Raw genomic sequence first — 56937 nt, 5'->3', positions numbered from 1 at the left:
CGGCGGTGGCGCCTCGGACAAGAACTCTTCGTCCGGCGGCACCACCACCGTCAAGCTGGGGATCATCCCCATCGTCGATGTCGCCCCCGTCTATCTGGGCCAGAAGAAGGGCTTCTACAAGAAGCACGGACTGACCCTGTCGATGACGTCCGCCCAGGGCGGCGCGGCGATCGTCCCGGGTGTCGTCTCGGGCCAGTTCCAGTTCGGGTTCTCCAACATGACCTCGCTCATGATCGCCCAGTCCAACGGCGTTCCCGTGAAGGCCGTCGCGAACGGCGTCGCCTCGACGGGCGTGGCGGGCGCGGACTTCGGCGCCATCACGGTCAAGAAGGGCAGCGCGATCACGTCGGCGAAGGACCTGGAGGGCAAGAAGGTCGCCGTCAACACGCTGAAGAACATCAACGAGACGGCCGTGCGCGAGTCGGTGCGCACGGCGGGCGGCGATCCGTCCAAGGTGAAGTTCGTCGAACTCGCCTTCGACCAGATGCCCGCGGCCCTCGACAGCGGCCAGATCGACGCCGCGATGGTGGTCGAGCCGGCGCTCGCCACCGTCAAGAGCCAGGGCGCGACCGAGATCGCCTCCTCCCTGGTCGACGTGGCGAAGAACCTCACCGTCGCCATGTACTTCACCTCGGACCAGTACGCGCAGCAGCACCCCGACGTGGTCAAGAACTTCCAGGAGGCCACCGCGGAGTCCCTCGCCTACGCCGACGCGCACCCGGACGAGGTCCGGCAGATCGTCACCACGTACACGACGATCCCCGCGGCCGTGCTGGCGAAGGTGACCCTTCCGAAGTGGCCGGCCGAGCCGAACCGGGCCTCGATCGAGACGCTGGAGAAGCTGGGCGAGCAGGACGGCCTGTTCAAGAAGACCCCCGATCTGGACAAGCTGCTGCCGTGACGCCGAAGTCACCGCGCGCGGGCGGCTCTTCCGGACGGTCCGTGAACGCCGCGCTGGGCGCCGCCGGGCTCGCGGCCTTCCTCGCTCTCGGCGAGGCGGTGCCGCGGCTCGGCATCGTCAAGGAGCAGTACTTCCCGCCGACCGGCCGGATCGCGCGGGCCCTCGGCGACCAGGTCACCGACGGCACCTTCTGGACGGATCTCGGCGACACCCTCACCGGCTGGGCGCTGGGCCTGGCGATCGCCGTCGGCGCGGGCGTCGTGGTGGGGGTGGTCGTCTCGGTCGTGCCGTATCTGCGCGAGGTGACCGCCTCGACGATCGAGTTCCTGCGGCCCATCCCCTCCGTGGCCCTGATCCCGCTCGCCGTCCTCCTCTACGGCACCGAACTGCGGTCGGTGCTCCTCCTGGTCGTGTACGCGTCCTTCTGGCAGGTCCTCGTCCAGGTCATGTACGGCGTGCGGGACGTCGACCCGGTGGCGGAGGAGACGGCGCGCTCGTACGGGCTCAGCACCTGGGCCCGGGTCCGTCATGTGCTGTGGCCGACCGCGCTCCCGTACGTGATGACGGGGGTCCGGCTCGCCGCGGCGGTCGCGCTCATCCTCACGGTGACCGCCGAACTCGTCATCGGCGCGCCGGGGTTGGGCGCGCGCATCGCGGTCGCCCAGACCTCGCAGGCGGTACCCGAGATGTACGCGCTGATCGTGGTCACGGGTCTGCTCGGGCTGCTGATCAACGTGGGCGCGCGGTCGGTGGAGCGGTACGCGCTGGCCTGGCACCAGTCGGTGCGCGGGGAGGTGACGGTGTGACGGACGCCCCCGCCGGGCGGACGAGGCCGAACGTGTGGGGCGGCCTCCTGCTGCGAGCGCTGTTCGCCGTCGCGCTCCCCGCGGTGCTGTTCGCCCTCTGGTGGCTCGCCTCGGACGACAGCACCGACGTCTACTGGCCGCCGCTGCGTACGATCCTGAGGACGTTCCCCGACGTCTGGACCCGCGCGCGGCTCCGCGCCGACCTGGTGCCCAGCCTGCTGCGGCTGCTGGCCGGCTACGCGTCGGCCGCGATCGTGGGGATCGCCCTCGGGGCGCTCATCGGCTCGTACCGGAAGGTGCGGGCGGTGTGCGAACCGGTACTGGAGTTCCTGCGGGCGGTGCCGCCGCCGGTCCTCGTTCCGGTCATCATGCTGTTCGCGGGCATCGGGGACACGATGAAGATCGTCGTGATCGCGAGCGGCTGTGTGTGGCCGGTCCTGCTCAACACGATCGAGGGCGTGCGCGCGGTCGACTCCGTGATGTCCGAGACGGCACGCTCGTACGGCATCACGGGTCCGGCCCGGATCCGGTCGATCGTCCTGCCGTCGGCGAGCCCGCAGATCTTCGCGGGGCTGCGCCAGGCGCTGTCCATCGGCATCATCCTGATGGTCATCAGCGAGATGTTCGCGGCCAGCAACGGACTCGGCTTCACCGTCGTGCAGTTCCAGCGCGGCTTCGCGATCCCCGACATGTGGACCGGGATCCTCGTCCTCGGCCTGCTCGGCTTCCTCCTCTCGGTGGTCTTCCAGATGGTCGAGCGCCGGGTCCTCGGCTGGTACCACGGTCTGCGCGACTCCTCCAGGCGGTCCCCGTGACGTCGCATCCGAAAGGGCGGTCCATGCAAGCGTCTTTGGTCGTATCCGGCCTGCGGAAGGTCTACGAGGGGTCGGGGCGCCGGGTGGAGGCGGTCCGCGATCTCACCTTCACGGTGGACGCGGGTGAACTCGTCTGTCTGGTGGGCCCGTCGGGCTGCGGCAAGACCACGCTGCTGAAGTGCGTGGGCGGTCTGCTGGCACCGACGTCGGGCGAGGTGCTGCTCGGGGGCCGGCGGGTGAGCGGCCCGCCGCCGGGCATGGCGTTCGTGTTCCAGGAGTACGGGCGCAGCCTGTTCCCCTGGATGCGGGTCGGCGAGAACGTCGAACTCCCCTTGCGGCAGAAGAAGATGGGCAGGGCGCGACGCGGGGAACTGGTCGCGGACGCGCTGGAGTCCGTCGGTCTCGCCGATGCCGCCGGAGCCTATCCGTGGCAGTTGTCCGGCGGGATGCAGCAGCGGGTCGCCATCGCCCGGGCCCTGGCGTACGAGCCCGAAGTCCTGCTCATGGACGAGCCGTTCGCGGCGGTCGACGCGCAGACCCGGGCCGATCTGGAGGATCTGGTGCGCCGGCTGTGGCGGCAGCGCGGGATCACCGTCCTGTTCGTGACCCATGACATCGACGAGGCCGTCTATCTGGGGGAACGGGTGCTGGTCCTCTCCGCCTCCCCCACCGTCGTGCGGGAGCAGCTGAAGGTCGATCTTCCCTCGGAGCGGGACCAGTTGACCACCCGGGTCGCCCCGCGCTTCGCCGAGTTGCGGACCCATGTGTACGAGCAGATCCAGGCGGCGAAACGCGGGGAGCCGTTCCTGCGGACGGATGTGCCGCCGCCTCGGTGAGGCCCGCCGCCGAGGGGGGTGAGCCGGTCAGGCGCGCAGCCAGACCGCCGTGTCCGGCGGAAGGAGTCCGTCGGCGGTCAGCGGGGCGCTGTCGAGCAGGAGCCGGGAGTGCTCGGGGAGTTCGACCGGGCCGCCGGTCAGATTGACGACACAGAGCAGACCGTCCGCGCGGGCGAAGGCGAGGACGCCTTCCGGTGTGGGCAGCCAGTCGAGCGGGCCGTCGCCGAAGCCCGCCTCGGCGCGGCGGACGCGCAGCGCCGCACGGTAGAGGCTCAGCATCGAGCCGGGGTCGTCCGCCTGGCGGTCGGCGGCGTACGCGGTCCAGTCGGCGGGCTGCGGGAGCCAGGGCTCGCCGCCGAATCCGGCGTACGGATCGCCGGCCGTCCAGGGCAGCGGGACCCGGCAGCCGTCGCGGCCCGGGTCGGTGCCGCCGGAGCGCGAGTACATCGGGTCCTGGATGCTCTCGCGCGGCAACTCCACCTCGGGCAGGCCGAGTTCCTCGCCCTGGTAGAGGTACACGGCACCGGGGAGGGCGAGCGAGAGCAGGGCCGCGGCGCGCGCCCGGCGGGTGCCGAGGGCCAGGTCCGTGGGGGTGCCGAAGGCCTTGGCCGTGAAGTCGAAGCCGGTCTCGGCGCGGCCGTAGCGGGTGACCGTGCGGGTCACGTCGTGGTTGCACAGCACCCAGGTGGCGGGCGCTCCGACGGGGGCGTGTTCGGCGAGGGTCTCGTCGATGGAGGTCCGCAGCCGTCCGGCGTCCCAGGGGCAGGACAGGAAGGAGAAGTTGAAGGCGGTGTGCAGTTCGTCGGGGCGCAGATAGCGGGCGAAGCGCTCGGAGTCAGGGAGCCAGACCTCGCCGACGAAGATGCCGTCGTAGGCGTCGGCGACCGACCGCCAGGAGCGGTAGATGTCGTGGAGCTCGTCGCGGTCGACGTACGGGTTCGGGTCGCGGCCCTCGACGTAGTCGGGCAGGTCGGGGTCCTTGGCCAGCAGCGCGGCCGAGTCGATGCGCACGCCGGCCACTCCCCGCTCGAACCAGAAGCGCAGGATCTCCTCGTGCTCCCGGCGGACGGCGGGGTGGTCCCAGTTGAGGTCGGGCTGCTGGGGGGTGAAGAGGTGGAGGTACCAGTCGCCGTCGGGCAGCCGGGTCCACACCGGTTCGGTGGAGCCCGCGAACTGGGACGGCCAGTCGTTGGGCGGGAGTTCGCCGTGTTCGCCGCGGCCGGGGCGGAAGTGGAAGAGGTCGCGCTCGGGGCCGCCGGCCAGCGCCGCCCGGAACCAGGGGTGCTGGTCGGAGACGTGGTTCGGCACGATGTCGACCAGGGTGCGGATGCCCAGCTCGCGAGCCTCGGCGATGAGTTTCTCGGCCTCGGCGAGGGTTCCGAAGGCCGGGTCGATGGTGCGGTAGTCGGCGACGTCGTAGCCGCCGTCGGCCAGCGGCGAGAGGTACCAGGGGTTGAACCACAGCGCGTCCACGCCGAGTTCGGCGAGGTAGGGAAGTCTGGCGCGGACGCCCGCGAGGTCGCCGGTGCCGTCTCCGTCGCCGTCCGCGAAGCTGCGGACGTACACCTGGTAGATGACGGCGGAACGCCACCACGCGGACTGATTTCGGGCAGGGCGGGGCTGTCCCACGGTGCGTTGCCTTTCGTTCGAGGAGATCGGGTACGGGCGTCAGCCCTTGGTGCTGCCCGCGCTGATCCCGGCGATGATGTGCCGCTGGAACACCAGGAACATCACGACCATGGGGATGCTGGCGATCACCATCGCGGCGATGAGCACGGTGAGCTGGATGTTCTGCGACAGCTGGACCAGAGCCACGCTGATGGGCTGCTTGTCGGTGTCGGAGAAGACCATCAGCGGCCAGAGGAAGTCCTGCCAGACGGCGACCAGGGCGAAGATCGACACGACTCCGAGGACGGGCCGGGACATCGGCAGCACGATCGACCACAGGGTGCGCAGTTTCCCGGCGCCGTCGATCTCGGCGGCCTCCAGGACGTCGCGCGGGATCTGGTCGAAGAAGCGCTTGAGGAGATAGAGGTTGAAGGCGTTGGCGACGGCGGGCAGCCAGATGCCGAGCGGGGAGTTGAGCAGACTGGTGTGCAGGACGGGCAGGTCGGCGACGGTCAGGTACTTGGGGACCACCAGGGCCTGCGCGGGGACCATGAGGGTGGCGAGGATGCCGCCGAGGATCACCTTGCCGAAGGCCGGCTTCAGCTTGGACAGGGCGTAGGCGGCGGCCGTGCAGAACACCAGCTGGAGCAGCCAGGCGCCGGTCGCCTGGACGACGGTGTTCCACAGGTGGGTGGGCAGGTCCATCAGGTCCCAGGCGTCGGTGTAGCCGCCGAGGTGCCAGTGGTCGGGCAGGAGGGTGGGCGGTGTGCGCGTGACCTCGTCCGGCGACTTCATGGCGCCGGTGACCATCCAGTAGACGGGGAAGAGGAAGGCCAGCGCGAAGAGCAGGACGACACCGCCGAAGACGGTCCAGTAGACGGCCCGGCCGCGCGGGCGGCCCAGGGTGAGCGGAGAGATCAGGGTGCGGGTGCTCACGCGTCCTCCTCTTCGGAGCGGGTCAGCCGCAGGTAGAGGGCGGAGAAGGCGCTGAGCAGGACGAGCAGCATGACGCTCAGCGCGCAGGCTCCACCGAAGTCGTTGTAGAGGAAGGCGTACTTGTAGATCAGGTAGAGCACGGTGACGGTCTTGTCCTCGGGGCCGCCGCCGGTGATCACGAACGGTTCGGTGAACACCTGCATGGTGGCGATGATCTGAAGCAGCATCAGCATGAGGATGATGAAGCGCGTCTGAGGGATCGTCACGTGCCGGATGCGCTGGAACAGGTTCGCGCCGTCCAGCTCGGCCGCCTCGTACAGCTCGCCGGGGATGCTCTGGAGGGCGGCGAGGTAGATGAGGACGGTGCCTCCGAGGTTGGCCCAGGTGGCGACGATGACCAGCGAGACGAGGGCGGTGTCGGCGCCGTTGGACCAGTTCGAGGTCGGCAGGTGCAGTGCGCGCAGCGTCTCGTTGGCGAGGCCGGCTCCGGGATCGTAGAACCACTTCCACAGCAGGGCGCTGACCACCGGCGGGATCATCACCGGCAGGTAGACGACGACCCTGAAGAACGCCTTCGCGTGCCGCAGTTCGTTGAGGACCAGCGCCATCACGAACGGGACGGCGAAGCCGATGAGCAGGGCGAGAAGGGTGAAGGTCAGGGTGTTGCGCCAGGCGGCGGTGAACTCCGGGTCGTGGAAGACCCGGGTGAAGTTGGCGGTGCCGACCCACTCGCCGCCGCTGCCCGGCGTGTACTTCTGGAAGGCGATCTCGACGGCGCGGATCGCCGGGTACCAGGAGAACAGGGCGAAGCAGATCAGGCCGCCGGCCAGGAAGGCGTAGGCGCGGAACTGGTCGGCCAGGCGCCGGCGCGATGGTCCCCCGGTCCGGCGCCCGGCCGACCGCGGCGCCTCCGGCGCGCCGGGGGCGGCCGGAGGGAGCACTGCGGGGGGCTTCGATGCGGTCTTCATGAACGGGGTCAGCCTCGGGCCAGGATGGCGTCGATCTTGCCGGAGGCGTCCTTGAGGAGCTGGTCGACGTCGGCGTCCTTCTTGGTGAGGACGGCGGACACGGCGGCGTCGAGGACGGAGTAGATCTGCTGGGCCTGCGGCGGCTCGATCTTCATCTGCAGGCTCTGGTTGCCGTCGAGGAAGGCCTGGTAGTTCTCCACGGGCACGTTGGCGTTGGCCTTCTTGACCTGCTGGTCCTTGGCGTCGGCGGCTCCGGTGAACAGGCGCGGCTCGGGCAGGCCCACGGGCGCGTTGTTCTGCTTGGCGCGGGCGTAGTCGCCGAGGAAGCCCTTGCCGGGCGTCAGGAACATGTGGTCGAGCCACTTGAGGCCGGCCTTGATCTGGGCCGGGGTGTCCTTCTTGTTGAACATGTAGCCGTCGCCGCCGATGAGCGTGCCCTTGCCGCCGGGCATCGGAGCCAGGGCGAGGTCGTTGTAGTTGCCGCCCTTCTCCTTGACGAGGATCGGAATGTTGTCGGGCGCGGAGAGGTACATGCCGAGCTTGCCGGAGCCCATCATCTGCTGGACGTCGTTGATGACCAGGAGCTGCTTGCTGCCCATGGAGTTGTCGGTCCAGCGCATGTCCTTCAGGTTCTGCAGGACCGCCTTGCCCTCGGGGGTGTCGACGGTCGCCTTCTTGCCGTCCTCGGAGACGACGTTCCCGCCCTGCGAGTAGACCTCGGCGGTGAAGTGCCAGCCGCCCTGGTTCTGGGCGCTGTAGTCGGCGTAACCGACGGTGCCGTTGCCGAGCGCGGCAATCTTCTTGGCGTCGGCGCGCACTTCCTCCCAGGTGGCCGGCGGCTTGTCGGGGTCGAGGCCGGCCTTCTTGAAGAGCGCCTTGTTGTAGATGAGGCCCATCGAGTAGCCGGTGCGCGGGACGCCGTAGATCTTGCCGTCCACGGTGTAGATGTCGCGCAGTTGCTGCTGGATGGTGCTGTAGCTCTTGAGGTCCTTGACGTAACTCGTGATGTCGGCGGCCTGGTTGACGTCGACGACGTGCTTGGCGTCGGTGAAGTACGTGTAGAACACGTCCTCCATCTGGCCGCCGGCCAGTTTGGCGTCGAAGGTCTTGGGGTCCTGGCACGGGAACGCGTCGTGCATGACGACGTCGACGTCCGGGTCCGCCTTCTCGAACGCCTTGGTGTCGGCGTCGAAGAACGAGCGGTCGGTCTTGGCGCTCTTCGGCGGCTCGCAGTTGACGGTGATGCGGGTCTTTCCGCCCGCCGCATCGTCGCCGCCGCTCGAACCGCACGCGGTGGCGGTGAGCGCGACGGAGGACGCCATGAGCATGACGAAGCTGCGGCGGAACCCGGTACTTCTCATTGGTGGACCCCTTCGGGCTGGAGCGAGGAAGGCCCACGGCGGGCTTGCCGCCGTGTTCTGGCGCCGCACACTCAAGCACCGTCGACATCGGTCCGCAAGATGTCGCGCAGAATCTGTAATTATTTGACAGCGATGAGGGGTCTCCGTGGCAGGTGGTTGCGTACCGGAGTCACCGACCCCGTTACGGCACCTCGCCCCCGCGGCTCAGCCGCGGGGGGCCTGCCCGGTGGACCCGCGCACCACCAGTTCCGGCTCGAACAAGAGCTCCTCGGGGGTCACGCTGCTGCCGCCGATCTGCGCGTTCAGCAGTTCCACCGCCGCGCGCCCCATGGCCTCGATGGGCTGACGGACGGTGGTCAGCGGGGGTTCGGTGCAGTTCATGAACGCGGAGTCGTCGTACCCGACGACGGAGATCTCACCGGGGACGCTGAGCCCCTTGCGGCGCGCGGCCCGTACGGCGCCGAGCGCGAGCGGGTCGCTGGCGCAGATGATGCCGGTGACCCCCTGGTCCAGCAGCCTGGTGGCCGCGGCCTGGCCGCCCTCCAGCGAGAACATCGCCCGCGCCACGTGCTCGTCGGGGAGCTGGGGCGCGAGGGCGCGGGCCGCCGCGAGCTTTCGGCCCGAGGGCATGTGGTCGCCGGGGCCGAGGACGAGCCCGATCCGCTCGTGGCCGAGCGAGGCGAGATGACGCCAGGCCTGCTCGACGGCGACGGCGTCGTCGCAGGAGACGCAGGGGAAGCCGAGGTGCTCGATGGCCGCGTTGACCAGCACCACCGGGATGTTGCGGTCCGCGAGTTCGCGGTAGTGGTCGTGCGGCGCGTCGGCCTGCGCGTACAGACCGCCGGCGAACACCACGCCGGAAACCTGCTGCTGGAGCAGGAGATCCACGTAGTCGGCCTCGGAGACCCCGCCCTTGGTCTGGGTGCACAGCACCGGGGTGAGGCCGAGCTGGGCGAGCGCCCCGCCGATCACCTCGGCGAAGGCGGGGAAGATCGGGTTCTGCAGCTCGGGCAGGACGAGACCGACGAGCCGCGCGCGTTCACCGCGCAGCTGGGTCGGCCGCTCGTAACCGAGGACGTCCAGGGCGGACAGGACCGCCTGCCGAGTGGAGTCGGAGACACCCGGCTTGCCGTTGAGCACCCGGCTGACCGTGGCCTCGCTGACCCCGACCTTCTTCGCCACCTGAGCAAGTCGTCGCGTCATAAGCGCAAGAATAGCGCAAGAAATGCAAGTTGCTTGCGTAACGCTTCGGCGGATTCCTGTTCACAGGAACGGGGTCCGGAGGTCTCAGGGCGCCGCCCACAGTCCCCGGACGTGGCCCAGGTGGCGTGTCATCACCGCGTGCACGGCGTGCTCGTCGCGCCGCACGAGCGCGTCGAGGAGTTCCAGGTGCTCCCTCGCCGAGGCCTCCAGGCGGCCCGCCCGGACCAGGGCGTCGAGCCCGTACAGGCGCGAGCGCTTGCGCAGGTCGCCGACGACCTCGACCAGATGGGAGTTGCCGGCGAGGGCGAGCAGACCGAGGTGGAAGCGGATGTCCGCCTCCACGTAGGCGATGAGGTCACCGGCCGCCGCCGCGGTCACGATCTCCCGGGCGGCCGGGCGCAGCGCCTCCAGCGAGGCGGGGTCCGCCGTGGCGGCCAGCCCCACGACGGTGGGGATCTCGATGAGCGAGCGGATGTGGGTGTACTCGTCGAGCTGCTTCTCGGAGACCTCCGTGACCCGGAACCCCTTGTTCGGCACCGTGTCGACCAGACCCTCCTTCGCCAGGTCGAGCATGGCCTCGCGGACCGGTGTCGCCGAGACGCCGAACCGGGCCGCCAGCGTCGGCGCCGAGTAGACCTCTCCGGGCCGCAGCTCGCCCGCGATCAGCGCGGCGCGCAGCGCGTCGGCCACGCGCTCGCGGTAGCTGCTCCGCCTGCCGCCCAGCGCGGGCAGGTCGGGAGCGGCTGAGGGTGCGCTGCTGCTGCGCTGGGCGGCCATCGAGGTCTCCTCGTACGGGCCGGTGCGCGGTCGTCCTGCCGCACCGGGGCAGGTGCCATGTCACGTGTTACTCGAAGTCCAGTATCCACGGCCCGGCGCGGGGCCGCTCACAGGACGAACCCGGCCGGGAACGGGTCCGAGGGGTCGAGCAGGTACTGGGCGGTTCCCGTGATCCAGGCGCGTCCCGTGAAGCTGGGCAGCACGGCGGGGATCCCGGCGACCTCGGTGGTGCCGAGCAGCCGTCCGGTGAACCGCGTGCCGATGAATGACTCGTTCACGAACTCGGTGTCCAGCGGGAGTTCACCGCGGGCGTGCAGCTGGGCCATGCGTGCGCTGGTGCCCGTACCGCAGGGCGAACGGTCGAACCAGCCGGGGTGGATCGCCATCGCGTGCCGCGAGAAGCGGGCGCTCGCCCCGGGCGCGTACAGGTGGACGTGGTGGCAGCCGCGGATGGACGGGTCCTCGGGATGTACGGGCCCGCCCTCGGCGTTGACCGCGTCCATGAGCGCGAGTCCCGCCGCGAGGATCTCGTCCTTGCGGGAGCGGTCGAAGGGCAGGCCGAACTCCTCCAGCGGCAGGATCGCGTAGAAGTTCCCGCCGTAGGCCAGGTCGTACGTCACGGTGCGCCCGTCGGCGAGTACGGCCTTGCGGTCGAGGCCGACGGCGAAGGAGGGCACGTTCCTGAGCGTGACCTCCTTGGCCGCGCCGTCCTCCACGGCGACCTCGGCGACGACGAGGCCTGCCGGGGTGTCGAGCCGGATCGTGGTGACGGGCTCGACGACCTCGACCATGCCGGTCTCCACCAGCACGGTCGCCACCCCGATCGTGCCGTGCCCGCACATCGGCAGATAGCCCGACACCTCGATGTAGATCACGCCGTAGTCGCAGTCGGGACGGGTGGGCGGCTGGAGGACGGCACCGCTCATCGCCGCGTGGCCGCGCGGTTCGTTCATCAGGAGCTGCTTGATGTCGTCGCGGTGCTCACGGAAGTACAGCCGCCGCTCGTTCATGGTCGCGCCCGGGACCGTACCGATCCCTCCGGTGATCACCCGGGTGGGCATCCCCTCGGTGTGCGAGTCGACGGCGTGCAGGACGAGTTTGCTGCGCATGGGACTCCTCGGCGGGGTCGGGGTTCGCTCCGGTGAACTGCGGTTCGGGTCCGGTGGGCGGGTCGGGGCCGTGCCGGTGCATCAGCCCGTCGCTGTCGGACGAGTGGTGGACGTCGGTGGCGACGGGCATCGATGTACCGGCACGGCCCCTCACGCCGGATCCCGACTGGCGGGTGCATGGTGGCTTGTGTGAGATCCCCGGGGACGGCCTGCTTTTCGGGTGCGGGGCAGGTTTCAGCCCCTCCGGCGTTTGAGGAGCGGGGGTCCGGGGGCGGAGCCCCTGGGTACGGGTCGGGTAGGGGCGGAGGGGGCGAAAGGAAGGTTGTGGGCTGCGGGAGGGCCGGTGGTGGATCAGGCGAGACCGGCGGCGACGGCCCGTTCCGTGGCCAGGCGTACGGCGGCCTCCTGCTCGGGCAGCAGCGGGACGCGCGGCGGTCGGACCGGACCGCCGTGGCGGCCGACGATGTCCATGGACAGCTTGATGGCCTGGACGAACTCGACCCGGGAGTCCCAGCGCAGCAGCGGGTGCAGCTGCCGGTAGAGCTTGCCCGCCGTGTCGAGGTCGCCGGCGACCGCGGCGCGGTAGAGCTCGACGCCCGCCCGGGGCAGCGCGTTCGGGTAGCCGGCCACCCAGCCCTTGGCGCCCGCGACGGCGAGTTCGAGCAGGACGTCGTCGGCGCCGATCAACAGGTCGAGTTCCGGGGCGAGTTCGGCGATGCGGTAGGCGCGGCGCACATCGCCGGAGAACTCCTTGACGCCCTGGACGAAACCGGCGGAGTGCAGCTTCGCGAGGAGTTCGGGCACCAGGTCGACCTTGGTGTCGATGGGGTTGTTGTACGCGACGACCGGGACGCCCGCCCGCGCGACCTCCTTGTAGTGCGCGAGGACGGAACGCTCGTCCGCGCGGTAGGCGTTGGGCGGCAGCAGCATCACGGCGCCGCAGCCTGCGTCCCTGGCCTGCTCGGCCCAGCGGCGGGCCTCGGCGGAGCCGTACGCGGCGACGCCGGGCATCACCCGGGACCCGCCGATCGCGGCGACGGCGGTCTCGACGACCTCGGCCCGCTCCTCGGGGGTGAGCACCTGGTACTCGCCGAGCGAACCGTTCGGCACGACGCCGTCGCAGCCGTTCTCGACGAGCCAGGAGCAGTGTTCGGCGTAGCGGCCGTGGTCGACGGAGAGGTCGTCGTTCAGCGGGAGCGCGGTGGCGACGAGGACTCCGCGCCAGGGGCGGAGGCTGTCGGAGGTGTCAGAGGTGCCGGGGGTGTCAGAGGTGCCAGGGGTGCCGGTCATGCGGTACTCATCCCTCTCGATGCGGTGTGACATATCACTGTCGGACGGATCGGGGCAGGACTCGGACGAATCGGGGCGGGGCGGGGCGGGGAAGACCATGCCGGCGCCGGGGGGCGTCGGCACGTGCGCGTCGGGGCAGGTCACCGGTCGGCCGGGGGCGAGCCCGCGCCGGATGGGGGGCCGTCGTCCTCCGAGCCCGCGCGGGCCAGTTCGCCGAGCGGTACGGGACGGGCCAACATCCTTCGTGCGGGCGGCAGTTCGCAGCCGGCGAGTCCGGCGACGGCTGGTTCGCAGATCCGGCCCTGGCACCATCCCATTCCGGCCCGGGTGAGCAGTTTGACCGTCCGCACGTCTCCCGCGCCGAGGCCGGTGACGGCCTCGCGGACGCGGCCCGCCGTGACCTCCTCGCAGCGGCACACGACGGTGTCGTCGGTGACCCGGTCGGTCCAGTGGGCGGGCGGCCGGTACACCGCGTCGAGCGCGGCGGCGAACGAGCGCGCTCTCGTCCGGACCCTCGTGGCCCGGGCGGCCGAGCGCGGGTCGGGCCCGGTGCCGCGCAGCCGGGCGGCCACCGACCGGCCCGCGAGATGCCCCTCGGCCAGGGCGAGTACGGCGCCGCCGACGCCCGTGGTCTCCCCGGCGGCCCAGACGCCGGGCACGTCGGTGCGCTGCTCGTCGTCCACGTCGACGTTCGCCCCGTCGATGCGGCAGCCGAGCGCTTCGGCGAGATCGGTGTGCGGGATCATCCCGTGCCCGACGGCGAGCGTGTCGCACGGGATGCGGCGCGCGGTGCCGGGCCGTACCCGCCCGTCGGGGCCGAGCGCGGCGACGGTGACGGCTTCGAGGCGCCGTTCGCCCTGCGCTTCGACGACGGTGTGGCGCGGGACGAACGGGACGCGGTGGCGCAGGAGCCGGGCCGCGTACCGGGCGCCCTCGGCGACCTTGTCCGGGTCGGCCGCCAGCGCCCCGGCCGCGCGCACCAGCCTTCTCGGGTCGAGGGACTCCACGAGGGCGGCGACCTCGACCCCGGCGGCGGCGAGGGAGGTCGCGACGGGCAGCAGCAGCGGCCCGCTCCCCGCGACGACGGCTCTGCGGCCGGGGACGACGAGACCTCCCTTGAGCATGGCCTGGGCCCCGCCCGCGGTCACGACTCCGGGCAGGGTCCAGCCGGGGAACGGCAGCACCTTCTCGTATCCCCCGGTGGCGATGAGCACGGCGTCGGCGCGCACGGCGACGGAGCGCTCCTGGAGCGGGCCGAGGAGGGCGTGGACGGTGAATCCCGTCCGCGTGCCGGGCGTTGCCGCGGTCCGTTCGACCGTCCAGACATGATGGTCCGTCAAGTGTTTGACCGTACCCGCCTCCAGGTGCGCGGCGAGCCCCTGTTCCAGCCGCTGCCAGGTACGCCACTGGTGGTGCAGCGCGCGGGGCCGCCGGGCGCCCAGGCCGCTCGCGGGCCGGCGGTAGAACTGTCCGCCCGCCGCCGCGGCCGCGTCGATCAGCGTCACGTGGACACCGCGCGCCGCCGCGGCCAGGGAAGCGGCGAGACCGGCCGGCCCCGCGCCGATCACCGCGAGGCGGTGGGGTACGTCAGTCATCGTGGCCGGTTCCTTCCTGCGTGCGGATCGCGTCGCCGGGAGCCAGCGGGACCAGACAAGCCCGTTGATTGGGGCGGTCGTTGACGGTGACGAGACAGTCGAAGCAGACGCCGATGCCACAGAAGACCCCACGGGGCCGGCCCCCGCCACGGGTGCCGCGCCAGGACGTGACGCCCTCGGCCCACAGCGCGGCGGCGACGGTCCGGCCGGGCAGTACGTCGATCGCCCGGCCGTCGAGGGTGACGGTGAAGGCGGGGCCGGGTTCGGCCCGTACGAGATCCAGGGGGTTCACGCGGCCTCCTCGGGGAAGCGGTCGGGCCGGAACGGCGTGAGGTCGAGGCCGGGTTCCCCGCCCGCCAGAACCTGTGCGATCAGCCGGCCGGTCCCGGTGGACAGTCCGATGCCGGCCCCCTCGTGCCCGCAGGCGTGGAAGAGGCCGGGCGCCCGGGGGTCGGGGCCGATGGCGGGCAGATGGTCGGGCAGGTAGGGCCGGAAGCCGAGATAGGTCCGCAGGGCTCGCACCTGCGACAGGAACGGGAAGAGCCGGGTGGCGCCGGCGGCCAGGTCCCGGACGACGGGCAGCGAGAACGACCGGTCGAAGCCGACCCGTTCCCGGCTCGCGCCGATCAGGATCGGACCGGCCGCGGTCCCCTCCACCACCGGCGACGTCCGGAGCACGGCCGAGTCGCTGGCGACGTCGGCGACGTAGTCCGCCGCGTACACCTTGTGCCGCACCCGGCGCGGCAGGGGCTCGGTGACCAGGACGAATCCCCTGCGGGGCAGGACGGGAAGCGTGACGCCCGCGAGCGAGGCCACTTCGGCGCCCCAGGTGCCGGCCGCGTTGACGACGGCGGGTGCGTACAGCTCGCCCCGGTCGGTGCGCACCCCGCGGACCGAGCCGTCCTTCCCGCGCAGCACCTCGGTCACGGTGCGCCCGGTCAGCAGCAGCGCGCCCGATGCGCGCAGGAGATGCGCGGCGGCGAGGGCGGGCATCACCTGGGTGTCCTGCGGATAGCGGACGGCGCCCGCGAGCCCCGGCGCCAAGTACGGCTCCAGATCGTGCAGTCGACCGGCAGAGACCGGTTCGGCCAGTACACCGGCCGCCCGCTGGCGCGCCGCGAACGTCTCCAGCGCGGCCAGGCCCTCGGGGGTGGAGGCCACGACGACACCGCCCTTGGCCTCGTACTCGATCGCCTTCGCGTGCTCCTCGGCGAGGTCGGCCCACAGGCGCCCGGAGAGCAGGGCGAGGTCGAGTTCGGGTCCGGGTTCCTTGTCGGAGACGAGCAGATTTCCCTCACCCGCGCCGGTCGTGCCGCCGGCCACCGGGCCTCGGTCCACCACGGCGACATCGAGGCCCTCGCGAGCCGCGTACAGGGCGCAGGCGGCGCCCACCATCCCGGCTCCGACGACCACGACATCGCAGGCAACAGGCTGACTCACATCAGTACTATGTCACATACCTCTGTATCCGTCCTGGAGTCCGGCAGAAGTGGCGGGCCCTTCCCTCGTCGGCGCGACACCGCATGGCGCCACCTGGCGCCACCCGGCGCCATTCAGCGCCATCCGGCACCATCCGGCGCCACTCGATGCCACCAGACACCCCCGGATGACACACGGGCACGCATGGCACCACCGCCGCCCAGGCGATCCATTCCACATTTCCGCAGTTCAGAGGCATATCGCGCCAGATCGCACAACAGGGGGCGCCATTCAGGCTTGCGCATGGCACCACAATGGTGCCACGATGTCGTCATGGACCTCACTCCGTATGTCGACACCCTGCGCCACGAACTCGCGGTGGCCGCCGAAGCCGGCGGGGAAGAAGCCCGCCAGCTGGCCGAGCGGCTCACCGCTCCGCTGGAGTCGGCGACGCGTCTGACCATGCTCAACGTGCTCTCGGCCGCGATGGACGAGATCACCCGCGAGCTCGCCCCCGGCTCGGTCGACGTACGGCTGCGGGGACTGGACCCCGATTTCGTCGTGACACCACCCCCCTCCTACGCCGGCACCACGGAAGCGGCGGAGGGCCCCGTCGAAACGTTCAGGACGCAGCCGCCCGCCGACGAGGGCGAGGGCGGCACCGCCCGCGTCAACCTGCGTCTGCCGGCTCACCTCAAGGCGCGCGCCGAGGAGGCCGCGAGCCTCGAGGGCCTGTCCGTCAACGCGTGGCTGGTGCGGGCCGTGTCGGCCGCGGTCGACGGCGGAACGCGGCCCCGCGCGACGGGCAGGACCCGCACGGTCGGACAGAGCTTCACGGGCTGGGTGCGCTAGCCGCACCCGCACCCGCACCACTCAACCCACACCGCCCCTCACCTGCGGGGACGGCCCAGAGACCCAAGAGGACGGGACAGCCATGCCTTCTTTCGACACCCCCCAGCCGATCTCGGTCACGGCCGAGGTGGCCGCCGGTTCCATCCGCCTCACCGCGGGCGACCGCCCCGACACGGTCGTCGAGGTGCTGCCGCGCGACCCCAAGCGGGACAAGGACGTGCGCGCCGCCGAGCAGACCGAGGTCGTGTACGCGAACGGCGTCCTGACGATCAGGAGCAAGTACCGGCCCCTGGTCGGCCCCAGCGGCCTCGTCGATGTGACGGTCGGCCTGCCCACGGACTCCCGGGTCGACATGTCCGGCTCCTGGGCCCAGATGTTCGGCGAGGGCCGGCTCGGCGATGTCCGGGTGAAGACCTCGGCAGGCGATGTCCGCCTCGACAGCACCGGCCCGCTGACGCTGACCGTGTCGCACGGCCTGGTCACCGTGGACCGGGTCGAGGGCCCGGCCGAGATCACCAGCAGCACCGGCAACGTGCGCGTCGGCACGATCGACGGCCCCGCCGTCCTGAAGAACGCGCACGGCACCACGACCGTCGGCACGGTCACCGGAGAGACGCGGACGAGCAGCACGAACGGCGGCATCGACATCACGCGCGCCGGGGCGTCGGTCACCGGCACCACGACCAACGGGCACGTCCGCGTCGCCGAGGTCGTCGGCGGGGAGATCCGGCTGGAGACGTCCAACGGCTCCATCGAGGTCGGCGTCCGCGCGGGCGTCGCCGCCTGGCTCGACATCAGCTCCAACCGCGGACAGGTACGCAACCTGCTCACCGAGTCCGAGGCCCCCGAGCAGACCGAGGGCACCGTCACGGTCCGCGCGCGGAGCAACTGGGGCAACATCGACATCGTGCGCGCCAAGTCCTGAGCTCCCACGGCGTCGACGCCTCCACGCCGCCGACGCCTCCGCTCCTTCACCGCCTCCGCGCCGCCGGCCCTTCCCTCCGGCCGCCCCCCTCGCGGCTCCTTCTCTTCCGGCACCTCATCCACTCGGCCTCCGAACGGGAGAGCTCCATGCCTTCATCTGTCATGCCCACGCCCAGAATGGCCGGCGATCCGCAGCCGCCCGCCGCCGTCTCCGCCATCGGTCTGCGCAAGGCGTACGGCGACAAGACCGTGCTCGACGGCATCGACCTGCACATCCCGGCCGGCTCCGTCTTCGCGCTGCTCGGACCGAACGGCGCCGGCAAGACCACCACCGTGCAGATCCTGTCCACGCTCATCGCCGCCGACGGCGGGCAGGCCCAGGTCGCGGGCCACGACATCGCCGCCTCACCCGACGGTGTACGCGCCGCGATCGGTGTCACCGGGCAGTTCTCCGCGCTCGACGACCTGCTCACCGCCGAGGAGAACCTGCTCCTCGTGGCCGACCTGTTGCGCCTCGGCAGGCGTGAAGGACGCTTCCGTGCCGAGGAGTTGCTCCAGCGGTTCGGCATCGCGGACGTCGCGGACCAGCGGGCCTCGACCTTCTCCGGCGGCATGCGGCGACGGCTCGACCTCGCCATGACGCTGGTCGGGGACCCCCAGGTGATCTTCCTGGACGAGCCGACGACCGGACTCGACCCGCGCAGCCGCCGCACCATGTGGGACACGGTGCGTTCACTGGTCGCGGGCGGCACCACCGTGTTCCTCACCACCCAATACCTGGAAGAGGCCGACCAGTTGGCCGACCGGATCGCCGTGCTCGACAAGGGCCGGATCGTCGCGGAGGGCTCGGCGGAACAGCTCAAGGCGCAGATCCCCGGCAGCCACGTACGGCTGCGGTTCACCGAGGCCGCCGACTACGAGCGCGCGGCCTCCGTCTTCCCCGGCGCGGCCCGCGACGACGAGGACCTCGCGCTGCGGGTGGCGGGCGACGCCGGTCTCGACGCGCTGCGCGTCCTGCTCGACCGGCTCGACGCCGCCGGCATCAGGGCCGCCGACTTCTCCGTGCACACCCCCGACCTGGACGACGTGTTCCTCGCCCTGACCGGCGACGGCGCCACCGGGTTCGGCACCGGCACCACACCTCAGGTCAAGGAGACCCCGCGATGAGCACCCTCGCCTACGCCGTGCACGACTCGATGACGATGTTGCGGCGCAACCTCAAGCACGCGATCCGGTATCCGAGCGTGTCGCTCGGCGCCGCCATGATGCCGATCCTGATGCTGCTGCTGTTCGTGTACGCCTTCGGGGACTCGATCGGCGCCGGAATGGGCGGCGGCCGGGACGCCTACCTGGAGTATCTGACGCCCGGCATCATCGTCATGGGGGTGGCGGCCGGGGCGATGTCGACCTCGATCGCGGTCTGCTCGGACATGACGCAAGGCATCATCAACCGCTTCCGCACGATGAACATCACCCGTTCCTCGTTCATGACGGGCCATGTCGTCGGCAGCGTCGTCCAGACGATGGTGAGCATGGTCCTGGTCGTCGGGTTCGCGCTCGCCATCGGCTTCCGGTCGGACGCGAGCCCGCTCGAATGGCTCGCCGCCGCCGGTCTCCTCACGGCCATCGCGTTCGCGGTCACCTGGCTCTCGGCGGCACTGGGCCTCGTCTCCAAGACCGTCGAGTCCGCGAGCAACAAGCCGCTGCTGGTCCAGTTCCTGCCGTTCCTCGGCTCCGCCTTCGTGCCGGCCGACTCGATGTCCCCGGGCCTTCGCTGGTTCGCGCAGAACCAGCCGTTCACCCCGATGACCGAGACACTGCGCGGCCTGCTCTCCGGCTCGGCGATCGGCGACAACGGCTGGATCTCGCTCGCCTGGTGCGCCGGCATCAGCCTGGTCGGCTACCTCTGGTCGCGCTCGCTGTTCAACAGCACCACCAAGCGCTGACCGAGCCCGTCCATCGGCCCGCCCCCGGAGGAGCGGCCGGAGCCGGTTCGCGCATACGCCCGAGGGGCGGCCGGAGTCCGTACACGACGGACTCCGGCCGCCCCTCGCCGACGTCGACCGGTCACCCGGCGGTTTCGGCCGAGGCCCGTCAGATCCGGCTCCCGGTGGCGGTGTCCGCGGACAGCCGCTGGGCCGCGTAGATCGGGATCACCGAGAGCAGGACGAGCACGGCGGCCACGACGTTCACGACCGGCGCCTGCTGGGGCCGGGTCATGTTGTTGAAGATCCAGATCGGCAGGGTCTCGATGCCGGGACCGGCGGTGAACGTCGTCACGACGATCTCGTCGAAGGACAGCGCGAACGCGAGCAGTCCGCCGGCCACCAGTGCCGAGCGCACCAGCGGGAAGGTGACGTCGACGAAGGCCCGGAAGGTGTCCGCGCCCAGATCCATCGCCGCTTCCTCGTACGTCCCGGACGTACGGCGCAGTCGTGCCACCACGTTGTTGAAGACGACGACGATGCAGAAGGTCGCGTGGCCGACGATCACGGTGAACATGCCGAGTCCGACGCCGAGCGGTTCGAGCACCGTGCTGAAGGCCGAGTTGAGCGCGATGCCCGTGACGATGCCGGGCAGCGCGATCGGCAGGACGACCACGAAGGAGACGGTGTCCCGGCCGAAGAACCGGTGGCGGGCGACGGCGAAGGCGATCAGCGTGCCCAGCACCAGCGCGATCGCCGTGGCGCCGAGACCGGCCTTGACCGAGACCCACAGGGCCGCGCGGGCCCCCTCGTTCTCCCAGGCGACCGACCACCAGTGGAAGGTGAGCCCGGACGGCGGCCAGCTCGCGCTGCGGTCCCGGTTGAAGGAGTTGACCAGGACGAGCGCGAGCGGCACGTAGATGAACGCGAAGCCGAGCCCGGCGGCGGCGCGCAGCGCGATGCGCGCGGGACGGGAGAGTTGCACAGCGGGCTCCTCAGAGACTGCTCAGGGCGCCCGTGCGGCGCATCGCGAGGAGGTACACCACGATGACCACGACGGGGACCGTGCCGAGCGCGGCGGCCATGGGCAGGTTCAGTTCGATGTTGGAGTAGACGACGTTGCCGATGAGCTGGGTCTTGCCGCCGACGATCTGCACGGTGATGTAGTCGCCGAGGCTGAGCGAGAAGGTGAAGACCGAGCCGGCGGCCACGGACGGCAGGACCATGGGCAGCACCACCGAGCGGAAGGTGCGGGCCGCGCCGGCCCCCAGGTCCGCCGAGGCGTCCAGCAGGTTGGCGGGCAGCTGCTCCAGCGCGGTGTGGATCGGCAGGATCATGTACGGCAGCCAGAGGTAGGTCAGCGCGATGATCGCCGCCACCAGGCCGTACCCGGGCCCGCTCAGTCCGAGGGGCTTCAACACCCAGTCGGCGAGGCCTCCTTGGGAGAGGATCAGCCGCCAGGCGTACACCTTGACGAGATAACTCGCCCACAGCGGCGTGAGGATGGCGACGACGAGCAGCGGGCGCCGCGCGGGCTTGGCGATGCGGGCCGTGTAGAAGGCGATCGGGAACGCGATCACCGCGCACAGGACGGTGACCGCGAGGGCGACACCGATGCTGCGCAGGATGACCTGCCGGTAGACGGGCAGGGTGAAGAGCTGGTGGAAGTTGTCGGTCGACCAGACCTTCACGACCTCGGAGGTGAAGGAGTTCGTCGTCCAGAACGCGGAGACGAACAGCACGGCCAGCGAGCCGAGATAGAGCACCGCCAGCCAGAGCAGGGGTGCGGTCAGCAGCAGGGACAGCCGCAGCCGGGGGCGCCGGTGCAGTGTCCCGGCGAGCCGCCGGACGGGGGAGCGTCCGGCGGCCTGCGCGGTGGTGGTCATCGTCCGGTCAGCCCTTGATCTCGGTCCAGGCCTGGACCCACTTGGCGTACGGGACGCACTTGACGTCGGTGCGGCCGTCGAGGCACTGCTCGATGGGCGTGTTCCAGAACGCGATGTTCTTCCAGTAGCTCTCGTCCGTGGCGTGGAAGGTGTCGCAGAAGGTCTTGTCGCTGGTGTACCGGCACGCCTCGGAGTTGGCGGGCGCCTCACCGAAGTACTCGGCGACCTGGGCGTTCACCTTCGGCGAGATGATCCAGTCCATCCACTTGTAGGCGCAGTTGGGGTGCTTGGCCTTGGCGGAGACCATCCAGGTGTCGGACCAGCCCGTGGAACCCTCCTTGGGCACGACGGCCTTGATCTTGGCCCCCTCGCCGGCCGCGAGGTTGGCGATGACCTGCCAGGTGGTGCCGACCACGGAGTCGCCGCTCTTGAAGGCGGAGATCTCCTTGAGGTAGTCGCTCCAGTACTCCCCCACGTTCGCGTTCTGCTTCTTCAGCAGGTCGACGGCCGCGTCGAACTGCTTCTGGTCGAGGGCGTAGGGGTCCTTGATCTTCAGCTCGGGCCTGGCGGACTTGAGGTAGAGCGCCGCGTCGGCGATGTAGATCGGCGAGTCGTACGCGGTGACGTGGCCCTTGTTCGCCGAGGCGTCGTCGAAGACCGCGGACCAGGAGGTGGGGGCGGGGGTGACCTTCTGGGTGTTGTACATCAGGAGGTTGGCGCCCCGGCCGTGCGGGATGCCGTACATCTGGCCCTTGACGGAGTTCCAGGCGCCCTTCTTCAGGCCGCTGAAGACGTGTCTGTAGTTCGGCACCAGGTCGGTGTTGACCGGGGCCGCGTCGCCCGAGGCGATGAGGCGCAGGGAGGCGTCCCCGGAGGCGGAGACCGCGTCGTACTGGCCGGTCTTCATCAGCTTGACCATCTCGTCCGAGCTGGCGGCCACCTTGGAGTTGACCTGGCAGCCGGTCTGCTTCTCGAAGTCGCCGACCCAGTCGACCTTGGGGTCGTTGGAACCGTCCTCGACGTAGCCGGCCCAGGCGATCAGGTTGACCTGCCCCTCGGTCTTGCCGAGCTTCGACTGCGCCTTGAGGTCGGGCGGGTTGAAGCCGGTGGACGCGGCGGAGCCCGTACCGGACGATCCGCAGGCGGTGGCCGCGAGGAGCACCGCGACGGCGGCGGCGGCCTTGAGGGTTGGGGTGAGGCGCACGGCGTACTCCATACGTGACGGGAAACTGGGCGGGGAAGTCAGCGGGGGTCGGGGACCTGGAAGGCGTGGCGGCGGTGCCACCGGAGCCGGACCCGGGTGCCGCGCAGGGCGGCCACGTCCTCGGAGGAGGTGTCCAGGTTCTGCTGGAGCGCGGTGAGGCGGCCGCCCGCGTCGAGGTCCACCAGGAAGCGGGTGGCGTCGCCGAGATAGACGACCTCGGCGACGGTGCCGGCCGCGGTGGAGTGCTCCGGCTCGGCGACCGCACCGGCACCACCGGCATCGGTGGACTCGGTGGACTCGGCGTCCTCCGCGGACTCCTTGAGCACGCGGATCTTCTCGGGCCGGATGCTGTAGGTGCCCGGGGCGCCGACGATCTGCTCGGCGGACTGCCCGTCGAGCAGGTTGGACGTGCCGACGAAGCCCGCGACGAACGCGGTGGCGGGGCGCTCGTAGATCTCGGCCGGAGTGCCCACCTGTTCGATGCGGCCCTGGTTGAAGACGGCGACGCGGTCGCTCATCGTCAGGGCCTCCTCCTGGTCGTGGGTGACGAACACGAAGGTGATGCCGACCTCGCGCTGGATCGCCTTGAGCTCGACCTGCATCTGCTCGCGGAGCTTGAGGTCGAGGGCGCCGAGGGGCTCGTCGAGCAGCAGGACACGGGGGCGGCCGACCAGCGCCCTGGCGAGGGCGACGCGCTGGCGCTGGCCGCCGGAGAGCTGGCCCGGACGGCGCCGGCCGAACCCTTCGAGACGTACGTCGGCGAGCGCCTTGCGGGCCCGGACCAGCCGCTCGGCCTTGGGCACCTTGCGGACCTTGAGTCCGTAGGCGACGTTCTCCTCGACGGTCATGTGCGGGAACAGGGCGTAGTCCTGGAAGACCGTGTGCACGTCCCGTTCGAACGGGGCGAGACCGGTGACCTCCTGGCCCGCCAGTTCGATCCGGCCCCCGGTCGGGCTCTCGAAGCCGGCGATCATCCTCAGCACGGTCGTCTTGCCCGAGCCGGACGGGCCGAGCATCGAGAAGAACTCGCCGTCGGCTATCTCCAGATCGACTCCGGCCACGGCGGTCGTGTCACCGAACGCCTTGCGCAGGCCCTGGAGCCGGATCGCCTTTGCCTCCATGGGCGGGGAACCTTTCTGGTGCGGAGGTGCGTTGCATCACTGACCGGAAAGATATGAAGCCATAGTTCAAACCTCAAGACCCCTTTAGAGTAAAGGTTGAGTCAACGCACAAGGTGGTGACCGTGAAGCAACACAGGGGCGACGGCGTTCGCAGAGCCGTCTTCACTCCCGTGGACAACCGCGCGCGCGTCGAGACGGTCGTACACCGGATCGGCGACGCCATCGAGCTCGGGCTGCTCGCCGACGGCGAGCAGCTGCCCGGCGAGATGGACCTGGCCGGGCAGCTCGGGGTGTCGACGGTCACCCTGCGCGAGGCCCTGATGGCCCTGCGCCAGCAGGGACTGGTCACCACGCGGCGCGGGCGCGGTGGCGGCAGCTTCGTGTCCCTGCCCGAAGTCCCGGGCGAGGAGCGGCTGTTGGCCCGGCTGGCCGGCTGGAGCACCGAGGAGCTGCGCGACCTGGGCGACCACTGGGCGGCCCTGTCCGGAGCGGCCGCGCGGCTGGCGGCGCAGCGGACGGAACCGGAGGACCTCAGGGCGCTGCGGCGCACCCTGGACGACCTGGCGTCCGCCGAGAACGCCGCCACCCGCAGCCGCGTCTACGGCCGCTTCCACGTCGAGCTCGCCGCGGCGGCGCAGTCCGCCCGGCTGACGCGCGAGCAGGTCGCGCTGCAGACGGAGGTGGGCGCGCTGCTGTGCCTGGTCCTCGGGGACGACGAATATCGTGAAGAAGTCGCGGACCGTCACCACGCCGTAATCTCGGCCGTGCAAGATGGGGCCCACGATTCGGCCAGAGCGCTGGCCGAGCGGTGCGTACAGGACTCGACGGCGCGTCTCATCGACCTCCGCCTCTCGATGCCGCGCACCGTGTCAGGTCCGCGTCCCCTGGAGGGCACCCATGAGCAGCCCCGGCCGGGCCGGCGCGACAGCGACGCTTGACGCCACCGCCGAGGCGGCCGTCGCCACGCAGGTCCGCTGCACGCTGGAGGCCGTGTTCGACACCGTCGCCGAGATCCGGGCCGACGCCACCGCGCTGCTCACCCGCGTCGCCGCCCGGGGCCGCCGCCCCGCGACGGTGGATCTGGCGGCACTGCGCCCGGGGCTGCATCTGCGGCTCACCCGGCAGGAGCTGGTGTCGGGCGCCGGCTTCGTGGCGGCGCCGGGGCTGCTCGGTGACGTACCGGCGTGGCTGGAATGGTGGCAGCAGGGCTCCGACGGGGGCGTACGGCCGCTGCTGCTCGACCTCGATCCGACGCGCTCCGCGTACTCGGACTACACGCACTGGGACTGGTTCGCCCTCCCCCGCGACACGGGGCAGCGCGCGGTCGCGGGGCCGTACGTCGACTACCTCTGCTCCGACGAGTACAGCCTGACGCTGTCCGCGCCGGTCCACGTGGAGGGCCGGTTCGTGGGCGTCGCCGCGGCGGACGTGTACCTGCGGCACTTCGAGGGCGCGGTCGTCCCGCTCCTGCAGCGGCTGCCCGGAGCCGCCTACCTGGTGAACGCCCGGGGCCGGGTGGCCGCGTCGGCCGACCCCGCGCATCTGGCCGGATCCCTCACCAAGGGGCCGGACTTCGCGGGCGTGCTGGCGGCGGCCCGGAGCACGGTCCACGGGAGCATGCGGCTCGTCCCCTGCGACAGCGTGCCCCTCGTCCTGGTGATGCCGGCCGGCTGAACGGCCCGCCCCCGAGGGCATCACGCCGCCCCTCCGGGCCTCCTCCCGCGGGGCGGGGCCCGCCCCGTACACGGCACGCACCGAGCCCCGTCCGTGTCGGGGCACGAACCCGGACGCGGCCCCACGTCGAGGTACGAACCCGAGCGCTCCCACTCCGAGACGCGCACCCGCGGTGCCCACGCCCACAGGGGTCGACGCGCGTCACACGGCGTGAAGCTCCGCCGCGCCGTTGCGCGTCCTGCGTGCCCTGCGCGGTCCGCCCGCCGTCGGCCGGGCCGCCTCGCGCAGCACCAGGGTCATCCGCGAATAGCCCATTTCCCGGAGGGACTTGGGGGTGTCGTCCACGATCCGGCAGTCCGTGCTGCCCCAGCGGGGATCGGGATGGAGCAGCGGGCGCACGGCGCCGTCGTGCTCGACCCCGCGCGGTCCGACCGCCTCGATCCAGTGCGGCAGGCCGTGCCGGTAGGCGGCGTCCATGATCGGGTCCTGGGCGATGTCCCGGCGGATCGCCTGGAGCCCGCGGTCCTGGCCGTTGCGCTCCACCGCCGCGGCGAAGTGCGCGAGCATCGGCAGGCACCAACGCGACTCGTGCTCACCGAGAATCGACCCCGCGTCCGGGTGGAACAGGACGAAGCGCAGGAAGTTGTCGCCCGGCATGGCGGTCGGATGGGCGCCGACACCGTCGAAAAGTGTCTGGAACGCGGCGTTGGACAGCACGACGTCCCAGCGGTGGTCGAACACCACGGAGGGGAAGGGGACAGCCTCGATCAGCGTGGCGCAGTCCTGGAGATACGCCTGCGCTTCGGGACTCTCGGGGACAGGTCGCGGCTGGGACCGCTGCCTTCCTGCCTGGTACGCCATCGGGAGGTCACCCCTCTTGCCTCTGCGGCCTTCACGCGGCGTCCCGATCCTGCTGCCCCGAGGACAGGCGTGTCAACTATCGTGGCATTTGGCGTCTGTTGACGGCTGAATCTCGCCACAGTTGTGGCGAGACCTGGATGTGAGTTCGAGCGACGGGTTACGCTCCGGTTGGTCCCCGGTCTTTCCGCCGGGATGGTTCCTGACCCTCGTGTCCACATGGTTCCCGAACTTCGTGAGAGCCACCTGAGAGAGACGTAGGAGATCTGTCGGTGACGGATGGCTTCGAGGTTCCGTGCGCCACGGCGACGGTACTGCTGCAGGCCGTCGTGGCCAGGGTCACCGCACTCGCCGACCGGCTCGGCGTGCCGAACGCCGAAGTCTTCGACGTCCGGCGGCTGTCGGCCGAGTCCGGCGTCCCCGAACCCGTGGCGAAGGCCCTGCTCAACGGCCGCCCGGCCGGCGAACCCGACCTGCAGGCACGCTTCCTGCAGCGTCTGGACCTGCTGCGCCGCACCCGGCTCAAGCCCAACGGCCGCCGCTACACGCAGCAGGAGATCGCGGACGGTGCCGGCATGTCCCGCCAGCAGGCGGGTGCCCTGATCAACGGCGACCGGCGCCCGACCATGGAGCACTGCGACGCCATCCAGCGCTTCTTCCGGGTGCACGCCGGGTTCCTCACGGCCGAGGACTCCGAAGCGCTCGTGGGCGCCCTCCAGCGGTCGGAGCAGGAACTCCTGCAGCGGCTCGCCGACCGCGAGCGCGCCGCGGTCTCCGTCGCCCACGATCCGCTCGACCGGCTGCTCCTCGACCACGGTGTCCGCGGGATCGCCTGGCGGGCCGCGCAGTTGCCCACCGACCAGCACCGGGACAAAGTCGCGGAATGGCTGGACATGCTCCTGGAGAGCGTCAAACGGCCAGAGTCGTGAGCCGGGGGAGATCAGTGGGCATCGGAAGGGAAATGCGCCGCCTGTGCGGCGAGCTGGTCTCGGAGCTCTCGCTCCCGGCGCCGGCGGCACCCACCGACCTCTACACCGCGCTGTGCGGCGCGATGAGCAGGCGCCGCGGCCGTCCCGTCCAGTTCCGTACGGCCGCCTTCCCGCCCGGCACCGCCAGCGGCCTGTGGCTCGACATGGCCGAACAGGACCTGGTCGTCATCGAGGAACGCACCGCGCCCGATCACCAGTTGGTCATCCTCGGCCACGAACTGTGGCACATGAAGGCCGGGCACTGCAGCCATCACGTCGACGGCGCGGCCGTCGCGGCGCGCTTACTCGGCGACGGAGCGGACCTGCAGGCCACTGTCCTGAAAGTGGCGGCACGCACCCGCTTCGACCTCGCCGACGAGAAGGAGGCCGAGAGCTTCGGTCTCCTCCTCGCCAGCAAGTGCCGTACCTGGCTGGCCGGTTCCTCCCTGCGCGGCCCGGTGCAGCGGCACGGCCTGGCCGGCCGCATCGAAGCTTCCCTGGGCTGTCGCGGGCCGCGAGGCTGAAGGTCCCGCGGCCATGGACGGATCCAGCTACTACATCCCGGCCGTCGCCATGGGCGCGGCGATCGCGTTCAAGGGCCCCTCCCTGCTGCGCGGCTGGCGCGACCCGCTGCTGCGCTCCGTCGGCGTCCTCCTCGCCCTCGCGGGCCTGGTGTTCCTCTTCGCGGCCCCGCCGACCATCGCCGCGGTCAACGACCTCACCGGGATACCCAATGTCTCGGCCCCGCTCGTCTACTGCCTGCTGAGCGGCTACAGCGCCTCGTGTCTGGTATTGATCATCAACTGGCGCGGCGGCCCGCCCGAGGTGACCCGGCGGCTCTCACGCCGCTGGATCCTCGGATACACCGTGGTCGGCGTGGCGCTGATCGTCCTGTTCGCCCTCGGGGACGCCCCCGAGGAACGGCTGCGCGACCTCGACACGTACTACGCCAACACCCCTTTCATCCGCGAGATGATCGTGCTCTACCTCGCGTCGCTCACCGTCGCCGGTGTCGCGATGAACGTCATGTGCTGGCGCTGGGCGATCCAGGTCCAGGGCCGGCTGCGCGCCGGACTGGTGATCATCGCTTTCGGATCGCTGTGCAACATCCCTTATTCCGCGGCCAAGTTCACCGCCGTGGTCGCCCGCTGGAACCACACGGACCTGGACGGCCTCAGCACCAATGCGGCCCCGCTGCTCGCGTCGGCCGGGGCCCAGATCACCGCCGTCGGCTTCTGCCTCCCCCTTGCCTGGCGGCGTATCGAGGACAGCTGGAAGACCTGGTCGACCTATCGCCGGCTCGGGCCGTTGTGGCGCGAGCTGAAACCGGTCTCCGTGCCGGAGGACCGCGCGGTGCGGATGTCCTGGTGGTCGCCCGCCGAACTCCAGGTCACCCAGCGCGAGTCCGACATCCATGACGGCATGCTGAGTCTCTACCCCTACTTCGACTCCGAGGTGCGCTCGCGGGCGTACGGCGCCGCGGTCGCCGCGGGCTCCTCCGCCGCCGAGGCGCACGCCGAGGCCGACGCCGCGATGGTGACGGTCGCGGTGCGGGCCCGGGCCGCCGACCCGGAGGGCCGGGTCATCAGCTCGGCGGAGGCGGCGGACGCCCCGCCCGCGACCGGATCCGCGTTCGCGTACACCGACGGGCAGCGCGACCTCGTGCGCATGTCCATCGCGCTGCGCCGTTCGCCCGTCGTCGCGGCGGCCCGGGGCCGGACACCGGCCGGACCGGGTCCGGGCGCCCGCGAACGGACGGGCTGACCCCACCGGGCACTCCCGGCCGGGGCCTCGGAGGTGCCCCGGCCTGAACACCGGCGGCACCCCCGTCGGGACCTCAGGTCGCGCTGCGCTCGCTCGCCTCGCGCAGATCCCGCTCCGCCGCCCGGCTCCGGGCGGTGTCGGGCTGCCCCGCCGCCGTGCCCGGACGACCGGCGCGCAGCAGTTGCCGCCACGTCTCCCGGCTCCAGTCGGCCGGACCGGTGGTGGCCGTGAACTCCTCGACCAGGGCGAGGAAGCGCGCCGGATCGCTGTGGAAGGGGAAGTGTCCCGCTCCCTCGAAGATCTCCAGCCGGCTGCCCGGCATCGCCTCGTGGGCCCCGTAGGCGTGCCGCACCGGCACCACACTGTCCCGGTCGCCCCACAGCAGCATGGTGGGCATGCCCTCGGTGAGATAGCAGCGGTCGAGCATGGTGACCGCCTGGCCGCGCCAGTCGACCACCGCCCGCAGCGTCCGGATGAACGCGCTGCGCGAGGTCGCGTCGGGCAGCGCGTCCACGAGGTTCACCAACTCCGGCGCGTCCTGGGCCAGATCGGTGTCGAGCAGGCGCATCAGACGGAGGAAGAGGCCCACGTGGACCCGCATGCCGGGCAGTCGCAGCAGGGAGAGCAACAGATGGGCGCCCGGCAGCGACACGGCCCGCAGGACGGGGTTGACCTCGCCGCCCACACCGCCCGCGCTGACCAGGATCAACCGGTCGGTCCGCTCGGGGAACTGGTAGGCGAACTGCATCGCCACTCCCCCGCCCAGCGAATGCCCGACCAGCGTGGCGGACTCGATGTCGAGCGTGGCCAGCAGGTCGCGCACCCCGTTGGCGTACGCGGCCACCGAGTAGTCGGCGCGCGGCTTGTCGGACGCGCCGTGGCCCAGCAGGTCGGGCGCGATCACGGTGTGGGTGCGGGCGAGGTCCGGGATCAGGTCCGCCCAGGTCGCGGAGGAGTCCCCGATACCGTGGATCAGGACGAGCGCCGGGCCCTCCCCCGCCATCCGGTAGGCGCGCCGGTAGCCGTGCACGACACGGTGCTGCAGACGCAGTTCTCCGTCACCGACCGAACGCAGCCGCGGGGTGCGCCGCGGCTGCCGAGGCTGTACGTCGACCACGGGCCGACCTCCCGTTCCCAGGCCGCCGCGAAGGCGGCTGTCGAACCGCCGCAAGGGCGGCCCCGGGGCCGTCCGGCAGGCGGCCCCGGCTCTTCTCTTCAGCGTAGGGCCCCTGTTCCACCTGGGGTTTCCGTGAGGTTTCGCCTCCGCTAAGCGGGCGAACCTCCGTGGACCGAAACCGGATTGTCAGTGGCGGACGGCAAGCTGGGGTCAGGAGCAGTGTCACGACCCGCCGACCGGAAAGAGCCGTCCGATGCCGACCGCCGTACTGACCGACCGTGAACGCGCCGCCGTGCAGGCCTACCTCCGGCTCCTCCAGACGGTACGAGCGGCTTTCGACGGCCCGCCGGACGACGGACGACCACCCGTGGTCCCGCCCGCCGTCCTCGCCGAGACGGAACGGGCCCTGAAGGCGGCGGGCCTCGCGGGCAACGAGGACGCGTTCTTCGGACTGCTGCACTCCTGGTGCCCGGAACCGGACCGGCCCTGAGAAGGAGCCCGAGCGGCGCCCGTGCCCCTTCAGGCCTCGGACCCGGAACCCGGAACCGCCCCGGAAGCCGGACCGGGCGTGGAGCACGGAACCGTGACCGTCGTCGCGACCAGACCGTGGCGGACGGTCCAGCGTCCGGTGAAGGTCCGGACGCGAACGCCGTCCACGACGGGCCCCGGGACCAGGAGCCGGGCGCGCAGACCGCCGGTGGGAGCGCCGGCGGCGGGTGCCGGATCGAGGGTGATGTCGATGTCCGCCTCGGAGAAGTCGAGCCACTGGCCGGTCAGCGGGAACCACGCCTTGTAGACCGACTCCTTCGCGCTGAACAGGAGCCGGTCCCAGTGGACGGCCGGCGCCTGGGCGCCCAGGCGGTCCAGGCGGTCCGCCTCACCGGGCAGGGCGACGGCCTCCAGGACGTCGTCGGGGAGCGCCAGATGGGGTTCGGCGTCGATGCCGAGGGAGGCCAGTTCGCCGGCCCGGACGAGCGCGGCGGCGGCGTAGCCCTCGCAGTGCGTCATGCTGCCGATGACACCCGCCGGCCACCGCGGGGCTCCGCGTTCGCCCGGCAGCACGGGCCCCGGCGCCACCCCCAGCTTTTCCATCGCACGCCGCGCGCAGACGCGTACGGAGGCGAACTCGCGGCGCCGCTTGCTCACGGCGCGGCTCACGACCGCCAGTTCCTCGGGGTACAGACTCGCTTCCCCGGCCCCGTCGTCACCGTGGCTCTCCACGGCCACCACCGACTCCGGAAGCAGTTCCTCCATCACCGGTTGTGACCTCCATCGGCAGAATGCGGCGCAGCGCACCGGGCGGTCCCGGTCGCTTCCGCCATTCTCGCGGATAGCCCACCGACACCTCCTCGAACCGGACACCCTCGTGCCGGGTGGTCCGGGGGATGTGCAGATGCCCGTAGACCATGGTCTCGACGCGGAACCTGCGGTGCCAGTCGGCGGTCGCCGCCGTGCCGCACCACATGGCGAACTCGGGGTGCCACAGGATGTCCATCGGGTGCCGGTGCAGGGGGTAGTGGTTCACCGGGATGACCGGCAGACCGTCCGGAACCGCGGCGAGTCTGCGCTCGGTCTCGGCCACCCGGGCCCGGCACCAGGCCTCGCGGCTCGGATACGGGTCGGGGTGCAGCAGGTACTCGTCCGTGCACACGATGCCGGTCTCCTGGGCGTACGCGAGCCCCTCCTCCTTGGTGGTGCAGCCCTGCGGCAGGAAGGTGTAGTCGTAGAGCAGGAAGAGCGGCGCGACGACGGCGGGGCCGCCCGGGCCGTTCCAGACGGGATAGGGGTCCTCGGGAGTGACGACGCCCAACTCCCGGCACAGGGAAACCAGATGCTCGTAGCGGGCCACGCCGCGCAGTTGGACCGGGTCCTTGGGATGGGTCCACAGTTCATGGTTGCCCGGGACCCAGACGACCTTGTGGAAGCGGTCGCCGAGCGTCTCGAGGGTCCACCGGACGTCCTCGACGGTCTCGGCGATGTCACCGGCCACCAGGAGCCAGTCCCGGTCCGTCTCCGGGCGCATGTTCTCGACCAGGGCGCGGTTCTCGTCGTAGCCGATGTGCAGGTCGCTGATGGCCAACAGGTTTCCGGCACCGCTGTCTGTCGGCCGCACGCGCCACCCCCGGTAGAAAGCGAATACCGACACAACAACACACGAGCCCATGGGGGTACAAGGAGGCCCGGTGGGCGGGGCGGCGAATCCGTAACATCCCCGTAGCAGCACCAAGGGCCCGCGACCCTTATGATCGCCCCAACACCACCGCTCGAATCTGCTTTGGCGTGCGACGGCTCGGTGTACCTCCCCTACCCCTGGCCGGGCCCGGCCCGCTCCGCCGTGCCCGCAAACCGTGAATGGTGGCTTGCATGGGCTCCCGCGTACGCGTCTGGCTCAACCGCACGTACGCGGAGAACGTGTTCTTCATGGACCAGCTGCGAAATAACCCGCAGCACCGCGCGGTCGAGATCCACGCCACCCACGGCGACGCCGACTCTCCCGTCCTGGCCGCCGCCGACACCGCCGAACCGGAGCCCGAGGGCCTGTCTCCGCGCGCCTATGTCGAGTACGCCCTCGACATGTGCGCGCGCCGCTCCGTCGACGTGTTCGTGCCGGTCCTGCACCAGGACGCGATCGTGGCGCAGCGCGCCGAGTTCGCGGCGCTCGGCACGGCGCTGCTGGCGCCGCCGGCGGAGGCGGTCGCCGTCTTCCACGACAAGGTTGTCGCGTACCAGGCCGTGGAGGCCGTGGGCATTCCGGTTCCGCCGTGGTACCGGGTGCGCACGGCCGAGGAACTGATATCCGCGGTGGAGGAGTTGGAGGCCGCGGGCCAGCGGGCCTGCTTCAAGCCGGCGTCCGGTGCGGGCGGAGTGGGCTTCCGGGTGATCACCCGCACCCCGTTCTCCCTCATGCACCTGAGCGGCTTCCCCAGCGCGTACGTGCCGCTGGATCTGGTCGTGGAGGCGCTGCGCACGGCCGAGGAGCCCGTCGACTGGCTGGTCATGCCGCACCTCGGACAGCCGGAGGTGTCGGTGGACTGCCTCACCGGGCCGGACGGCCGGGTGCGCATGGCCATCGGCCGCACCAAGAACGGCCGGCGTCGCGGATTCACCCTCGACGACGCCTGGATCGAGCCCGCCCGGCTGCTCGCCGAGGCGTTCGGGCTGCACTATCTGTCCAACATCCAGTTCCGCATGTACGGCGACGAGCCGGTGCTGATGGACGTGAACACGCGTCCGGCGGGCGGGCTGCACCAGACCGCCCAGTGCGGGGTCAACGCCCCTTGGGCTGCTGTGCAGTTGGCGCTGGGCGAGGAGACGGGCGACGTGGTTCCGCCGTTCCTCGGACCCGACTACACCGTGGTCGCGGGGCCGCGTCCGGTGCTTTCGGTGTCGCTGCCGGCGCAGCGCACGGACGCGGGCGTGCCCACCCTGTCCGCGATGCCGGCGCAGGCCATGGAGTCCGCGTCCGCACCGGCCGAGGCGACCGCCTCCGCCGTTCCCGCCCAGACCGCCTCCGCCCAGGCCGCCTCCGCCATTGCCGCCCAGGCCTCCGCGCCCGCCACCGCGGCGGTCGCCCCGGCCTAGTCCGGCCCACCCCCTTTACCGGCTTTACCGGTCTGGACCAATTCCCGCGCAGTGTCTTGACAGCGGGATTGGTCCATACCAACTTGGTTGCGCACCTCTCTGCACTCCCGAACACCCCCATATCTCCAGGGAGATCGCGTGCGCATGACCATGCTCAGACGTTCCAGACATCGTTTCCTCGCCCTGCTGGGCACGGCCGCGCTGGCCCTCGCCGGCGCTGTCGCCCTGCCGGGTACGGCCGAGGCGGCCAACATCCTGACCAATCCCGGCTTCGAGACCGGCAGCCTCTCCCCCTGGTCCTGCTCCGGCAACCTGGGCTCGATCGTCTCCAGCCCCGTGCACGGGGGCTCCAAAGCCCTTGCGGGGGCGGCGAGTTCGAGCGACAACGCACAGTGCACCCAGACCGTCTCGGTCCAGCCGAACACCACGTACAGCCTCTCCGGCTGGGTGCGCGGCAGCTACGTCTACCTCGGTGTGGACGGCGGTGCCTCGAACTGGACGACGTCCCCTTCGGCGTACAGCCGGCTCACCGTCTCCTTCACCACCGGCGCCTCGCAGACCAGCGCCAAGATCTACGTCCACGGCTGGTACGCGCAGGGCACCTACTACGCCGACGACATCAGCCTGGACGGTCCCGGCGGCGGTGGCGGCGGGACCGACACCCAGGCGCCGACCGCGCCCACGGGCCTGACCTCCACCGGCAAGAGTTCCTCCAGCGTGTCCCTGTCGTGGGGCGCGTCGAGCGACAACGTCGGCGTCACCGCGTACGACATCTACAGCGGCTCCAACCAGGTGCTCAGCGTCTCGGGGACGAGTGCCACGGTCAGCGGACTGTCCGCGAGCACCGCGTACTCCTTCACCGTCAAGGCGCGGGACGCGGCCGGGAACACCTCGGCGGCCTCCAACTCCGTGAGCGTCACCACGGACGCGGGCGGCGGGGGCGGCACCGGCTTCAAGCAGGCCGCTCCCTATCTGTACGAGGGCTGGGGCGACCCCCCGAACCCGACCACGGTGATGAGCGCGACCGGGATCAAGTGGTTCACGATGGCGTTCGTGCTCGACTCCGGCGGCTGCACCCCGGCCTGGGACGGCAGCAGGGCGCTGACCGGCGGCGTCGACCAGACGGCCATCAACCAGATCCGTTCCGCGGGCGGTGACGTCGTCCCGTCGTTCGGCGGCTGGCAGGGCAGCAAGCTCGGCGCCAACTGCTCCTCGGCGAGCGCGCTCGCCGATGCGCTCCAGAAGGTGATCTCGGCCTACAACCTCAAGGCCATCGACATGGACATCGAGAACACCGACGAGTTCGAGAACGAGGCCGTCCAGGCGAAGATCCTGACCGCGCTGAAGACCGTCAAGGCCAACAACCCCGGCCTCAAGACGATCGTCACCTTCGGCACCTCGACGACCGGCCCGACCTACTACGGCAACCGGCTCATCGAGCAGGCGCAGTCCCTGAACGCCAACATCGACGTCTTCACCATCATGCCGTTCGACTTCGGCGGCGGCTCCGACATGTACGGCAACACGGTCAACGCCGCCGAGGGGCTGAAGACCAAGCTGAAGTCGACCTTCGGCTGGGACGACGCGACGGCGTACTCGCACATCGGCATCTCCGGCATGAACGGCCTGTCCGACCAGCAGGAGAACACGACCCCGGCCATCTGGACCTCGATCCGTGACTGGGCGAACAACCACCACATCGCCCGGCTCGCCTACTGGTCGGTCAACCGCGACCGGTCCTGCCCCGGGGGCGGCGTGGTGAGCAACTGCTCCGGCATCAGCCAGAGCACCTGGCAGTTCACGTCGATCACGGCCGGCTTCACGGGCTGACGCCGACGCGAGCGGACCAAAAGCGGTGGGCCGCCCGGGACTTGATCCGGGCGGCCCATCGCCGCGTGCACGTACGCCGGTTACCGGCGGCCGGTCGCCCGAACGTCAGCCGTCGGACTCCGACGACGGGAGATAGGCCCCGGGCACGTCCTGGGGTGCGAAGATCTGGTGCTCACCGGGGTACGGCTTCGTCCACCCGTGCGTCTGGTACCACGTGAAGTGGTTCATCTGCGCGGGGTTGGCGAAGTCGGGAACGGCGTTGGGCCCGGTCAGCCGCTGGTGCGTCTTCCAGGTGTCCCACTTCGCCGCGAGGGCCCGCTTGTCCGCGGGCACCTTCGCCGACGGCACGGGCGCCGCCGCCGGGTCCTGCGGCGCGGGGGTGTCCAGGCCGCACGAGGGCGGGGTCTTGAGACCGTCGGTCAGCGAGGTCCGGTTGGGCAGCGCCGTGAACGGCGTGAGGTCCGCGTGCCCGGTGAAGGCGGCGCGCATCGGGGTGGCCGCGCTGTCCTTCTGGTTCATGGGGTGCACGCCGAGGATCTGCTCGATGGTCCGGATCAGCGTGATCTGCGAGTAGTAGTGGCTGTCGACGACCCCGTGCCGGGCCCAGGGACTGATGATCTGGATCGGGGCACGGTGGCCGTCCACGTGGTCGAGACCCGCCTGGGAGTCGTCCTCGACGACGAAGATCGCCGAGTCCTTCCAGTACTTGCTGTGCGAGATCTCGTCGACGATCCGGCCGGTCGCGAGATCGTTGTCCGCCACCTGGGCGGCCGCGTTCGCCGGACCGCCGGTGTGGTCGCTGGAGAGCCAGAACATGTTCAGGTTCGCCGGACCGTTCTGCTCGAAGTCACGCTTCCAGATCTCCTCCCGGTAGACGTCCGGGACGCTGGTGTCGAACTTCGCGAAGCCGTGCACGGACACGTCGTCGAGCGAGGGGATCGGCGAGGACGAGGTCAGTGTGTACGCGGTGTCCTGGCCCGTCGAGGCCATGTTCCTGGAGTCGCAGTACAGGTTCTGCCAGCTGGCGTCCGCCGGTTTGGTGAGGAACTGCTGGAACTCACCGAAGTCGCGGGCGGAGTTGCCCGCTGCCTGCGCGCCGGTCCACAGGAAGCCGGTCCGCTGGTGGCCGAGGGCGTCGTCCTCGGTGTCGTAACTGCGCGCGTACTCACCGGCGGAGGACTCGGTGTACTCCGGATCGTCCGCCTGCATCAGCCAGTTGTGGCCCTCGGCGGAGTTGGTGCCGATGTCGTACGTGTTGTCGTAGAGCCCGAACTGCTTCGCCAGGGCGTGCTGGTTGGGCGTCACGTTCTCGCCGAACTGCGCCAGTGACGGATCGCCGTTGCCCTCGGGGACGTCCCCGAAGACCTGGTCGTAGGTGCGGTTCTCCTTGACGAGCAGGAAGACGTGCTTGATCGTCGAGGGGTCGCCGAGGCGCAGCGGGACGGGGACGGGCTTCGCGTGGCTCCTGCCCTTGGACAGCGCGACCGAGCCCGCGGTCCAGCCGTTCTGCCGGAAGACCTTGGCCGTCTGGGCCCGCACGACGCTGTCGTCGGGCAGGGTGAACCGCTGCACGCTCGACGTGGTGTCGTGGGTGCCGTGCCCGGCGGCGGTGGTGGTCCGGCGGGCGTCGACGCCCCGGGTGTTGGAGACCACGACGTCCTTGCCGACGGCGGCGATCTCCGCGGGGAAGTAGTCCGTCGGGAGCAGTCCGACGTAGCGGACCGGGTCCTGCGGGGACCGGTACCGGTACACGGCCACGGCGTTGGCGCGGCCGAGCGTGACCAGCAGGTGGCCGTCGTCGGTCAGCGTCACCGCGTCGGGCTCGTAGCCCACCGAGGCCTCCGGCCACGGCTGGGTCGCGATGGTCTGGACGACCTTGTCCTTGGCGGTGTCGATGACCGAGACGTCGTTGGTGGCGGTGTCGGTGACGAACAGCGCCCTGCCCTTGGTGTACAGCGCGGTCGGGTGCAGTCCGACGGGGATGTTCGCGACGGCGGCGGCCGGGTCCGCCGGGTCGATGACGCTGACGGTGCCGGTGGTGGTGGCCGCGGTGACCGGATCGGCCGGCACCTGGGTGCCGTACGAGTTGATCGTGGTGTCGCCGGCCCGCGCCGGGCGCCCGCCCTCGTTGCTGACGTAGAGCCTGCCGCCCACCTCGGCCAGGTCGCGCGGGGCGTTGCCCACGTTCCAGCTCTGCCGGACGGTGCCGGTGGCCGCGTCGATGGCGACCACCCGGTTCTGCCCGTTGACGGCCGAGTACACGGTGGCGCCGTCCGCGGAGAACACCGCGGCGCCCACGAGCGCGTGCTTGGCCCCGTCCGCGGCGATCGGGACGGACACGGGGTCGGTGACGCTGCCGTCCGCGTTCACGGTGAACCGGGTGTAGCCGTCGGTCTGACCGAGCCAGAGCTGCGATCCGTCGGGCGAGTACGTCGGGCCTTCCTGGCCCACGCTGTTGCCGCTGATGCGCGGGACGGAGGCCGCGGAGCTGCCGACGAGCTGCTGCACCTTCCAGCTCTTCAGGTCGACGACCGCCAGGGCGCTCCCGCCGTCGGTGACCGAGGCCGCGAGGTGGGTGCCGTCGGGGCTCACCGAGGACGACATGATCTTGCCGTTCTGGACGACGAGCCGGTCGCCGTACGGGGCGATGTACTGGTCGCTGGAGACGACCTGGCCGCGGTCGGTGACCTGGCCGACCTGGTCGGTGCCGAACTGGTGCGTCTGGGCGAACGCGGCCCCGGCGGCGACGAGGGCCAGCACGGTGGTGCCCGCCGTCACCAGAGGTATCCGTCTTCCGGTGAGTCCGCCGAACGGGCTCGACGGACCGGTGAGTCTGCCGAGCGGGCTCGACCGGCCCTTCTCCTCACTCCGTCGGCGACGCGTTACCTGCATGGAGTCATCCCTTCGAGGTGGCGAGCAGGTCGACGTCGCCGTCGAACTGCCACAGCGGGTTCGGTGCGTCCCCGGCCGGTGTGCGGACCAGGAAGTAGCCGTTCACCTCCTTCGGCCCGTCGCCGTCGGCCATGAATCGGCCGTCCGGGGCGATGTCGAGCTGGTAGACGGCCGTCCCCACGGCGTCGACGCCGGGGAGGTGCCAGGAGACGACGCAGCGCCAGTCGTTGCCCGGCCCCTCGGCCGCGACCCTGACGCTGCCCTTGTCGCAGTCCGCCGTGACCCGCAGCTGCGCCTCCGTGACGGCGGGGCGGTTGAGCTGACGGGTCTGCAATCGGTAGAGGTGGGCGAACGCCGTCGCGGCCGAGCGCTGCACCTTGTCCTGTTCGATCCCTGAGCCCGTGGCCCCGGTGGTGGCGCCGACGGTCACGGCCGTCGCGGCGGCCAGCGCGACGAGCGGCAGGACCGAGGCGGCGACCGCGCCGCGGCCCGGGCCGTCGTGGGCCGTGTTGGTGAAGTCCCGCCGCACGAACAGCAGACAGGCCGACACGGTCGCGGTCACCGCCCACAACAGGCTGACCACGACGCCGATCAGGAGCGGGCCGAGCTGGGCGGGGCCGGTGAACAGACCGCTCCAGGCGGTGAAGGCGTAGCCGGGCAGCGCGAGGCGCACGTCGACGGGGAGCGGCATCATCTGGGCGAGCTGCAGCACGAGCGCGACGATCGCCGGCAGCAGCAGTCCCATCGGGGACCGTCCGAGCATGACGGAACCGAGCAGTCCCACGGCGGCCAGGGCCAGGGTCGGGGCGAGGACGCAGACCCAGGCGAGCAGGACCCTGCCGGCGGCGTCCGCCGGTGTGAGCAGGTGGCCGTCGAGACCGACGAGCGGCCGGCTGCCGATCGCCACGACCCCGCCGACCGAGCCGGAGGCGGCCAGCCCGGCCACGAGCAGCAGGAGGACCGTGAGACCGGCCAGTGCCTTGGCGACGAAGATCCGGCGCGGCGACCGGACCGCCACGAGCAGATGGCGCCAGGTGCCGAGCCGGTCCTCGGAGGCGAACACGTCACCGGCGACGACCGAGGTCAGCAGCGGGAGCGCCCAGGTGCCCGCGAAGCCGAGCACGACCAGCGGTCCGGCCCACCCCGTGGCGTGCATCCAGCGTCCGAAGAGGGTGTCGACGGGAAGCGTGCTCTGCTGCCCGACCGCGGCGACGAAGAGACCCGGCACGATCCAGCAGGCGAGGACCAGCAGGCGGATCCGCCACTGCGAGACGAGTTTGACCAGTTCGAAGCGGTAGACGCGGGCGACCGGGGCAGGAGGGGCGACGGCCTCCTCGTCCGGGCCGGGTGCTTCGAGGCCGGCGTCCTCGGCGACGGTCGCGGTCATCCGCCGGTCTCCTTCCGCTCGGTGAGGGCGAGGAACGCGGCTTCGAGCGGCGAGATGACGGGGGCGAGTTCACGCAGCGCGACGCCCGCGCCCACGAGCCGCGCCACGAGTTCGTCGACGGCGGGCACGAGCGCCCGTACGACGAGCGCGGCGTCGTCCTGCCGTGGTGCGGCGGCGTCGACGACCCGGATCCCGGCCGTGCCGAGGGCCAGCCCGCGGGCGGCCCCCGGGTCGGAGGTGAGCACCCGGTAGTCGAGTTCGCCGTTCTCGGCGGCCAGCTTGCCCAGCGGGCCGGAGAAGACGACCCGTCCGGTCGCGAGGACGGTGACCTCGGAGCACAGGGCCTGGAGGTCGTCCATGCGGTGGCTGGAGAGGACGACCGCGGTCCCGTTCTCGGCGAGCCGGCGAAGGACGCCGTGCACATGGTGTTTGCCCGCCGGGTCGAGGCCGTTGGACGGCTCGTCGAGGACGAGCAGCCGGGGCTCGGTGAGCAGGGCGGCGGCGAGGCCGAGCCGCTGACGCATGCCGAGGGAGTAGCCGCGGGCCGGGTCGTCGGCGACGTCGGTGAGCCCGACCTGGTCGAGCACGTCGTCGACGCCGGCCGTCCGCGCGCCCTGGCCGCGGAGCGCGGCCAGGGCGGCGAGGTTCTGTCGGGCGGTCAGCGAGGGGTAGAGGCCGGGCCCGTCGACGAAGCCGGCGACACCGCCGGGGGCGGCGAGCGCCCGTCCGATCCGGACGCCGAGGATCTCCAGGCTGCCTTCGCCGGCGACGGCCAGGCCCAGCAGCAGACCGAGCAGGGTCGTCTTGCCGGCGCCGTTCGGTCCGGCCAGGCCGTGGATCCGGCCTCGTGCCACATCCAGATCGACGCCGTCGAGTGCCACGACGTCCCCGAAGCACTGGGTGATCCCGCGGGCCCGGACGGCCAGAGATCTGTCCATGTGTCCCTTCCTTCGCAGCACTCGACGCACTCGAAGCACTCAGGGACCCTAGGGACGCTACACAACGCGGGCCCGGACACCTGGCTGAACACGCAGGAAACGGATCGTCAAGGCGTCGGCAAGTCCGGTGCGCAAAGCGGGCGTCATCGGGAGGGAACCGGGCAGCACCCGGGTCCGACGCGCCCGGGCCTCAGGTCAGATAGCCGAGACCCGGGTGTACGGCCGTGTAGCCGTCGACGAGTGCGCGCGCCACGGCGACCGAGTCGACGAGCGGATGCAGGGCGAAGGCCTTCACCGCGGTCGTACGGGAGCCCGACTCGGCGGCGGAGAGCACCTCCCGCTCCACCGCCTTGACCGCGCACACCAGTCCGGCGGCGTGGCCCGGCAGCGGGTCGACGGCGACGGGGTGCGCACCGTTGGCGTCCACCAGGCACGGCACCTCGATGACCGCCTCGGCGTCGAGGACGCCCAGGGTGCCCCGGTTGCGGACGTTGAGGATCAGGGTGGTCCGTTCGTCGCGGGCGATGGCCCGCATCAGGGCGAGCGCCACCTTCTCGTAGCCGCCGGACAGGTCGTCCTCCTCGCGTTCGCCGGCCCCGGCGGCGTCCCGGTTCTCCGCCATGTACGTGGCCTCGCGCTCGGCCCGGGTGCGTTCCCAGGCGGACAGGGCCGCGGCGTCCGGGCGCTTCATCTCCTCGTAGAAACCGGCCTGTTGGTCGCGCAGGAACGCGCCGCGCGTCTTCTCGGCCCGCTGGTAGGCGCGTACGGTCTCCCGGTTGAAGTAGTAGTAGTGCAGGTACTCGTTGGGGACGGCGCCCAGGGACTGGAGCCACTGCGGGCCGAAGAGCCGGCCCTCCTCGAAGGAGCCGAGCAGCGCGGGGTCGGCGAGCAGGCGCGGGAGTTCGTCGCGGCCGGCGACCCGCAGGCCGCGCACCCAGCCGAGGTGGTTGAGCCCGACGTAGTCGATCCACGCCTCGCGCGGGTTCGCGCCGAGGACCTTGGCGATGCGGCGGCCGAGGCCGACCGGCGAGTCGCAGATGCCGATCACCCGGTCGCCGAGGTGGCGGGACATGGCCTCGGTGACCAGTCCGGCCGGGTTGGTGAAGTTGATGACCCAGGCGTCCGGCGCGAGCCGGGCCACCCGTCGCGCGATGTCCACGGCGACGGGCACGGTGCGCAGACCGTACGCGATGCCGCCGGCGCCGACCGTCTCCTGGCCGAGGACGTCCTGGGCGAGGGCGACCCGCTCGTCCGCCGCACGCCCCTCCAGACCGCCGACGCGGATCGCGGAGAAGACGAAGTCGGCGCCGCGCAGGGCCTCGTCGAGGTCGGTGGTGACGGTCACCTCCGGTGCTCCGGGGTCACCGGCGGCCTGCTCGGCGAGGACGCGGGCCACGGCCGAGAGCCGTCCCGCGTCCAGGTCGTGCAGCACGACATGGGTCACCCGGCCCTCGGCCCGGTCCCCGAGGAGTGCCCCGTACACGAGCGGGACACGGAATCCGCCGCCGCCCAGAATGGTCAGCCTCACGCGAGTACCACCTTCGCAGTTGGTGCGGGGACGCAGGCCGCGCGGCGAGGGAGCACGCCACGGCCGCCTGGTTCACCCTTGTCTTCCAGGGAGCAGCGTGCCATCGCGTGCCCGGGCGGGTCCGTCACGACCCCGTCGGGTTCCCGGGGACCGGCACCGCCCAGGACCGGCCTGTGTGGCCCGCGCGGACGAGGGCGGGCAGCGTGGGCAAGGGCGGGCATGCGTGGGCAAGGGCGGGCCCGGGCGATTGTCGCCTTCCGGCCCGTACGGCATGGTGGCTCCCCACACCCGGAGCGCCCCGCCCTGGGTCGGGCCGCAGGGAGCCGGTCATGACAGGTCGAGAACGCGCCGCCCCGTCCGCCTCCGGCCGTCTCCTCTCCGTGCTCGCCGCCTTCGACCACGAGCACCCGGCGCTGTCCCTGACGGACATCGGCCGCCGGGCCGGTCTCAGCCTCACCACCGCCCACCGGCTGGTGGCCGCGCTCACCGGGTGGGGGGCGCTGGAGCGGGATGCGAACGGCCTCTACCACGTGGGGCTGCGGCTGTGGGAGCTCGCGGCGCTCGCCCCGCGCGGCCTCGCGCTGCGCCAGACCGCCCTGCCGTACCTGGAGGACCTATACGAAGCGACGCACGAGAACGTGCAGTTGGCGGTGCGGGACGGCGCCGAGGTCGTCTACACCGAGTGGATCTCGGGGCGTTCATCGGTCGGGGTACGCATCCAGGTGGGCGCCCGCTGGCCGCTGCACGCGACGGGCGTCGGCCTCGCGCTGCTCGCGCACGCCGAACCCGCTGTCCAGGACGCCTGCTGCGGCGGGCCGTTGGCCGCGTACACCCCGTACACGATCACCGATCCGGCCCGGTTGCGCCGCGTGCTGGCCGAAGTCCGGCGCACAGGGGTCGCGGTGAGCAGCCGTCAGGTGACCGAGGACGCCCTGTCGGTGGCCGCGCCGGTGCGGGGCGCGGACGGCTCGGTCGTCGCGGCCGTGTCGCTCGTCGTGCCGTGGGCCGAGGCCCGGGTACCGGCGTTGATCCCGGCGGTACGACTGGCGGCCCGCGGAATCTCCAGAGCCCTGGGCTGGCGCCCGACGCCCCGGACGGACCCGCACGCCTGACCCGGACACCCCGCACGGTCTCGCATGCCCGACGCCCGGACACACCCAGGCACACCCGGACACCCGACGCCCGACAGCCCCGTACGCCTGACGCCCCCGTCCACCTGGCGCGTCGCCCCTTCACTCGGGCAGGGACGCCAGCAGGCGCCGGTCCCGGGGCGCGTGGCCGCGGTCGAGGCGGGTGTCCAGGAGGCGGCGGGCCGCCTCGCAGCGGCCCGCCGCGACCAGGGCGTACAGCAGTGTCTCCTCGACGACCTCGCGCTGGGCCGCGCTGCCGCCGACCCGGCCGAGGACCGGCAGCAGCGCGTCCAGGCCCCGGGCCGCTTCGTGGAAACGCTCCTCCACGAGGGCGCAGAGGGCCTCGCACAGGGGGACGACGACCTCGCGCTGCACCGCGTCGGCGCCGGCAGCGTGGTCGCGCAGCCGGCGCAGTGCCGGGAGATCACCGGCGGCGGTGAGCGCGACGGCGGCGTGCAGCGCGGTGAAGGCGGTCGCGGGCCGTTCCACGATCTCGCGGGCGACGCTGTCGAGCACGTCCGCCGCGGGCACCGGCCCCCGCCAGCTGTCGCTGATCCGGGCCCGCCACAGCAGCGACCCCGAGTCGACCAGGGCGCGTACGCCCCTCACCCGTCCCGGCGCGAGCTGTGCGAACCAGCGCCTGCGGACGGCCTCCGGATCGTCCAGGGCCAGTTCGTGCAGGGCGATGTGCCAGGAGAAGTGGGCGCGGTGGACGGCGCCCCGCCCGTGCCCGGACACCCAGGCGTCCAGCCAGTCGCGGCCCCTGACGTGGTCCCCCGACTCGTAGTGGACGTGGGCGAGGGCGTGCACGGCGTGTCCGGAGGACGGCTCGGCGGCCAGCGCGCGCCCGGCCAGGTCGGCGGCCTCGTCGTGACGGCCCTGGTCCTGGCGCAGGAAGGCGAGGAGCGAGGCCGGGAACCAGTGGCCGCCGTAGGCGGGCGCGGCACGTTCGACCAGGTTCAACGCGTAGGCCGGGTCGAGGTCGTTGATGCCGGAGAAGGCGATGGTGGGTACCGCGGCGGCGAGCGCCAGTGCGTCGGCGGGGTGGGCGGCCAGGTGTCCGAGCAGGGCACGGGCTCCGTTGTCGGGGCCCTCGCCGTGCACGCGGCGGGTCACCACGTCGACGAAGGAGCGTTCGCGCGCGTCGGCCCTCTCCCGCGCGCAGCGCCGCGCGTCGGCCAGCGCCCGCGGTACGTCGACGTCGGCGCCGCACTCGTGGCCGAGCAGGGCGAGGGCCGCGTGCCCGAGCGCGAAGCCGGGGTCGAGGGCGACGGCGCGCGCGAAGGCGTCCTCGGCGCCTGCCCTGACCTTGAGGACCCGTTCGAGGCCGGTGCGGTGGGCGGCGGCGGCCTCCGCGTGGGTGGACAGCGGGAGCCCGTGCGCGTCGAGAGGCCGGCGGCGGGCCGGGCGTCGCCGGGAAGCCAGTGGCGCGAGCAACTGCTCCGCCAGGTCCGCGGCCTGGACGCGGATCTCGGGGACGGCGGTGGTCTCCCACAGTTCACCGCGGCGCGGGGCGCCGAGGGTGAACAGCGGGAGCCCGGCCCGGCCTTCGGCGTCGAGGAGCCGGCCCTCGCGGGTCGCGACGCCGAGGCCGAGCGGTCCGGGCACCGCGGCGCCCGTGCCGAACAGCGAGCGCCACAGGGGGTCTTCGGGACGCGGGCCCGGTCCGGTGCAGTCGATCACCCAACCGGCCCTGATGAGCGACCCGTCGGAGAGCGTGAGCAGAACCGGGTCGCCGGGCCGCAGGACGGCGTCGGTGATGGTGCCGGTGTGCACGCGCAGGCGCCGGGCCGTGCGGGCGCGGTCCAGCGACTCGGCGGTCACCGGCGCCATCCGGTGCCGGTGGGTGTTCCAGAGCGCGCCCTCGCCGCGCAGGAAGGCGGCGCGTTCCTCGGGGGTGAGGCTGCGCCACAGGCGCGCGGTGTGCGGGCGCAGGCTGTCGAGCGCGGGACGCCAGTCGCCGTGGGCGCGTACGGCACGGCCGATGTGGCGGTAGACGGCCCGGCGCAGGGTGGACAGGGTCGGTGCGTCGAGTCCTTCGGGCGCGGCCATCGCGGGTGCGGGGCTCAGGGCGTGCGGCTGCGGCAGCAGACCGGTGCGGGAGAGGGCGTGCACGGTGCGTCCGGGACGGTCGAGGCTGAGCGCGAGGTCGACGGCGGTGAGCCCCGTGCCCACCAGCAGGACGTCGTCGCTCGCGCCGGGGCCGGCCGGTTCGGCGAGCGGTCCGTCGAGGGCACCCGGCGCCCAGGGCGAGCCGATGAACCGGGAGGAGGTGCGGAGCCGGGGCGGGGCCCAGTGTCCCGTCGTGGCCGCCGGTCCGGTGGCGAGGACCACGCTGTCGGCGAGGAGACCGTCCCCGTCGGCGAGGCGGAGCTCCAGTCCCCCGGCCGGGGCGGGGGCGCAGGCCTTCGCCCTGGTCCGCAGCCGGTGTACGGCGACGGTGCCGTGGGCGTGGACGACGGCCTGGGCCAGGGTGTCGGCGAGATAGGCGCCGTAGCGGTAGCGGGTGGCGAAGTCGGTTCCCCTGACGGTGGGTTCGCCGTGCCGGCACAGCCAGCGGGTGAAGTGGCCGGGGTCGTCGGGGTAGCAGCTCATGCCGGCCGCGGGCACGTTCAGGCGGTGCCGCGGGTCGGTGGTGGCGTACGCGGTTCCGCGCCCGGCCTCGGGGGCGGGGTCGACCAGGACGAGGGCGAGCGGGGTGCGGCGGCGGGCCGCCGTCTCGCAGAGCTGCACGGCGGTCAGCGTGCCGGCGGCGCCCGCTCCGACGATGGCCACGGTGTGCCGTTCACAAGCTGGATTCACGGATGCCTCCGGCATGGGTCGGCTCGGATACGGCAAGCGGACTTCTCCTTCGTTCCCGCGGCCGGGGGTCCGGATGGGACTCCCGGAAGCGGGCTCTCGTCGAGTTCTCGTGGATCTCACGGAAGAACTCAGGGATCGGACAGACGCTTCATACTCTGTTCACAATTCCGAGTGGCCCGACAACCGTGGATTCAGGCCGTCTCCGCGGATGTCTTCACCGGAATCTCAGGCTGGGGAGGCCGTATTCAAAGAATCAACCCAGGGAAGTCCCGCAGGATGCACCCGCAGTGGTGGTGAGCGAAAGAACCGAGGAAAGGCGTTCCGTGGGCGTCCCTGAGATATCGAACCGGTCCGAGTCCGCACCTGTGGAGCCGGGACGGATACGACGGCGTCCGGGACGTCGGACCTGGTCACGGCGGGGGGTCCTCACGGCCTTCGGGGCTGCCGTACCGGCCCTCGCGCTGAGCGGGTGCGGTGATCCGGCGGGCGCCACCGAAGGAAAGGACGCCACGGCGAGCGCGGCCACCGGGGCCGGGGAGAAGACGAAGTCGCAGGTGAGGGCGCCGAAGGTCGTCGTCTCCCCCGCCGACGGCACGAAGAGGGCCGACTTCACCGCTCCGGTCGTGGTCTCCGTGACGGACGGCACGCTGTCGGCGGTCGAGGTGTCCGGCAACGACGGCTCCGCTCTGGCCGGATCCTTCAACGGCGACCGCACGCGCTGGACCTCGTCCAGGAATCCGTACTCGGGCACCAAATACACGGTCACGGCGAAAGCGGCGGGCGCCGCGGAGCACACCGCGACGTTCGTCACGAAGTCCCCGGGTGCGACGTTCGCCGGCTATTTCACGCCCGAGGCGAATTCGGTCTCCGGCGTCGGCATGCCGGTGTCGATCAACTTCACGAAGCCCGTGACGGACCGGGCCGCCGTGGAAAAGGCCATCACGGTGACGGCGGAGCCCGCGGTCGAGGTGGTCGGTCACTGGTTCGGGAACACCCGGCTCGACTTCCGCCCCGCCGAGTACTGGGCGGCGGGTACGAAGATCACGCTGAGTCTGCGCCTCAAGGACGTCGAGGGCACGGACGGCGTCTACGGCGTCCAGTCCAAGGACGTCACCTTCCGCATCGGCCGCCGCCAGGTGAGCACGGTCGACCTCGCGAAGAAGACCATGACGGTCGAGCGGGACGGGGCGACTCTCGCGAGCTATCCGGTGAGCGGCGGAGCCCCGGCGCACACCACATGGTCCGGGATCATGGTGATCAGCGAGCGGTTCAGGGAGACCCGGATGGAGTCCTCGACGGTCGGGCTCGGTGACGAGTACGACATCGCGGACGTGCCGCACGCCCAGCGTCTGACCACCTCGGGCACCTTCGTCCACGGCAACTACTGGGCCTCCGCCTCGGTGTTCGGGAGCAGCAACACCAGCCACGGCTGCGTCGGCCTGCACGACACGAAGGGCGCGAACGACAGCTCCGTGGCGGGCTACCGGTTCTACGAGAGTTCGATGCTCGGCGACGTGGTGGTCGTCGAGAACTCGGGCGAGCGGACCGTCGAAGCGTCGAACGGCCTGAACGGCTGGAACCTGTCGTGGGCCGACTGGAAGGCCGGCAGCGCCCTTTGAGGGTCGGGCCCGATGAACAGACTTCAACTGCCCGCCGTGGCACGCTCATCGGGCCTTCTTCCTTCCTTCACGGCGTGAACTCCCTTGCAGCGAAAGGACTTTCTCGGCTTCACCTCTTGACGACCGGAGTGACAGAGAGCACATTGGCCGCGCACCTTTTTTGAGAGCGCTCTCAAGGTCTTCGTGGGAGCGCTCCCCCACCCGCGCACCCCACACTCCGTACGCGAAGAGGCACCCATGAGTGAAACCTCCGGCACATCCAGACGCGGCTCCGTCCGGCGCGCGCTCGTCGCCGTGCTCGGCACGCTGAGCCTGGCGGCCGCCGCCGCGACCGCGGCTACCCTCCCCGCCAGCGCGTCCGCTCCCACACCCCCCACCGGCTGGTCCCAGGTGTTCGCCGACGACTTCACCGGGGCCGCCGGGAGCGGCGTCAACACCACCAACTGGCAGTACACGACGGGCACCAGCTACCCCGGCGGGCCGGCCAACTTCGGCACCGGCGAGGTCGAGACGATGACCTCCAGCACCAGCAACGTGGCCCTGGACGGCAACGGCAACCTGCTGATCACCCCGCGCCGTGACGCCTCGGGCAACTGGACCTCGGGCCGCATCGAGACCAAGCGCACCGACTTCGAGCCCCCCGCCGGCGGCAAGCTGCGCATGGAGGCGCGGCTGCAGATGCCGAACGTGACCGGCGCCGCCGCCAAGGGCTACTGGCCCGCCTTCTGGGCACTGGGCGCGCCCTACCGCGGCAACTACCAGAACTGGCCGGGCGTCGGCGAGCTGGACATCATGGAGAACGTCCAGGGCCTCAACACCGAGTGGGCCACGATGCACTGCGGCACCAACCCGGGCGGCCCGTGCAACGAGACCAGCGGCATCGGCAACAACACGCCCTGTACCGGCACGACCTGTCAGGCCGGCTTCCACACCTACGCGATGGAGTGGGACAGGTCGACGAGCCCCGAGGAGATCCGCTTCTACCTCGACGGCGTCAACTTCCACACGGTGAAGGCGAACCAGGTCGACGCGACCACCTGGGCGAACGCGACCAACCACGGCTACTTCATGATCCTGAACGTCGCGATGGGCGGCGGCTTCCCGGGCGCCTTCGGCGGCGGCCCCGACAGCGGCACGGAGCCCGGCCACCCGCTCGTCGTCGACTACGTCCAGGTGCTCTCGGCGGCCGGCAGCGGCGGTGGCGGCACCACTCCCCCGCCCACCGGCAACCGTGACGCCTACAGCGCCATCCAGGCCGAGTCCTACGACAGCCAGAGCGGCGTCGTCAGCGAGACCACCACGGACACCGGCGGCGGCCAGGACATCGGCACCATCGCGAACGGCGACTACGCGGTGTACAAGGGCGTCAACTTCGGCTCCTCGGCGGCCACCCAGTTCTACGGCCGGGTCGCGAGCGGCGCGGCAGGCGGGGTCAGCGGTCTGGTCGAGGTGCGCCTCGACAGCCGTACGAGCACACCGGTCGCCAGCTTCGCGCTGGCCAACACCGGTGGCTGGCAGTCCTGGAGGACCGTGCCCGCGAACATGAGCTCCGTGACCGGAACCCATGACGTGTATCTGACGTTCACCAGCGGCCAGCCGGCCGACTTCGTGAACGTCAACTGGTTCGACTTCGGTCACTGACAGCAGAAGTGACGGGACGTCACCGGACGTCCGGGCACGGCCGGGCGGGGCGGATCCACGAGATCCGCCCCGTTCAGCGCAGTTCGGCCCGGAAGGCCACCGGGGTCGACCCCGTGTGCTGGTGGAAGAACTTCGAGAAGTTGGCCGAGTCCGGGAAGCCGACGGCGGCCCCGATGCGCCCGATCGGCATGTCCGTGTGGGCGAGGAGCCGTTTGGCCTCCAGGACGACCCGCTTGTCGATGAACCCCTTGGGCGTCTCGCCGGTGGCGGCACGCACCGCGCGCACCAGGGTGCGGCGCGAGTACCCGAGGGTGTCGGCGTAGGCGCTGACGCTGTGGTTGACGGCGAAGTCCCTCTCGACCGCGTCCCGGAACCGGGTGAACGTGGTGTCCGTGTGCTGGTGGGCCGCCTCGGCGGAGCTCGCCGCGAGGTGGGCGAGCCGCAGCAGGAACGCGGTGAGCGAGTGCCGCAGCACCGCGGTGTGCAGGCTGAGCGGCAGCGTGGTCGTGTCGACGTACTCCCGCTCCAGCTGGGTGAGCGCGTGCTCGAGAGCGGCCAGCCGGGCGGCGTCGGGGCGCAGCAGCGGGGGCAGGTCGTAGCGGTAGAGGCCGGTCGCCTCGACGCTCGCGCGGGGCAGGAAGCCGGGCTGCATGGTCAGGACGGTGCCGCGGTAGGGGGCGGTACCGGAGAAGCGGTGCACCTGGCCGGGCCGGATCCACAGGACGTCGCCCGCACGGGCCTCGTACTCGGCGAAGTCGATCATGTGCCGGACGGGGCCCTCGTGGAAGAGCATCACGACGTGGAAGTCGATGCGGTGCACCCGTTCCAGCGGGGCGTCCGCGTGCCAGGTGCGCCCGGTCCCCATCGCGCCGACCTGCATGCCCACGCCGGACAGGCTCAGATCGGCCGGAAAGGGAAAGGTTCTGATCCCGTCCTGGCCGCCACGACGGCCGGTGCCGCCTTGGGTGGTTCTGTCGTTCATGTCCTTCTCGCGTCGCCTCGCCACGGCTCCATGTGTCCCACTTTCACCGAAGGCTGACACACGGGCACCTTCCCCAGCAAAAGTCTGACTTTTAGGTTTGAACGCAAAGACCTAGCTGCAGCACGCCTCGTGAGGACTTCTTGAAGATGAGTACACAGAGCTCCGACGGATTCACCTGGACCGAGCTCGACCGCCGGGCCGTCGACACCGCCCGTCTTCTGGCCGCCGACGCCGTGCAGAAGGTCGGCAACGGTCACCCCGGGACCGCGATGAGCCTGGCCCCGGCGGCGTACACGCTCTTCCAGAAGGTGATGCGGCACGACCCGGCCGACCCGGAGTGGACCGGCCGTGACCGCTTCGTCCTCTCCCCCGGCCACACCTCGCTGACCCTCTACACCCAGCTCTTCCTGTCAGGTTATGAACTCGGCCTCGACGATCTGAAGGCGTTCCGCACCCACGGGTCCAAGACGCCCGGCCACCCCGAGTACGGACACACCGCAGGCGTGGAGACCACGACCGGTCCGCTCGGCCAGGGCGCCGCCAACGCGGTGGGCATGGCGATGGCCGCCCGCTACGAGCGCGGCCTGTTCGACCCGGACGCGCCGCAGGGCGAGTCCCCGTTCGACCACACCATCTGGGCGATCGTCTCCGACGGCGACCTGGAGGAGGGCATCTCGGCGGAGGCCTCCTCGCTGGCCGGCCACCAGAAGCTCGGCAACCTCGTCTTCCTCTACGACGACAACCACATCTCCATCGAGGGCGACACGGCGACGGCCTTCTCCGAGGACGTGCTGAAGCGCTACGAGTCGTACGGCTGGCACGTGCAGCGCATCGAGCCCGCGTCCGACGGCGACATCGACGTGCACGCCCTGTACACGGCGCTCAAGGCGGCGCAGGCCGAGACCGGGCGCCCCTCCATCATCGCGATGCGCACGGTCATCGCCTGGCCCGCCCCGAACGCGCGGAACACCGAGGCCTCGCACGGCTCGGCGCTCGGCGCCGAGGAGATCGCCGCCACCAAGCGGATCCTGGGCTTCGACCCGGAGCGCACCTTCCAGGTCGACGCCGAGGTGCTGGCCCACGCCCGCCGGGCCCTGGACCGGGGCGCCGAGGCGCACGCCGACTGGGACAAGCGCATCGGCGCCTGGCGCACCGAGCGGCCCGAGAACGCGAAGCTCTTCGACCGGATCGTCGCCGGCCAGCTCCCCGAGGGCTGGGAGAGCGCGCTGCCGGTGTTCGAGGAGGGCAAGAGCGTCGCCACCCGCGCCGCCTCCGGCACGGTCCTCCAGGCGCTCGGCGCCGTGCTCCCCGAGCTGTGGGGCGGCTCCGCCGACCTCGCCGGCTCGAACAACACGACGATCGACAAGACGTCGTCCTTCCTCCCGGCGGACAACCCGCTGCCGGAGGCGAACCCGTACGGCCGCACGATCCACTTCGGCATCCGCGAGCACTCCATGGCCGCGGAGATGAACGGCATCGCCCTGCACGGCAACACCCGCATCTACGGCGGCACCTTCCTGGTGTTCTCCGACTACATGCGCAACGCCGTCCGCCTCTCCGCGCTGATGCAGCTCCCCGTGACGTACGTGTGGACGCACGACTCGATCGGTCTCGGCGAGGACGGCCCCACCCACCAGCCGGTCGAGCACCTCGCCTCGCTGCGCGCCATCCCCGGCCTGAACATCGTCCGCCCCGCGGACGCCAACGAGACGGCGATCGCCTGGGCCGAGATCCTCGAGCGGCACGCCACGAACCCGGCCCCGCACGGTCTCGCGCTCACCCGTCAGGGCGTGCCGACCTACCCGGCCAACCCCGATGCGGCGCGCGGCGGTTACGTCCTGCGCGACGCCTCCACCGGGACTCCCGACGTCGTCCTGATCGCGACCGGCTCCGAGGTGCAGCTCGCCGTCGCGGCGCGCGAGCTGCTGGAGGCCGAGGGGGTCGGCACCCGCGTGGTGTCGATGCCGTCCGTCGAGTGGTTCGAGGAGCAGTCCCCGGAGTACCGGGACAGTGTCCTGCCCCCGTCCGTGAAGGCCCGCGTGGCGGTCGAGGCCGGAATCGCCCTGACCTGGTACCGGTACGTCGGTGACGCCGGACGGATCGTCTCGCTGGAGCACTTCGGCGCCTCGGCCGACGCCGGGACGCTGTTCGCCGAGTTCGGCTTCACCGCCGAGAACGTCGCCGCCGCGGCGCGGGCCGCACTCGACTCGACGACCGGCACGGCCGCCCTGCGCGGTTGATCCGTTCACACAAAGGAAGATGATCACTGTGACCGAAGCGACCGCGACCGCGGCACCCCTCGAACGCCTCTCCGCCGAAGGCGTCTCCATCTGGCTCGACGACCTCTCCCGCAAGCGGATCGAGTCCGGCAACCTGGCCGAACTCGTCGCGACGCGGCACGTGGTGGGCGTGACCACCAATCCGTCCATCTTCCAGGCCGCCATCGGCTCCGGCGAGGGGTACGAGCAGCAGCTGGCCGACCTCGCCGTGCGCGGGGTGACGGTCGACGAGGCCGTACGCATGATGACGACCGCGGACGTGCGCGCCGCCGCCGACATCCTGCGCCCGGTGTTCGAGGCGACCGAGGGCCGTGACGGCCGGGTCTCCATCGAGGTCGACCCGCGCCTCGCGCACGACACCGTCGCGACCGTCGCCGAGGCCCGGCAGCTCGCCTGGCTCGTCGACCGCCCGAACGTGATGATCAAGATCCCGGCGACGAAGGCCGGTCTCCCGGCGATCACCGAGGTCATCGGCCTCGGCATCAGCGTCAACGTCACGCTGATCTTCTCGCTGGAGCGCTACCGCGAGGTCATGGACGCCTACCTCGCGGGCCTGGAGCGGGCACGGGACGCGGGCGTCGACCTCGCCGGAATCCACTCCGTCGCCTCCTTCTTCGTCTCCCGGGTCGACAGCGAGATCGACAAGCGGCTCACGAAGAACGGCTCGGACGACGCCCTCGCGCTCAAGGGCAGGGCGGCGCTCGCCAACGCCCGTCTGGCCTACGAGGCGTACGAGAACGTGTTCGGCGCCGCCGACGGCACGACGGAGGGCGACGCCTGCTGGACGGCGCTCGCCGCCCACGGCGCGCAGAAGCAGCGTCCCCTGTGGGCCTCCACGGGCGTCAAGGACCCCGCGTACAAGGACACCCTGTACGTCGACGAGCTGGTGGCACCGGGCACGGTCAACACCATGCCGGAGGGGACGCTGAACGCCACCGCCGACCACGGCGACATCCAGGGCGACACGGTGAGGGGCGGCTACGACCTGGCCCGTGCCGACCTGGCCGCGGTCGAGGCGCTCGGGATCTCCTACGACGAGGTCGTCGGACAGCTGGAGGACGAGGGCGTCGCGAAGTTCGAGGCGGCCTGGGAGGACCTTCTCGAAGCGGTGACGGCCTCCCTGCGGGGCAAGGGAGTTGACGGGGAATGACCAAGGGTGAGGCGCTTTCCGACGGTGACGCGCAGGATGCGGCCACCGCGCCGCAGGGATCCGGTGACCCGGCCGTGGAACCGGACGGCCTGACGCCCGGGACCCCGGCCGAGGCGCCCGGCGTCCCGGCACCCGCCGACCCCGCCGAGGCCCTCGGTGTCCAGGAGTCCGCGGACCTCGCCGAGGCCCTCGGCGTGTCGGCGGCCGAATGGGACAACCCGCTGCGCGACCCGCGCGACCGCAGGCTCCCCCGGATCGCGGGCCCCTCCGGTCTGGTCATCTTCGGCGTCACCGGCGACCTGTCCCGCAAGAAGCTGATGCCGGCCGTGTACGACCTCGCGAACCGGGGTCTGCTGCCGCCGGGCTTCTCTCTCCTCGGGTTCGCCCGCCGTGAGTGGGAGGACCAGGACTTCGCGCAGGTGGTGCACGACTCGGTGCGCGAGCACGCGCGGACCGAGTTCCGCGAGGAGGTCTGGCAGCAGCTCGCCGAGGGCATGCGGTTCATCCCGGGCGACTTCGACGACGACACGGCGTTCAAGCAACTGCGCTCCGCCGTCGACGAGCTGGACGCCTCCCGGGGTACCAGCGGCAACTACGCCTTCTACCTCTCCGTACCGCCGAAGTTCTTCCCGAAGGTGGTGCGGCAGCTCAAGAAGCACGGGCTGGCGCGCGCCCCCGAGGGGTCCTGGCGGCGCGCGGTCATCGAGAAGCCTTTCGGCCACGACCTGGTGAGCGCCCGCGAGCTGAACCGGATCGTCCACGACGTGTTCGATCCGGACCAGGTGTTCCGGATCGACCACTACCTCGGCAAGGAGACCGTCCAGAACATCCTGGCGCTCCGCTTCGCCAACCAGATGTACGAGCCCGTCTGGAACCGGTCGTACGTCGACCACGTCCAGATCACGATGGCGGAGGACATCGGCATCGGCGGCCGGGCCGGCTACTACGACGGCATCGGCTCCGCCCGGGACGTGATCCAGAACCACCTCCTGCAGCTGATGGCGCTGACCGCCATGGAGGAACCGGCCGCCTTCGACGCCGAGTCGCTGCTCGCCGAGAAGCTCAAGGTCCTCAAGGCCGTGAAGCTGCCGGAGAACCTGGGCGAGCACACCGTGCGCGGCCAGTACGCGGCGAGCTGGCAGGGCGGCGAGAAGGTGCGCGGCTACCTCCAGGAGGAGGGCATCGACCCCGCGTCGACGACCGACACCTACGCGGCCGTCAAGCTCCAGGTGGACAACCGCCGTTGGGCGGGCGTCCCGTTCTACCTCAGGACCGGCAAGCGGCTGGGCCGCCGCGTCACCGAGATCGCGGTGGTCTTCCAGCGCGCCCCGCACTCCCCGTTCGACTCCACGGCCACCGAGGAACTCGGCGCCAACGCGATCGTCATCCGCGTCCAGCCCGACGAGGGCATGACCGTGCGCTTCGGATCGAAGGTGCCGGGTACCTCCATGGAGATCCGGGACGTCACCATGGACTTCGCGTACGGCGAGTCGTTCACCGAGTCCAGCCCGGAGGCGTACGAACGGCTGATCCTGGATGTCCTGCTCGGCGACGCCAATCTCTTCCCCCGTCACCAGGAGGTGGAAGAGTCCTGGAAGATCCTCGACCCGATCGAGGGGTACTGGGAGAGCCACGGCACGCCCGCGCAGTACCCCTCGGGCAGCTGGGGCCCGGAGGAAGCCGACGAGATGCTCGCACGAGACGGACGGAGCTGGCGCAGGCCATGAAGATCGACCTGACCGACACCACGGCAAGCAAGATCAACAAGGCGCTCGTACGGGGGCGCCGGGCCATCGGCACCCCCGCCGTGGGCATGGTCCTGACGATGGTCATCGTCACCGACGAGGAGAACGCGTACGACTCGATCAAGGCGGCCGAGGAGGCCTCCCGCGAGCACCCCTCGCGGACCCTGGTCGTCATCAAGCGGGTCGCCCGCACCCCGCGCGACCGCACCAACCCGCGTCTGGACGCCGAGGTGCGCGTCGGCTCCGACGCGGGCACCGGCGAGACGGTCGTCCTGCGGACGTACGGCGAGGTCTCCGACCACGCCGACTCGGTGGTCCTGCCGCTGCTGCTGCCGGACGCCCCCGTCGTCGTCTGGTGGCCGGTGGACGCGCCCGAGACCCCGGTCAAGGACCCGCTGGGCGCCCTCGCCCAGCGCCGGATCACCGACATGTACGCCGTCGAGGCGCCGCTCGAGGCGCTGGACGCCCGCGCCGCCTCGTACGCGCCCGGCGACACCGACCTGGCCTGGACCCGGCTCACCCCCTGGCGCTCCATGCTGGCGGCGGCGCTCGACCAGGCCCGTACGAAGGTGATCTCGGCGACCGTCGAGAGCGAGGCGCAGAACCCGAGCGCCGAACTGCTGGCCCGCTGGCTGGAGGCCCGCCTCCGGGTCAAGACCGAACGTGTCGTCACCGCGGGCCCCGTCGTGACCGCCGTCCGGCTCGGCACCGAGAAGGGCGAGATCGTCATCGACCGCCCCGAAGGCCCGCTGGCCACCCTGTCCCTGCCCGGTCAGCCCTCCCGCACCCTCGCGCTGAAGGTGCGCTCCACCTCCCAGCTGATCGCCGAGGAACTGCGCCGCCTGGACGCGGACGAGATGTACGCCGTCGCCCTGCGCGGCGAGGCCCCCAAGGAGACCCCCCGTCATGTCTGAGTACCCCAAGCCCGTACGGCGTCCGGAGTGGACGGCCCTGGAGGACCACCGCGCGAAGGCGATGCTCCAACCGCGGCTGCGCGACCTGTTCGCCGCCGACCCCGCGCGCGCCGAACGCTACGTCGTCCAGGTCGGCGACCTGCGCATCGACTACTCCAAGCACCTGATCACCGACGAGACCCTGGCCCTGCTCCAGGAACTCGCCGTCGCCACCGACGTGTCCGGTCTGCGGGACGCGATGTTCCGGGGCGAGAGGATCAACGTCACCGAGGACCGGGCGGTGCTGCACACCGCGTTGCGGGCGCCGCGGGAGGCGGTGGTCGAGGTCGGCGGGGAGAACGTGGTGCCGGCCGTGCACGCGGTCCTGGACAAGATGGCGGACTTCGCCGGCCGGGTCCGCTCGGGCGAGTGGACCGGGCACACCGGCAGGCGCATCAAGAACGTCGTCAACATCGGTATCGGCGGCTCGGACCTGGGCCCGGCGATGGCTTATGAGGTGCTGCGCCCCTTCACCGACCGCTCGCTGACGCTGCGGTTCGTCTCGAACGTGGACGGCGCGGACCTGCACGAGGCCCTGCGGGACCTGGACCCGGCGGAGACG

At 71.5% G+C, this 56937-nt stretch carries 48 protein-coding genes and 1 pseudogene (1 of these 49 only partly in view); 24 read left to right on the top strand and 25 right to left on the bottom strand.

Annotation, left to right across the window (positions count from 1 at the left end; genetic code table 11):
* The 4 genes in view from ACH4S8_RS00245 to ACH4S8_RS00230 are tightly spaced (at most 32 nt apart) and all read left to right on the top strand, a layout consistent with a single transcriptional unit that may run on beyond the window.
* Window positions 1-901, top strand: the 3' portion of a protein-coding gene (locus tag ACH4S8_RS00245) for an ABC transporter substrate-binding protein (protein WP_398389412.1). The gene continues 71 nt to the left of window position 1, outside the view; only the last 901 of its 972 coding nucleotides appear in the window; its start codon lies beyond the left edge, outside the window; it ends in the stop codon at window positions 899-901.
* Entirely contained in the window at window positions 898-1707 is an 810-nt protein-coding gene (locus tag ACH4S8_RS00240; RefSeq protein WP_398389410.1) for an ABC transporter permease, read from the top strand. The genes ACH4S8_RS00245 and ACH4S8_RS00240 overlap by 4 nt, the downstream gene beginning before the upstream one ends.
* A 32-nt stretch (window positions 1708-1739) precedes the next feature.
* The gene (locus tag ACH4S8_RS00235) at window positions 1740-2522 is read left to right on the top strand and encodes an ABC transporter permease (protein WP_398390668.1); all 783 of its coding nucleotides are present in this window, start codon (window positions 1740-1742) and stop codon (window positions 2520-2522) included.
* A 23-nt stretch (window positions 2523-2545) separates the two neighbouring features.
* Window positions 2546-3358 (top strand): ABC transporter ATP-binding protein, encoded by an 813-nt coding sequence (locus tag ACH4S8_RS00230; protein ID WP_398389408.1) that lies wholly within the window; start codon window positions 2546-2548, stop codon window positions 3356-3358.
* 27 nt (window positions 3359-3385) lie between these two features.
* Here the strand turns inward: ACH4S8_RS00230 and ACH4S8_RS00225 are convergent, their stop codons facing one another.
* The 11 genes from ACH4S8_RS00225 to ACH4S8_RS00175 form a co-directional block, all read right to left on the bottom strand.
* Window positions 3386-4987 (bottom strand): glycoside hydrolase family 13 protein, encoded by a 1602-nt coding sequence (locus tag ACH4S8_RS00225; RefSeq protein WP_398389406.1) that lies wholly within the window; start codon window positions 4985-4987, stop codon window positions 3386-3388.
* A gap of 39 nt (window positions 4988-5026) precedes the next feature.
* Window positions 5027-5902, bottom strand: a complete 876-nt coding sequence (locus tag ACH4S8_RS00220; RefSeq protein WP_398389404.1) for a carbohydrate ABC transporter permease — start codon at window positions 5900-5902, stop codon at window positions 5027-5029.
* Window positions 5899-6870, bottom strand: coding sequence for a carbohydrate ABC transporter permease (locus ACH4S8_RS00215; RefSeq protein WP_398389402.1), 972 nt, complete (start codon window positions 6868-6870; stop codon window positions 5899-5901). The genes ACH4S8_RS00220 and ACH4S8_RS00215 overlap by 4 nt, the downstream gene beginning before the upstream one ends.
* A gap of 8 nt (window positions 6871-6878) precedes the next feature.
* Complete coding sequence (locus ACH4S8_RS00210; RefSeq protein ID WP_398389401.1) at window positions 6879-8231, bottom strand: ABC transporter substrate-binding protein; 1353 nt, start codon at window positions 8229-8231, stop codon at window positions 6879-6881.
* Window positions 8232-8435: 204 nt separating this feature from the next.
* Window positions 8436-9434: a LacI family DNA-binding transcriptional regulator gene (locus tag ACH4S8_RS00205; protein ID WP_398389399.1), complete on the bottom strand. Its 999-nt coding sequence runs from the start codon at window positions 9432-9434 to the stop codon at window positions 8436-8438.
* An 84-nt stretch (window positions 9435-9518) separates the two neighbouring features.
* Window positions 9519-10211, bottom strand: coding sequence for a GntR family transcriptional regulator (locus tag ACH4S8_RS00200; RefSeq protein ID WP_398389397.1), 693 nt, complete (start codon window positions 10209-10211; stop codon window positions 9519-9521).
* Between the two features lie 107 nt (window positions 10212-10318).
* The gene (locus ACH4S8_RS00195) at window positions 10319-11320 is read right to left on the bottom strand and encodes a proline racemase family protein (RefSeq protein ID WP_398389396.1); all 1002 of its coding nucleotides are present in this window, start codon (window positions 11318-11320) and stop codon (window positions 10319-10321) included.
* 351 nt (window positions 11321-11671) lie between these two features.
* The gene (locus ACH4S8_RS00190; protein WP_398389394.1) at window positions 11672-12610 is read right to left on the bottom strand and encodes a dihydrodipicolinate synthase family protein; all 939 of its coding nucleotides are present in this window, start codon (window positions 12608-12610) and stop codon (window positions 11672-11674) included.
* A 140-nt stretch (window positions 12611-12750) separates the two neighbouring features.
* On the bottom strand, window positions 12751-14205 hold the full coding sequence (locus ACH4S8_RS00185) for an FAD-dependent oxidoreductase (RefSeq protein ID WP_398389392.1): 1455 nt from the start codon (window positions 14203-14205) through the stop codon (window positions 12751-12753).
* A complete protein-coding gene (locus tag ACH4S8_RS00180) occupies window positions 14198-14497 on the bottom strand; it encodes a (2Fe-2S)-binding protein (protein ID WP_398389390.1) in 300 nt (99 codons plus the stop codon). The genes ACH4S8_RS00185 and ACH4S8_RS00180 overlap by 8 nt, the downstream gene beginning before the upstream one ends.
* Window positions 14494-15645 carry an NAD(P)/FAD-dependent oxidoreductase gene (locus ACH4S8_RS00175; protein WP_398389388.1) on the bottom strand — a complete coding sequence of 384 codons (1152 nt, stop codon included), beginning with the start codon at window positions 15643-15645 and terminating at the stop codon, window positions 14494-14496. The genes ACH4S8_RS00180 and ACH4S8_RS00175 overlap by 4 nt, the downstream gene beginning before the upstream one ends.
* 312 nt (window positions 15646-15957) lie before the next feature.
* On the opposite strand from ACH4S8_RS00175, the gene ACH4S8_RS00170 reads away from it, so the two are divergent.
* The 4 genes from ACH4S8_RS00170 to ACH4S8_RS00155 all read left to right on the top strand — a co-directional run bounded on the left by ACH4S8_RS00170 (window position 15958) and on the right by ACH4S8_RS00155 (window position 19346).
* Window positions 15958-16476 carry a toxin-antitoxin system HicB family antitoxin gene (locus ACH4S8_RS00170; protein ID WP_398389386.1) on the top strand — a complete coding sequence of 173 codons (519 nt, stop codon included), beginning with the start codon at window positions 15958-15960 and terminating at the stop codon, window positions 16474-16476.
* Between the two features lie 82 nt (window positions 16477-16558).
* Complete coding sequence (locus tag ACH4S8_RS00165; protein WP_398389385.1) at window positions 16559-17401, top strand: DUF4097 family beta strand repeat-containing protein; 843 nt, start codon at window positions 16559-16561, stop codon at window positions 17399-17401.
* 161 nt (window positions 17402-17562) lie between these two features.
* Window positions 17563-18567 (top strand): ATP-binding cassette domain-containing protein, encoded by a 1005-nt coding sequence (locus tag ACH4S8_RS00160; protein ID WP_398390666.1) that lies wholly within the window; start codon window positions 17563-17565, stop codon window positions 18565-18567.
* Window positions 18564-19346, top strand: coding sequence for an ABC transporter permease (locus ACH4S8_RS00155; protein ID WP_398389383.1), 783 nt, complete (start codon window positions 18564-18566; stop codon window positions 19344-19346). The genes ACH4S8_RS00160 and ACH4S8_RS00155 overlap by 4 nt, the downstream gene beginning before the upstream one ends.
* A 148-nt stretch (window positions 19347-19494) precedes the next feature.
* Here the strand turns inward: ACH4S8_RS00155 and ACH4S8_RS00150 are convergent, their stop codons facing one another.
* The 4 genes from ACH4S8_RS00150 to ACH4S8_RS00135 are packed head-to-tail and all read right to left on the bottom strand — an operon-like array spanning window position 19495 to window position 23536.
* Window positions 19495-20310 carry an ABC transporter permease gene (locus ACH4S8_RS00150; RefSeq protein ID WP_398389381.1) on the bottom strand — a complete coding sequence of 272 codons (816 nt, stop codon included), beginning with the start codon at window positions 20308-20310 and terminating at the stop codon, window positions 19495-19497.
* Window positions 20311-20320: 10 nt separating this feature from the next.
* Complete coding sequence (locus ACH4S8_RS00145; RefSeq protein ID WP_398389379.1) at window positions 20321-21211, bottom strand: ABC transporter permease; 891 nt, start codon at window positions 21209-21211, stop codon at window positions 20321-20323.
* A 7-nt stretch (window positions 21212-21218) separates the two neighbouring features.
* A complete protein-coding gene (locus ACH4S8_RS00140; protein WP_398389378.1) occupies window positions 21219-22427 on the bottom strand; it encodes an ABC transporter substrate-binding protein in 1209 nt (402 codons plus the stop codon).
* Window positions 22428-22453: 26 nt separating this feature from the next.
* On the bottom strand, window positions 22454-23536 hold the full coding sequence (locus ACH4S8_RS00135; RefSeq protein ID WP_398389376.1) for an ABC transporter ATP-binding protein: 1083 nt from the start codon (window positions 23534-23536) through the stop codon (window positions 22454-22456).
* Between the two features lie 122 nt (window positions 23537-23658).
* Between ACH4S8_RS00135 and ACH4S8_RS00130 the strand changes: the two genes are divergently transcribed.
* The gene (locus ACH4S8_RS00130; RefSeq protein WP_398389374.1) at window positions 23659-24474 is read left to right on the top strand and encodes a FadR/GntR family transcriptional regulator; all 816 of its coding nucleotides are present in this window, start codon (window positions 23659-23661) and stop codon (window positions 24472-24474) included.
* Window positions 24434-25210: a cache domain-containing protein gene (locus ACH4S8_RS00125; protein ID WP_398389372.1), complete on the top strand. Its 777-nt coding sequence runs from the start codon at window positions 24434-24436 to the stop codon at window positions 25208-25210. The genes ACH4S8_RS00130 and ACH4S8_RS00125 overlap by 41 nt, the downstream gene beginning before the upstream one ends.
* Window positions 25211-25411: 201 nt before the next feature.
* On the opposite strand, the gene ACH4S8_RS00120 is transcribed toward ACH4S8_RS00125, so the two are convergent.
* Complete coding sequence (locus ACH4S8_RS00120; RefSeq protein ID WP_398389370.1) at window positions 25412-26071, bottom strand: hypothetical protein; 660 nt, start codon at window positions 26069-26071, stop codon at window positions 25412-25414.
* 269 nt (window positions 26072-26340) lie between these two features.
* Between ACH4S8_RS00120 and ACH4S8_RS00115 the strand changes: the two genes are divergently transcribed.
* Genes ACH4S8_RS00115 through ACH4S8_RS00105 form a run of 3 tightly spaced genes read left to right on the top strand, consistent with a single transcriptional unit; the run spans window position 26341 to window position 28800 of the window.
* Window positions 26341-26997 (top strand): helix-turn-helix domain-containing protein, encoded by a 657-nt coding sequence (locus ACH4S8_RS00115; RefSeq protein WP_398389368.1) that lies wholly within the window; start codon window positions 26341-26343, stop codon window positions 26995-26997.
* A 32-nt stretch (window positions 26998-27029) separates the two neighbouring features.
* On the top strand, window positions 27030-27560 hold the full coding sequence (locus ACH4S8_RS00110; protein ID WP_398390664.1) for a toxin-antitoxin system, toxin component: 531 nt from the start codon (window positions 27030-27032) through the stop codon (window positions 27558-27560).
* Window positions 27561-27573: 13 nt separating this feature from the next.
* On the top strand, window positions 27574-28800 hold the full coding sequence (locus ACH4S8_RS00105) for an MAB_1171c family putative transporter (RefSeq protein WP_398389367.1): 1227 nt from the start codon (window positions 27574-27576) through the stop codon (window positions 28798-28800).
* A 73-nt stretch (window positions 28801-28873) separates the two neighbouring features.
* Here ACH4S8_RS00105 and ACH4S8_RS00100 read toward each other — a convergent pair whose 3' ends face one another.
* Window positions 28874-29917, bottom strand: coding sequence for an alpha/beta fold hydrolase (locus tag ACH4S8_RS00100; RefSeq protein ID WP_398389365.1), 1044 nt, complete (start codon window positions 29915-29917; stop codon window positions 28874-28876).
* A gap of 253 nt (window positions 29918-30170) precedes the next feature.
* On the opposite strand from ACH4S8_RS00100, the gene ACH4S8_RS00095 reads away from it, so the two are divergent.
* Complete coding sequence (locus tag ACH4S8_RS00095; RefSeq protein WP_398389364.1) at window positions 30171-30407, top strand: hypothetical protein; 237 nt, start codon at window positions 30171-30173, stop codon at window positions 30405-30407.
* Window positions 30408-30436: 29 nt separating this feature from the next.
* On the opposite strand, the gene ACH4S8_RS00090 is transcribed toward ACH4S8_RS00095, so the two are convergent.
* Together ACH4S8_RS00090 and ACH4S8_RS00085 are read right to left on the bottom strand one after the other, a co-directional pair.
* A complete protein-coding gene (locus ACH4S8_RS00090; RefSeq protein ID WP_398389362.1) occupies window positions 30437-31174 on the bottom strand; it encodes a 4'-phosphopantetheinyl transferase in 738 nt (245 codons plus the stop codon).
* Window positions 31122-32081 (bottom strand): metallophosphoesterase family protein, encoded by a 960-nt coding sequence (locus ACH4S8_RS00085; protein ID WP_398389361.1) that lies wholly within the window; start codon window positions 32079-32081, stop codon window positions 31122-31124. The genes ACH4S8_RS00090 and ACH4S8_RS00085 overlap by 53 nt, the downstream gene beginning before the upstream one ends.
* A gap of 200 nt (window positions 32082-32281) precedes the next feature.
* Between ACH4S8_RS00085 and ACH4S8_RS00080 the strand changes: the two genes are divergently transcribed.
* Window positions 32282-33499, top strand: a complete 1218-nt coding sequence (locus tag ACH4S8_RS00080) for an ATP-grasp domain-containing protein (protein WP_398389359.1) — start codon at window positions 32282-32284, stop codon at window positions 33497-33499.
* 144 nt (window positions 33500-33643) lie between these two features.
* Window positions 33644-35329 (top strand): carbohydrate binding domain-containing protein, encoded by a 1686-nt coding sequence (locus tag ACH4S8_RS00075; RefSeq protein ID WP_398389358.1) that lies wholly within the window; start codon window positions 33644-33646, stop codon window positions 35327-35329.
* Window positions 35330-35434: 105 nt separating this feature from the next.
* Here the strand turns inward: ACH4S8_RS00075 and ACH4S8_RS00070 are convergent, their stop codons facing one another.
* The 4 genes from ACH4S8_RS00070 to ACH4S8_RS00055 all read right to left on the bottom strand — a co-directional run bounded on the left by ACH4S8_RS00070 (window position 35435) and on the right by ACH4S8_RS00055 (window position 42074).
* Window positions 35435-38221 carry a bifunctional YncE family protein/alkaline phosphatase family protein gene (locus tag ACH4S8_RS00070; RefSeq protein ID WP_398389357.1) on the bottom strand — a complete coding sequence of 929 codons (2787 nt, stop codon included), beginning with the start codon at window positions 38219-38221 and terminating at the stop codon, window positions 35435-35437.
* A gap of 4 nt (window positions 38222-38225) precedes the next feature.
* Window positions 38226-39608 (bottom strand): ABC transporter permease, encoded by a 1383-nt coding sequence (locus ACH4S8_RS00065; protein WP_398389356.1) that lies wholly within the window; start codon window positions 39606-39608, stop codon window positions 38226-38228.
* Window positions 39605-40546 carry an ABC transporter ATP-binding protein gene (locus ACH4S8_RS00060; RefSeq protein ID WP_398389355.1) on the bottom strand — a complete coding sequence of 314 codons (942 nt, stop codon included), beginning with the start codon at window positions 40544-40546 and terminating at the stop codon, window positions 39605-39607. The genes ACH4S8_RS00065 and ACH4S8_RS00060 overlap by 4 nt, the downstream gene beginning before the upstream one ends.
* Before the next feature lie 190 nt (window positions 40547-40736).
* Window positions 40737-42074 carry a 6-phospho-beta-glucosidase gene (locus ACH4S8_RS00055; protein ID WP_398389354.1) on the bottom strand — a complete coding sequence of 446 codons (1338 nt, stop codon included), beginning with the start codon at window positions 42072-42074 and terminating at the stop codon, window positions 40737-40739.
* 329 nt (window positions 42075-42403) lie between these two features.
* Here ACH4S8_RS00055 and ACH4S8_RS00050 point away from each other — a divergent pair, with 329 nt between their 5' ends.
* Window positions 42404-43186 carry an IclR family transcriptional regulator gene (locus ACH4S8_RS00050; RefSeq protein ID WP_398389352.1) on the top strand — a complete coding sequence of 261 codons (783 nt, stop codon included), beginning with the start codon at window positions 42404-42406 and terminating at the stop codon, window positions 43184-43186.
* A gap of 120 nt (window positions 43187-43306) precedes the next feature.
* Here the strand turns inward: ACH4S8_RS00050 and ACH4S8_RS00045 are convergent, their stop codons facing one another.
* Window positions 43307-46021 (bottom strand): FAD/NAD(P)-binding protein, encoded by a 2715-nt coding sequence (locus ACH4S8_RS00045; protein WP_398390663.1) that lies wholly within the window; start codon window positions 46019-46021, stop codon window positions 43307-43309.
* Between the two features lie 308 nt (window positions 46022-46329).
* Between ACH4S8_RS00045 and ACH4S8_RS00040 the strand changes: the two genes are divergently transcribed.
* Entirely contained in the window at window positions 46330-47625 is a 1296-nt protein-coding gene (locus ACH4S8_RS00040) for an Ig-like domain-containing protein (RefSeq protein ID WP_398389350.1), read from the top strand.
* 237 nt (window positions 47626-47862) lie between these two features.
* A complete protein-coding gene (locus ACH4S8_RS00035) occupies window positions 47863-49266 on the top strand; it encodes a glycoside hydrolase family 16 protein (RefSeq protein WP_398389348.1) in 1404 nt (467 codons plus the stop codon).
* A gap of 73 nt (window positions 49267-49339) precedes the next feature.
* Here the strand turns inward: ACH4S8_RS00035 and ACH4S8_RS00030 are convergent, their stop codons facing one another.
* Window positions 49340-50248, bottom strand: a complete 909-nt coding sequence (locus ACH4S8_RS00030; RefSeq protein WP_398389346.1) for a helix-turn-helix domain-containing protein — start codon at window positions 50246-50248, stop codon at window positions 49340-49342.
* A 146-nt stretch (window positions 50249-50394) separates the two neighbouring features.
* On the opposite strand from ACH4S8_RS00030, the gene tkt reads away from it, so the two are divergent.
* From tkt to ACH4S8_RS00005, 5 genes and pseudogenes are all read left to right on the top strand, one after another.
* Window positions 50395-52488, top strand: coding sequence for a transketolase (gene tkt, locus ACH4S8_RS00025; protein ID WP_398389344.1), 2094 nt, complete (start codon window positions 50395-50397; stop codon window positions 52486-52488).
* 19 nt (window positions 52489-52507) lie between these two features.
* Entirely contained in the window at window positions 52508-53677 is a 1170-nt protein-coding gene (tal, locus tag ACH4S8_RS00020; protein ID WP_398389343.1) for a transaldolase, read from the top strand.
* Window positions 53674-55404, top strand: coding sequence for a glucose-6-phosphate dehydrogenase (gene zwf / locus ACH4S8_RS00015; protein WP_398389341.1), 1731 nt, complete (start codon window positions 53674-53676; stop codon window positions 55402-55404). The genes tal and zwf overlap by 4 nt, the downstream gene beginning before the upstream one ends.
* Entirely contained in the window at window positions 55401-56336 is a 936-nt protein-coding gene (gene opcA, locus ACH4S8_RS00010) for a glucose-6-phosphate dehydrogenase assembly protein OpcA (RefSeq protein ID WP_398389340.1), read from the top strand. The genes zwf and opcA overlap by 4 nt, the downstream gene beginning before the upstream one ends.
* Window positions 56329-56937 (top strand): annotated as a pseudogene (locus ACH4S8_RS00005) (glucose-6-phosphate isomerase); the annotation flags it as partial. The gene opcA and the pseudogene ACH4S8_RS00005, both read left to right, overlap by 8 nt.

The sequence above is a fragment of the Streptomyces sp. NPDC021080 genome (assembly GCF_044333225.1).
GTDB lineage: Bacteria > Actinomycetota > Actinomycetes > Streptomycetales > Streptomycetaceae > Streptomyces.
Note: the sequence above shows the minus strand (reverse complement) of the source record. Positions and strands in the feature narration are given on the sequence as shown.

Bases quoted from the DNA above. Each gene is read 5' to 3' on its own strand.
- ACH4S8_RS00230 (WP_398389408.1), top strand. From the start codon at position 2,546: ATGCAAGCGTCTTTGGTCGTATCCGGCCTGCGGAAGGTCTACGAGGGG.
- ACH4S8_RS00215 (WP_398389402.1), bottom strand. From the start codon at position 6,870: ATGAAGACCGCATCGAAGCCCCCCGCAGTGCTCCCTCCGGCCGCCCCC.
- ACH4S8_RS00210 (WP_398389401.1), bottom strand. From the start codon at position 8,231: ATGAGAAGTACCGGGTTCCGCCGCAGCTTCGTCATGCTCATGGCGTCC.
- ACH4S8_RS00205 (WP_398389399.1), bottom strand. From the start codon at position 9,434: ATGACGCGACGACTTGCTCAGGTGGCGAAGAAGGTCGGGGTCAGCGAG.
- ACH4S8_RS00200 (WP_398389397.1), bottom strand. From the start codon at position 10,211: ATGGCCGCCCAGCGCAGCAGCAGCGCACCCTCAGCCGCTCCCGACCTG.
- ACH4S8_RS00195 (WP_398389396.1), bottom strand. From the start codon at position 11,320: ATGCGCAGCAAACTCGTCCTGCACGCCGTCGACTCGCACACCGAGGGG.
- ACH4S8_RS00190 (WP_398389394.1), bottom strand. From the start codon at position 12,610: ATGACCGGCACCCCTGGCACCTCTGACACCCCCGGCACCTCTGACACC.
- ACH4S8_RS00185 (WP_398389392.1), bottom strand. From the start codon at position 14,205: ATGACTGACGTACCCCACCGCCTCGCGGTGATCGGCGCGGGGCCGGCC.
- ACH4S8_RS00170 (WP_398389386.1), top strand. From the start codon at position 15,958: ATGGACCTCACTCCGTATGTCGACACCCTGCGCCACGAACTCGCGGTG.
- ACH4S8_RS00165 (WP_398389385.1), top strand. From the start codon at position 16,559: ATGCCTTCTTTCGACACCCCCCAGCCGATCTCGGTCACGGCCGAGGTG.
- ACH4S8_RS00160 (WP_398390666.1), top strand. From the start codon at position 17,563: ATGCCCACGCCCAGAATGGCCGGCGATCCGCAGCCGCCCGCCGCCGTC.
- ACH4S8_RS00155 (WP_398389383.1), top strand. From the start codon at position 18,564: ATGAGCACCCTCGCCTACGCCGTGCACGACTCGATGACGATGTTGCGG.
- ACH4S8_RS00145 (WP_398389379.1), bottom strand. From the start codon at position 21,211: ATGACCACCACCGCGCAGGCCGCCGGACGCTCCCCCGTCCGGCGGCTC.
- ACH4S8_RS00140 (WP_398389378.1), bottom strand. From the start codon at position 22,427: ATGGAGTACGCCGTGCGCCTCACCCCAACCCTCAAGGCCGCCGCCGCC.
- ACH4S8_RS00135 (WP_398389376.1), bottom strand. From the start codon at position 23,536: ATGGAGGCAAAGGCGATCCGGCTCCAGGGCCTGCGCAAGGCGTTCGGT.
- ACH4S8_RS00125 (WP_398389372.1), top strand. From the start codon at position 24,434: ATGAGCAGCCCCGGCCGGGCCGGCGCGACAGCGACGCTTGACGCCACC.
- ACH4S8_RS00120 (WP_398389370.1), bottom strand. From the start codon at position 26,071: ATGGCGTACCAGGCAGGAAGGCAGCGGTCCCAGCCGCGACCTGTCCCC.
- ACH4S8_RS00110 (WP_398390664.1), top strand. From the start codon at position 27,030: ATGCGCCGCCTGTGCGGCGAGCTGGTCTCGGAGCTCTCGCTCCCGGCG.
- ACH4S8_RS00105 (WP_398389367.1), top strand. From the start codon at position 27,574: ATGGACGGATCCAGCTACTACATCCCGGCCGTCGCCATGGGCGCGGCG.
- ACH4S8_RS00095 (WP_398389364.1), top strand. From the start codon at position 30,171: ATGCCGACCGCCGTACTGACCGACCGTGAACGCGCCGCCGTGCAGGCC.
- ACH4S8_RS00085 (WP_398389361.1), bottom strand. From the start codon at position 32,081: ATGGGCTCGTGTGTTGTTGTGTCGGTATTCGCTTTCTACCGGGGGTGG.
- ACH4S8_RS00080 (WP_398389359.1), top strand. From the start codon at position 32,282: ATGGGCTCCCGCGTACGCGTCTGGCTCAACCGCACGTACGCGGAGAAC.
- ACH4S8_RS00075 (WP_398389358.1), top strand. From the start codon at position 33,644: ATGACCATGCTCAGACGTTCCAGACATCGTTTCCTCGCCCTGCTGGGC.
- ACH4S8_RS00070 (WP_398389357.1), bottom strand. From the start codon at position 38,221: ATGCAGGTAACGCGTCGCCGACGGAGTGAGGAGAAGGGCCGGTCGAGC.
- ACH4S8_RS00065 (WP_398389356.1), bottom strand. From the start codon at position 39,608: ATGACCGCGACCGTCGCCGAGGACGCCGGCCTCGAAGCACCCGGCCCG.
- ACH4S8_RS00060 (WP_398389355.1), bottom strand. From the start codon at position 40,546: ATGGACAGATCTCTGGCCGTCCGGGCCCGCGGGATCACCCAGTGCTTC.
- ACH4S8_RS00050 (WP_398389352.1), top strand. From the start codon at position 42,404: ATGACAGGTCGAGAACGCGCCGCCCCGTCCGCCTCCGGCCGTCTCCTC.
- ACH4S8_RS00045 (WP_398390663.1), bottom strand. From the start codon at position 46,021: ATGCCGGAGGCATCCGTGAATCCAGCTTGTGAACGGCACACCGTGGCC.
- ACH4S8_RS00035 (WP_398389348.1), top strand. From the start codon at position 47,863: ATGAGTGAAACCTCCGGCACATCCAGACGCGGCTCCGTCCGGCGCGCG.
- ACH4S8_RS00030 (WP_398389346.1), bottom strand. From the start codon at position 50,248: ATGAACGACAGAACCACCCAAGGCGGCACCGGCCGTCGTGGCGGCCAG.
- tkt (WP_398389344.1), top strand. From the start codon at position 50,395: ATGAGTACACAGAGCTCCGACGGATTCACCTGGACCGAGCTCGACCGC.
- tal (WP_398389343.1), top strand. From the start codon at position 52,508: ATGATCACTGTGACCGAAGCGACCGCGACCGCGGCACCCCTCGAACGC.
- zwf (WP_398389341.1), top strand. From the start codon at position 53,674: ATGACCAAGGGTGAGGCGCTTTCCGACGGTGACGCGCAGGATGCGGCC.
- opcA (WP_398389340.1), top strand. From the start codon at position 55,401: ATGAAGATCGACCTGACCGACACCACGGCAAGCAAGATCAACAAGGCG.